The organism is Collimonas sp. OK607 (genome assembly GCF_900111995.1).
In the GTDB taxonomy this organism is placed as follows: Bacteria; Pseudomonadota; Gammaproteobacteria; order Burkholderiales; family Burkholderiaceae_D; genus Collimonas.
Genome location: NZ_FOKF01000005.1, coordinates 57,138 through 113,666, shown reverse-complemented (window position 1 = coordinate 113,666; position 56,529 = coordinate 57,138). Strand labels below are relative to the sequence as shown.

The following is a 56,529-nucleotide window of genomic DNA, read 5'->3' as shown; positions in this document are numbered from 1 at the left end:
TAATAGTGGTTTGAATTCATGTGAATTATAAGCACGTTGAGCGCAGGTATTCTTGGTTCGTAGATTCTGATAACCACTCGATACTGGAGGCGAAGACCATGAAAATTGTTGAAATCCGCGAAAAAACCATCCCTATCAGCTCTCCCATACGCAATGCCTACATCGATTTCAGCAAGATGACGTTAAGTCTTGTCGCTGTAGTTACCGATGTCATCCGCGACGGCAAACCGGTGATTGGCTACGGCTTCAATTCGAACGGCCGTTACGGTCAGGGCAAGTTAATGCGAGAACGTTTTATTCCACGCTTGCTCGAAGCAGCGCCGGAAAGTTTGATCAACGATAGCGGCAATAATCTTGATCCGCACAAGATCTGGAACTGTATGTTCACAAACGAAAAGCCCGGCGGTCACGGCGAACGTTCGGTAGCGATCGGTACCATAGATATGGCTGTTTGGGACGTGGTGGCAAAAATCGAAGGCAAGCCGTTGTTTCAACTACTCGCAGAGCGTTACGGTAATGGGACGCCCGATCGAAAGATTTTTGTGTATGCAGCCGGCGGTTATTACTATCCCGGCCAGAACCACGACGCGCTCAAGGATGAAATGCGCAGTTACATCGACCGCGGTTATACGGTCGTCAAAAAGAAAATCGGCGGCGCTTCGCTGGACGAAGATTTGCGTCGCATCGATTCAATTTTGAGCGTATTGCAGGATGGTCAAAAACTGGCGGTCGACGCCAATGGCCGCTTCGACCTGGATACGGCCGTTGCTTATGCCAAAGCACTCTCGCAATACGACCTTTTCTGGTACGAGGAGCCGGGCGATCCGCTCGATTTCGAGCTGCAGGCGACACTGCGCAATTATTACAAAAATCCGATGGCAACCGGCGAAGACCTGTTTTCGATGCAGGACGCACGCAACCTGATTCGTTACGGCGGCATGCGCTCTGATCGTGACTGGTTGCAATTCGACTGCGCCCTCAGCTACGGGTTGGTGGAATACCTGCGTACGCTGGACATGCTACATGAGCACGGTTGGTCGTCCAAGCGTTGCATTCCACATGGCGGACATCAAATGTCGCTCAATATCGCAGCGGGCCTGGGACTGGGAGGCAACGAATCCTATCCCGATCTGTTCCAGCCCTACGGCGGCTTCCCGGATGGGGTGAAAGTCGATAACGGCTATATAACGATGCCAGATTTGCCTGGCATCGGATTCGAGGGTAAAGCCGATCTCTACAGCGAAATGAAAAAGCTGGCGGAGTAAAGGCGGCGGGTAAAACGGGCTGGTACGGTCCGTTTCGCAAACATTTATAAAAATAAAAAGCCGTTCCCCCTCATAAGAATTATTCCTGAAATATTGGAGGAGACAAAGATGAACGTTTCATTGATCAAGAAAGTTGGGTCAAAGCTGTATTTCCAGGTTTTGGTCGGCATCATTGCAGGCATTATCCTTGGATATGTCAATCCTAAGCTGGGCATTGAACTCAAACCGTTGGGCGATCTCTTCATTAAGCTGATACGAATGCTCCTTGCGCCGATTATCTTCGCGTCGGTCGTGGTCGGAATAGCACGGATGGGTAATATTCGTGAAGCTGGCCGGGTTGGTCTCAAGGCCATTTTGTATTTCGAGGTATTGTCCACGTTGGCTCTCGTAATCGGAATGGTCGTGATCAATATCCTCAAACCGGGGGTTGGCATGAACATCGATGCCAGCCAAATCGACACAACTTCAATTACTAGCTACACAACGGCTGCACAGCACAGTACGCTCACTGAATTCTTCATGAATCTGGTGCCTAACAGCGTGGTGGGGGCATTTGCCCAAGGTGAAATGTTGCAGATCATCTTGTTCTCTATCCTCTTCGCGATTGCCTTGACTCACATGGGCGGGAAAGCGACACCGCTGGTCGACATTCTGGATCTTTTCCTGCACGGGATGTTTGGTGTTGTCAGAATCGTGATGTATGTCGCGCCGATCGGTGCTTTCGGCGCGATCGCATTCACCATCGGACGTTACGGCATCGGCACTCTTGCTTCGTTTGGCCAGTTGATGGTGGCGGTTTATGCCACTTGCTTACTATTCGTCGTGTTCGTGCTGGGTGCCGTGATGAGACTGTGCGGACTGTCTCTTTGGAGTTTCCTGAAATACATCAAGGATGAAATTCTGATTGTATTCGGCTGCGCGTCGACCGAGGCCGTATTGCCGAGAATGCTGATGAAGATGGAAACAATGGGATGCGAGAAATCGGTGGTCGGCCTGGTTCTCCCTACCGGCTATGCGTTCAACGCCGATGGTACGGCAATATACTTGACTATGGCCGCGATCTTCGTGGCCCAGGCAACCAATGTGAATCTGACGGTCTGGGATCAACTCGTGATTTTGGGGGTGATGCTGCTGACTTCGAAAGGGTCGGCTGGTGTTGCCGGCGCCGGCTTCGTTGCTCTCGCGGCAACCTTGGCGTCGATGCATAAAATTCCCGTTTCGGGCCTCGTCCTGCTACTGGGCATAGATCGCATTCTCAACGAAGCCCGGGCCGTCACCAATTTGATCGGCAACGGCGTTGCAACCATTGCGATTGCGCGCTGGGAAGGCAGACTGGATGTCCCGCTGGCTGCAAAAGTCTTCGCTGACGGGCCCGCCATGACCGTGTCTGGACCGGTCGACGCTGAAAATATTCCCGGGTGATTTAGGGCATAACCACAGCACCATCAGTTATGACAAGCGGGAACATGCTGTGTTTATCCGGTTCCCCCGTGCTTCTGCTGAGCTTTTCATAAGCACGGGTGATATGAGGCAAGCTCACATCAAGAGCAATAAAAACCGATTACAACGATCATCGAGGGTAGTGAAATGGACATAAAATGCGTTGAAGATTTTCTGAGCCTTGCAGTCACGCGTAATTTTTCCCGATCGGCCGATCATCGGAACGTTACCCAGCCGACTTTCAGCAGACGGATTCGTGCGCTCGAAGCATGGGTAGGTTCTGAACTTGTAGATCGAAGCACACACCCGCTGACTCTTACTGATGCCGGAAAGCTTTTTAACGAAACAGGATCGAAAGCGATTCGTATGTTGAATGATGCACGGGCTATGCTCAAGGCTCGCCACACGACATAAGTATAAATATTGGATGTTGGTTGCGTCAATGTTGCGGCTGCCCCAAATTTCCAAGTGCCATAAGAATCTGATTGGCCGCTCTGGAGATATTTTCTCAGCGACCGGTTTTGTCCGGAAGCAGCCGGATTCAATCGCCTTATCCGGCTTTCAACGAAGCATTCCCATCCAATGCTAACGGCAGCGCCCTGGCCCAACGGTTCGCCGAAAGCGAAAAAGTCAGCGAGCGAACCTGGTGATACCACCCCGCTGGCACATACAGGATCTCACCAGGTTGCATGATGCATTCGATCATCGCCGCCTGGCGGGCAAGCGGAAATTTCTCGAAATCCGGTGCCTCCGGGTCAAACGGTGAGCCGAACAAGATGGCGTTCGCCTCGCGCGGATAAAGGAATTCGTGGTGATGCGGCGGCGACAGGAAAATACGCTTGGTGCCCCAGATCTGCGCAAAAATATTATCGTCATAGTCGCAATGCAGCGGCGTCACCGTTCCTGACGGGCCAAGCCAAAAGCGCGGCGGGCCCATTTTTTTAAAATAGGCGGGCCAGTGGCACAACGTATTCAATTCACGTAATTCGAGATTGCCCAGATATGGCGGCAGGTCCTGCGTGTTATTTGCGACAAGCTCAAGATACGCGAGCAGAGACATATCCTGCATCGCCCGGTCCGGCGCGAAAGCGGTATTGATATAGTCACCAACCCTCGCGCGCACGTGCAGCTCGCCAAAGCGGTCGCGCAGCGTTTGTGGCGTAAGCTTGGACAGCGGCCACTTGCTGACGAGCCCGGTTATGACGAATGGCAGGCCTTTTTCTGCACGCGTGCGGAATGCAGCGGCGTCGAGCATGCCGACGCGTGGTACTGCGGAAATGACAGGCAGGTCGCGACTCGCATGCTTGATCGCTTCACGCATTTCCTGTATTGAAGTGACGCCGCGAACCAGCGCGTCCTTTCGCTCTCGCGCCTGTTTTTTGACAATGGCGTCTTCGGGCGATATGGCCGTCGACGACGGCCGTGGCGGCAGCAATCGTGACGACCGGCGCGTCTCCCGCCGTTCTTGATTACCGTCTACCGGTTTTTCATATTTCATTTTTCTATCGCTGTACAGATTAGTTCTTAACGGTGATTAACGCCGATGCGCATAGGTGCCGGAATATGCAGCTATATCGTCTTCACCTCGGCAATATACCGATCAACCACAGTCGGCAACACCGTCAACGGCACGCCGCCGCTTTTCACCAGCGCATCATTGAAGCCCGCCAGGTCAAACCGGCCGCCCAACGCCACTTTCGCCCGTTCCCGCTGACGCAGGATTTCGTTGTGCCCCATCTTGTAGCCGCAGGCCTGTCCCGGTGAGACGCAGTAGCGGTCGACTTCACTGGTCATGGCGGTGGCGCCGCGCCCGCTGTTCTCGACCATGAACCGGATTGCCTGCTGCCGCGTCCATTTCATCGCGTGCAGGCCGGTATCTACCACCAGGCGACAGGCGCGGAACTGCTGCGCCTGGAGATAACCGATCTGGCTGAACGGATCATCCGCGTACACGCCGAATTCATCGACCAGCTGCTCGGCATACAACGCCCAGCCTTCGATAAAAGCGTTGAAGCCCATCATTGAAGTGATCAGCGGCAGGTCGGCATGGTGTTCGGCCAGATACGCGCCTTGCCAGGTGTGGCCGGGGATGCCCTCATGCGCGGTCAACGTGGCGATTTCGGATTTCGGCCACAGTGTGGTCGATTTCAGGTTGATGTAATAAATCGCCGGCCGCGATCCATCCAGCGCAGCAAAATTCATATAGCCGAGCGGGGCGCCGGCTTCGATATCGGGCGGCACACGCTTGATCACCAAAGGCGCTTTCAAGCCCAGATGCGAAATTTTCGGCATCAGTGCGCGAACTGTGGCAACCCGCTCATTGCAATAGGCGATCAGTTGCTCGCGTCCTTGATCATTGTCGGCATAAAAGCGCTTGGGATCTTTCGACAGCGCCAGCAGGCGTTCGCCGACCGTGCCCTGAGTGATCCCTTGCGCCTTGAGGATGGTATCGATACGGGCTTGCAGCATTTTGTTCTGCTCCAATCCGATCGCGTGGATTTCTGCGGCGCTGCGGGTGGTCGTCGTGCCCAGCTTCAGCGCCCATTCGTAATACGCTGCGCCGTCGGGTAAGCGGTGTACACCGGCGACATCGGTGGCTTTGGCGGTAGCCTTGGCGAGGGTATCGATCTGGCGGTCTAGCGCCGGATACACCAGCGTGTTCACCAGCTTCGTCGCGCGTGCTTCCCAATCGCCGGCGATACCGAGTTTCCTGGCGCGCCCGGCAAGCGAGGTGACCAGTTTCTGCGTCGCAGCCGAGGTCTTGCGATAATTCCGCAGCTGGCTGAGCGCAGTGTGTGCAATGAAATCGGGCGGCATGATGCCTTTGGCGGCCTGCTCGGCGATGTGTGCACTTTCCTGGTCGAGCATACGAGCCATCGCTGTCACGCGCTCAAGATAGGCTTCGGCATCAGCTACGTTGACGATTTTATGCTGCGAGTCGAGAAACTCCGGTACGGCAGTTACAGCGCCGTCCTGCTGGGTAACCGGGAATGGCTGCGTGCCGCCATAGAAACCGCTGGCCGCGCCACCAAACGAAAAACGCAGGCCGTCCACCCCTTCGTTCGCCGCATAACGCACGCTGTCGTAGCGGATTTGCGCATCCGGGCTAAGCTTGGCGCGGTCCACCGTTGTCATCCGAGCCAGCATCGATTTCACCTGGCCGGCCCACGCAGCCTGACCGGCGGGCGAAGCGTCCGGCAGACGCGATTTGAGTGCGACGCGGGCGCCGGAGTCGAGTCCGAGCGAGGTGGCTGAAGTCGGCGACAGGCGCAGGATTTCTTCTGCAAAATCGGCCAGCAAGGTTGAAAAACGGGCGTCGGCGGGAAGTGTTTCCTTAGCTTTGTCCTGGGCTAGGGCGAGGCGGGGGAGAGTAACAACAGCAGCAGCGGACAGTGCGCTCAAGAGCAGATCGCGGCGGGAAAAGGTCAGCGGTGTATCGTTCATGGAATCCTTTTATTCCGGGGGCAATGCGGAGGCGCCCCTATGTTGTTGTCAATGAAATTTGCTGTCATGGCATGCCGCCTTGTACGCGCATGCGGATAGCCGTCGACGGCAATCCAGCCGTCCGCACAAACTCCTCAAATCCTTCAATCGGCAGCGGCCGGCAAAAGTAGTTACCTTGATAGGCATAGCATCCGGCGCTGAGCAAAAAGTCTCGTTGCGCCTTGGTCTCGACTCCCTCGGCGATGACTTCCAGGCCAAGGCTGTTGGCTAACGCCAGGATGGTCCTGGCAATGGCGGCATCGTTGACATCGAACAGGATATCGCGCACGAACGAACGGTCGATCTTCAACTGGTCCAGAGGCAAGCGCTTCAAATAGGCGAGCGAGGAATAGCCGGTGCCGAAATCGTCCAGCGAGAAAAACACGCCTTTGATTTTGAGTGCATACATCTTTTGGATGATGTCTTGCATATTGTCCACCAGCAGGCTTTCCGTCAGTTCCAGTTTCAAGCGGCTCGGATTGGCGCCGGTTTGACGGATGATCTCCAATACTTTGCTGACAAAATCAGGTTCGCGGAACTGCTGGGCGCTGATATTTACCGCCACCGTGAGATGCGCCATTTCCGGGCATGCTGCCCATAGCGCCAGTTGGCGGCAGGCGGTTTCCAGCACCCAGTTCCCCAATGGCAGGATCAATCCGGTTTCTTCAGCCATGGGAATGAAATCGGCAGGAAGCACGATGCCGCGCTGTGGATGCTGCCAGCGCACCAGCGCTTCGACGCCCGTGACGGTGTCACCGTCGACTACCTGGGCCTGGTAATACAGCAAGAACTGCTGGTCCTCGATCGCCTTGCGCAGTCCCGCCTCCAGCGTGGCGCGCGCCACCACCACGGTCTGCATGGCCGGATCGAAGAAGCGCAGCGCGTTGCGGCCGGTCTCCTTGGCCTTATACATGGCAAGGTCGGCCTGCTTCAAGAGTTCGTCAATCGACGTCTGATGTCCGCGGAACAAGGTGGCGCCGATACTGGCAGTGCAACGGTACTCGATATCGTCAAGCTGATACACGTTGCTGAGTACGTCGAGGATTTTTTCGCCCACGGACTCAGTCTGGTTGGCAGCCTCTTGCGGATTTTCACTCAAGCTTCCCAGCACCACCACGAACTCGTCGCCGCCCACCCGCGCCACCGTGTCGACTTCACGTACGCTGGCAGCCAGGCGTTGCGCCGCTTGCAGCAGCAGCCGGTCGCCTTGGTCGTGGCCCAAAGTATCGTTCAATGTCTTGAAATGATCGAGGTCGACGAACAGCAGGGCGCCGCAAGTTTCATTACGGGCGCTGAGCGTGATGGCCTGCGTCAGGCGATCCAGCAGCAGGGTGCGGTTGGGCAAATGGGTCAGGGCGTCGAAGAAAGCCAGTTCCTTGATTCTTTCTTCCGAGATCTTGCGCTCGGTAATGTCGTGATGGGTACCGATATAGTGGGTGACCACACCGTCATCACCCGTCACCGCCGAGATCGTCAGCCATTTCGGATACACTTCGCCATTCTTGCGGCGATCCCATATCTCTCCCTGCCAGCCACCGCTGTTGAGGATCGCTTCCCACATCTCGCGGAAAAACGCTGGGTCGTGGCGGCCTGACTGCAGCATGCGCGGCGTCTGGCCGACAACCTCCGCCGCGGTGTAGCCGGTGCTTTCAGTGAAAGCGCCGTTGACGCGCAGGATCCGGCACTCTGCATCGGTGATCATCATGCCTTCGCGCGAATCGAAGGCGACCGCCGCAATGCGCAGTTCGGCCTCGGCCTGCTTGCGCTCGGTGATGTCGCGCCCACTGGTGCGGAAACCGGTGAAAGCACCCTTGGCATCGCAGATTGGCGCCCAGGAAATCGACAGCCAGAACAGCGAACCATCCTTGCGCACGCTACGGAATTCCAGATCGTCGCCACGCAAGCCCTGTAGCGCTTTCTGGAATTCAGGCCCGACGCGAGGCATATCGTCCGGATAAATCAACGTGGCGGCCAGATCTGGCATTGCCATGCACTCCGCCACCGTATAGCCGGTGTATTCCTTGACGGACGGATTGATCCAGCGCGGCTTGCCATCCAGCCCCCACCAGACTTCCCAGTTGACCATGCAGTCTGCAATTGCACGGAATTTCTCCTCGCTCTCGCGCAATTCCGTGGTCATGGTGGCGGCCAGTTGCATGGCGCGGCTGCGGCCGGTCACCAATAACCAGGAGAGCAGCGCCAGCAGCAGACTGAGGCCGAGGCCGGCGAGCGCAATCGGCAACTGGGCGTTACTTCTGAAGCGTCCCCTGAAATCGTCCGTGGCGCTCATGGAAAGCGTCCAGTTGTGTCCGGCGATAACCAGATACTCGTTGGCCGAAATGACAGCCGGCAGGTTCTGCCCGGGTTCAACGGGCGAGAGGTAGGTAAGTGCGGTGACGGATGGTTCGACACCGTCGTAAATGGCAAAGGTCAGCCCGGGCGGCAGTTCGCCGTAAAGGCTGGCCATTACGTCGCTCATATGGAAGGATGCGTAGATCCAGCCGGCCAGGTGGGCGCGACGCTGGGCGACGCTGTCATGCGGTTGGCCCCGGGTATAGATTGGCAGGTACATGATGAAGCCGGGCCGCGCATCTGCCTCGATATCCACGACCAGCCGGACCTTCCCGGAAATCGCCGGGCTACCTGAGTCACGCGCCTTCTCCATGGCATTCCGCCGCACTGGATCGGACCAGGCATCGAAGCCAAGAGGGGCCCGATTGCGGCCGACGTATGGTTCGCGTTGAACGATGGGAACGTAGTTTTCACGTTGCCCATCCGGATGCACCGCGTAATCGGTGAAGCCGATCTGGTGCATGGCGACGACATGGCTATCTTTATTCGACGCCGGCACCCATTTGCCTACGCCGACAGACTGGATCCCGGAATAATTGGCGTCAAGATTGAGCGAGCCGACGTAGTCTCGAAAACTATCGCGATCCAACTCGCCGGTGACGGTATACAAACTCTGAACACCGCGTAGCATCTGCTCGTAAGTCTCCATACGCAACTCAACCCGGCTGACGGTCTCACGCAGGGAAATGTCGAACTGGGACAGCAGCTCTTTTTGCGAGGCTTGCTGTTCGTGATCCCAGACCGCCCAGGTAACGCCGAGCGCAGCCACCAGGACAAACAAGGGAAGCAGGGGTAGCAGGATCGGGCGTGACCTGCTCACGGTGGTGCCTGGAAATCGACCATGGGGCCAGCGAAGGCTGAACTGAAATATTTCTCGAAGATACGGCGGACGGTGCCGTCTGCACGCATCTCGTTCACCAATGCGCGCCACTTGTCTTGCTCAGCTGCCGTCAGCGCCTTGTTCGACATGATGAGACCGTGCGGTATCGCAGGATCGTTGAATTCGATGACGGTAGTAACGTCGCGAATCTTCTTTTCCTCCAGAGCCGGATAATCGAAGGGCTCAATGATCATGCCCTGAATGTGGCTAAGGAGCAGCGCCTGATACAGCGGAGCCAGGCCGTTGGCCTGGCTTACACGGCTGGCGGCAGTCAGCTTGTCAACCAGGTGGTTGGCCGATTCGCTGTAGCGGAAACTCCGGATGACGCCAAGCTGAAAGCGGTCGCTATGTTCGAAATCGGCCAGTTTGCGCATGCCGGCATCCTTGCGCACCAACAAATAGTATTTGTTGGTGAAGTACCAGGCAAAGCTCGCGAACCGGTTGCGCTCGGCATTGGCGATACCGGACAGGCTGAAATCGAGCGCACCGGACTCGATCAACTGCCAGATGCGATCGCGCGACATCAGGCTGACGCTGACTTTGCAGCCGCTGCGGCGAATCAGCTCGTCGGCAAAATCCTTGTCGATCCCGGTATCGGTGTCGACGGAATAGAGCAAGCCGTGATCGTGCAATGCGAGCGTAAAGGGACGCGAGCAGTCGGGGCCGGCGGCAACTGCGCTGCCGAGGCTGCACACCACAAGCATCAAGCAACCTAGGCATTGTCGGATCATCGTTTCATCTGCTGATAAAAATACAGGCCACTTCGTTGGCAACTGTTTCGAACTTATTAAATCATTTCTCCCCCGGTCGTAGGTCTACCAAGGAAGATTTTTTTACCAGATGTCCGTTTCAACCTTGCCTTATCGCTCAGAAAAACGACAAAACATGGCTTTGAGCGGGCAATCACGGCCCTTTGCTGCTTCGCAGCGAACCAATGACGGCTAGCGAAATTAATGTTACGCGACGGTTACTGAAACCGCAACTTACACTGATATAAAATCATGGATGGAGCGGCTGGCGGTTTGGGTAGGGTGGTAAGGCGGGGGTGATGGGAGGTTCAGAAATTCTTCCGACGAAAAAAAAGCCCCCTGAATTTCTTCAAGGGGCTTTCGTTACATCATTTCTTCTTTTTGTTCACTGCATCTTTGAATGCTTTACCAGCTGTGAACTTGACGGTCTTGGCTGCAGCAATCTTGATTGCTTCGCCGGTGCGTGGATTGCGACCGACGCGTGCAGCACGTTTACCGGAAGAGAACGAACCAAATCCAATCAACTGAACAGTATTACCTTTAGTCACGGCCTTGATCACGTTGTCTACGACGGATTCCAAAGCGCGCTGTGCAGCGGCTTTCGAGATTTCGCAATCGGTGGCAATGGCGTCGATCAATTCGGTTTTGTTCATTTCGTTAAATCCTCAAAAAAAGTGGTGAGTTGCAAATTCTAGCACCGTATTTGCTTGGAATCGGCGATGTAGACTACCGCAAACGGGCGTTTGAGACAAATTGCTTTTAAAATTTCGTTTGCAGGCGGTCGTATCTTTAGCACAAAAACCAGGTTTAGCGATAGAAAAAGAGGATTTTCATGTTGAAAATATTGGGCAAGGCGGCGTCAATCAATGTCCGTAAAGTGCTTTGGACATGCGATGAACTGGGCCTGCCGTTCGAACGGGAAGACTGGGGCAGCGGCTTTCGCGCTACCGATACGGCCGATTACCTGGCCTTGAATCCAAACGCGATGGTGCCGGTAATCCGTGACGGCGATTTCGTGCTGTGGGAATCCAACGCCATCATCCGCTACCTGGCCGCGGCCTACGGCGACGGCGGTTTGCTGCCGACGGCGCCGCGCGAACGGGCCAAGGTCGAGCAGTGGATGGACTGGCAGGCGACCGAACTGAACAATGCCTGGCGCTATGCATTCGTGGCGTTGGTGAGGAAGAATCCTGCTTACGCCGACCCGGCCGCGCTGGCGGCATCGGTGGCCAGCTGGTCGAAACATATCGGCATCCTGGAGCAGCGGCTGGCGGCAACCGGTGCTTATATTTTAGGCGACACCTTCTCGCTGGCCGACGTGCCGCTCGGTTTGTCGGTCAATCGCTGGCTGATGACGCCTTTGCAGCATCCAAAATATCCGGCGGTAGCGGCCTACTTTGAACGGCTGAGCCAACGGCCGGCTTTTCTGCGGCATGGCCGCAATGGCCTGGCTTGAGCACTTGGGCTTCTTAGGCTTACTACCGGCGCAAAAAAACTAGACGGCGTTGATATCCGCCACCTCAAGCACCTGCTTGGGGCCACCCTGCCGCGCCAGTTTGATCATGGCGCGTCCCATCTGTTCGGTAGTGGTGATGTGCTTCGGGAAAAACCGCCGGATCAGCGGCAGCAGCGGCGCAGAAAATTGATAGAGCAAGCGGTAAGACCGGGTCTTGGAGCGCGCGCCGTGCAGCGGCTGGATGACGCCGGGACGGAACATGAAGGCGGCCTTGATCGGCAGGCGCAGCAAGGCGTTTTCGGTGCGGCCTTTGACCCGGGCCCACATGCTGCTGCCGTGCTCGCTGGAATCGGTGCCGGCGCCTGAGACATAGATGAAGGTGATGCCGGGATTCTGCGCCGCCAGCACGTTGGCGACGGTCAGCGTGAGATCGTAGGTGAGTTCGCTGTAGCGTGCTTCCGACATGCCGGCCGACGATACGCCGAGGCAGAAGAAGCAAGCGTCGTAACCTTGCAATGATTCGGCCTGGTCCGCAATCCGCATCAGATCCGGGATGACCAGTTCGCACAATTTACCGGACACGTTGGCAACGGCGCTGCGGCCAACTGCCAGCACGGTTTCAACATCGGCATCAAGCTGGCACTCGCGCAACACGCCTTGCCCGACCATGCCGCTGGCGCCAAATAGGATTACTTTCATTGCTGGGTCCGATCTTGTTGTACTGCTTGTTTTACCTGGTGTGTTGCCGTCGGCCGCTGCTGCCAATCATCGCCGCCAGCATTCCGGTCAATTTATTACACTACACAGTGTAGTTTCTATTTATTCAGAAGTAAACTACCTGGTGTAAAATTCAGTTATCCGTCATCCTGAAGCACACCATGGCCACAGTCCAACGTCTTACCGACCGCAAACGCGAGGCTATCATCCAGGCCGCAATTGCCGAATTCCGCGCCAATGGTTTTGAAACCACCAGCATGGACAAGATTGCCGCGCGGGCAGAGGTTTCAAAGCGCACGGTGTACAACCATTTTCCGGGCAAGGAAGAATTGTTTGCCGAAATCCTGTTGCGCCTGTGGCAAGCCACAACCGCCCAAGGCCCCTTGGCCTTTCGTCATGATATGCCGCTGCGCGCGCAGTTGCGCGAGCTGATGCAAATCAAGATGGACATGCTCAGCGACAGCAATCTCCTGGATCTGGCGCGGGTAGCGATCGCTGCCGCCATCCATTCGCCAGAGCGGACCCATGACATGGTCGCCAAAATGGAGGAGCGCGAAGAAGCCATCAGCGCCTGGATCGGCGCGGCCCAGGCAGCCGGGAAGCTAAAGCCGGCGGATCCCGCCTTCGCGGCGCATCAGCTGCAAAGTTTGCTGAAAGCCTTTGCGTTCTGGCCGCAGGTTACGCTGGACCAGCCGCCTTTGTCGGCGGCGCGGCAACAGCAAGTACTGGATTCAGCGGTGGATATGTTCCTGGCTTATTACGAAGTGGCTTGATAAAAAAATGGCCTGACATCTCTGCCAGGCCACACTCCGGCAATCGCAATCAGAAATGCCGTTTGACGACTTCGCCGAATGCATCTTCGGCTGAACTGCCTTTGAGCATCAAGTCTGTGATTTCTGCCGTATGTTCACCGATACCATCGGGCAGCGTCTGGCGATTATTACGGAAATAGTCATATCTGGCAGCGTCGATCAAATCCTTGGCTTTCATCGCTACCGCACCGCCGCGGGTACCGCCGCTACGGCTGACGACGCGACCGCCTGCAGAACTGACGCGCGTAACGCCTACCGAGCGGAAACCGCCGGCGGCAACAGCTGCCTTGATTTGTTCCAGGGTAAATACCGGCGTGGCGTTGGGGCCCACAAATTCATCTTCCTTCGGGTGCAGCAGATGGCTATTGCTGTCGAATGCCATTTTCTTTTCGGCACTATTGGTAAGCTGATAATACGGGCACGGCCCCGGGCTGGTCAGTCCGAATTGCACGCGATCGCCGTACACTTCCATCTTGCCCAAGACCTCTTTCAAATAGGCCGTTGTCAGGGAGTCCATCTTACCGCTCCAGCGTTTGGTTCTTGTCGTCTTCAAAATGCGTTACTTCCAATAATGATGGCTGCACATCGCGATTATGGCGACAGCAGCCGTTTATGAATCAATTGCAGTACGCATTATCCCCCGACACGATTTGCTAAGGCTGGATCACAGCAAAATATAATGTTGCTCGCCCGTTATGCTTTCAGGCATCCGATACCCGTCAGCGTGGCCTTGACGGCGTCGTCCAGCGCTGTGTGCGGCTCGCTGCCAAGCAATTTGAGCAAGCGGCGGTTATCCAGCCGCACCGGCTGCCGCCACAGATAGCCGACCTCGCGCAGTTCGCGGAACAGCGGCACAAAGGGCGAAGCCAGCGGCAGCAGCCACCAAGGGAAACTTCTTGCCTTGAGGTCCGGCTGCCCCGTCACACGGCCGATTGCGGCGACCATTTGCGTACCGTCCGCATCCCAGTGGCCGTTCATGTGGAAGGTATCGAAGCCGGCCAGCGCCTCTTCGCGCTCGATCAGTTGCATCATGGTCTCGGCGACATCGGGCAGGTAAGCCCATTGATGGCCGATGCCGCGTTTGCCGGGATAGGTGACTGCGGCGACCGGCTGGCCCGGCTTGATCAGCCCTTGCGAGAACCAGGAATTGGCCAGGTGCGGTCCGAAGAAATCACCGGCGCGCACTACCAGCGTGCGCACGCCGCTTTGGCTGGCGAGCTGCAGCCGCCGCTCCATTTGCGCCCGGATCGCGCCCTTGCGGGTGGCCGGATTCTGCGGCGAGGTCTCGCGCAATGCCGGCAAAGCATCAGGACCATAGTTGTAGACGGTACCCGGAAAGACAATGCGGGCGCCGGAGACGCGCGCCGCGGCGATGCTGTTTTCTATCATCGGCATGACCAGTTGCGCCCAGTTGCGATAGCCCGGCGGATTGACCGCATGCACGATGATATCCACGCCTGCGGCGGCAGCGATCACATCCTGCTCATGCATCGCATCGCCCTGCCGCCAGACGATGCCGGTGGCAATGCTGGTGGCAACACCGCCGCTAAGGTCGCTGTTGCGATCCCTGGCCACCATCTGATCAGCGCGCCGGTGCAGGGCGCGCACCTGCCAGCCGCGCTGCATCAATGTTTTTGCCATGGCATTGCCGATGCCGCCTGTTGCTCCGAGTACCAACGCGATCTTCTGTTTCATGGGGGTTACCTCCTTAAAGTTCAGGAGTCCAGCGTAACAGCGCTACTCTTGGTTTAAAATTGTCTATCTCAACATAGCCGCTATACATATTTGTATGACCACACAAGAACCTGGATGGGATCTGTACCGCGCTTTCCTGGCCGTGATGGAAGAAGGCTCGTTGTCGGGTGGGGCCCGGCGCCTGGGGCTGACCCAACCCACCGTCGGCCGTCAGGTAGAGGCGCTGGAACAGGCATTAGGCGTCAAATTATTCACCCGCTCGCAGACCGGGCTGGCGGCCACCGATACCGCAGTGACCTTGCGTCCGTTTGCGGAAAACCTGCGCGCCACCGCCAATGCCTTGCGGCGCGCATCGACCGACGCCAGCGTCAGCAGCCATGGCACGGTGCGCATTACGGTATCGGATGTGGTCGGGGTTGAAGTCTTGCCGCCGATCCTGACCGCGCTGCGCGAGGCCCATCCCGCCATCAAGATTGAATTGGTGTTGTCGAACCGGACCCAGGATCTGTTGCAGCGCGATGCCGATATTGCGATCCGCATGGTGCAGCCCAGCCAGGCCGCCCTGATCGCACGCCGGGTTGGCGCCATTCCGCTCGGCTTGTTTGCCCATCGGCGTTATCTGGAGCAATGCGGCATGCCGTCCAGCATCGACGACCTGAAGAGCCATGCGCTGATCGGCTTCGATCAGGAAACCAGCTACATCCGCAACATGCAAAAGCGCGGCCTGCCGCTGACGCGCGATATGTTCTCGTTATTTACCGACAACCAGCTGGCGCAACTAGCGGCGATACGCGCCGGGTATGGCATCGGCATGTGCCAGGCGGCGCTGGTCGAACGCAATCCCGAGTTGCTGCCGGTGCTGCCGCAAGCAGTCACGGGTGAACTGGAAACCTGGATCGTGATGCATGAAGATTTGCGCTCCAGCGAGCGCTGCCGGATTGTTTTTGACGCGTTGGTCAGTGGCGTGTCGAACTATATTTCCAAAGACAACTGAACACGCCAGCATGGCAGATTAGCGGTAGGCATACCCCAAACCCAGCGACAGATCACCCGCGCGCTGCACCACCAGATCGATCAAACCCGGCAGATGTTCGGCCGTGATACGGCTGGCCGGGCCGGCAATGCCCAAGGCCGCGATGACCGCGCCGTCGGCATCCATGATCGGCGCCGCAATCGCCACCGCACCGCTGGATCTTTCGCCGTAGGACACGCTGTAACCTTGTGCCAGCACTTGCTGCAGTTCCTGTTCCAGTAATGTGCGGTCGATGATTGTATTGTCGGTAAGGCGGGTCAGGGCGCTATCGAACAGCGCCTGCTGAACCTGCTGCGGCGCGTGCGCCAGCAGCACCTTGCCGGAAGCACCCGCGTACAGCGGACGCCGGTTGCCGACGTCGGTATGGACCCGTACCGCCTGGGTCGATTCCCAACGCGCCACGCACACGGTTTCCAAACCATCCCGCACCCGCACCTGGACGTTTTCATTGCAGATGCCGCCGATATCGCGCAAATGGCTACGCGCCACACGCACCAGGCTCACCTGTTCCTGGGCGGCGACGCCGAGGTACAGGGCTTTGTAACCCAGATGATAAGTCGGCGTGTCGCCTTCGCGATGCAAAAGGCCGCGTTGTTCCAGCGTGTATAGCAGGCGGAAGGTACGCGCCTTGGTATTGCCGGACATGACCGACAGTTCGGTCACGCCATGCCCCGGGCTTTGGGCTACCAGCAAGAGTAGCGCCAATGCTTCATCTACTGCGGCAACGGTATAGTCGGCCATGCTATCCAGATTCTATTCAGGTTAATTTGCCGCTAATATACCTCGACATCTGCTCGGCGAGTTGCGTCAGGTTGTGCTGAAGCGTGGCAAACCCGGCACTGCGCTCCAGGCTTTGCTCATCCATGTACAAAGCGCGGTTGATTTCGATCTGGATACTGTAGCGCCCATGTTGCGGATCGCTGTAGGCTCGTACCAACTCGGCGCCGCGATAAGGATCGTTGATCTTGACGACGTAACCTTGCGCCTGCAACTGCTGTGCGACCCATTCGGTAAAGGCCGGATCGGCGGCGCTGCCGTTGCGGTCGCCCAGCACAAAATCCGGACGGCGCGCGCCGTTATCGATATTCATGGCGTTGCCGACCGATTTCATCGAATGGCAATCGATATGCCAAACCTGGCCAAAGCGGGCGTGTGCCGCGTTGATCAGTTGCTGCAGTTGGACATGGTATGGATCGTAATAGTGATGGATGCGATGCTGCACTTCGGCGATGCTCAGTTTGCGGTCGTACATCTGCACGCCGGGCAGGGCGTAACGCCGGATCAAACCCATGCCGGCTTTGCTTTTTTCCGATACCTGCAGCGCTTCGGGCCAGGACTGGTCGAGCAGTTCCGGATCGATGTCGCTACGGGCGCGGTTGAAATCGATATAACTGCGGTGCACGCGCGCCGCCAGCAAGCTTGCGCCGAATTGGGTGGCGCCGCTCCATAACTCGTCGACATAGGCATCCCAGCCCGACATCAGCGCCGCTTCCGGGGCGGTAGCCTGCATGTCAGGCGGGCAAAAGCGGCTGCTGTGCGGTGAATCGAATATCAACGGAATCAGCTTGTCGCCATCCGGTGCGGTGAGAAAATACGCGTCTTGCATCATGGTGATCCTTGAAACTTCTGTGTTCTGTGAAAAACGGCCCTGTGGGCCAGCGGTCAATCAAGTCTGTCAATAGCCGCTAAATACCGCAAACGCCATCACGGCCATCGCCAGCACCGTAAAAATGGCGAACAACGGGAGAATGAAACGAATCCAGGTGCCGTAACCGACTTTGCCGGTCGCCAGGTAGGCCAGCAACATGCCGGAAGTCGGCGTGATCATATTGGTCAGGCCGTTGCCGAATAAAAATGCCAGCACCACGCTTTGGCCGCTGACGCCGGACAGATGGCCGATCGGACCCAGGATCGGCATGCTGATGGCTGCCTTGCCAGAGGTCGACGGGATCAGCACATCCAGCAGCATCTGCACCAGGATCATGCCTTCTGCGGCAAAAATCTTGCTACGCCCTTCGACGATGGTAGCCAGGTGATAAATCACGGTATCCAGCACCAGGCTGTCATGCAGGACGATTTCAATTGCTTTCGCCAAGCCGATCAGCAGGCCGGCCAGCATCATGCCTTTCATGCCCTCGACAAAAGCATCGCATGCGGTGCGTACCGACATGCCGGCGGCGATGGCGATGATGATGCCTTCGAAAATATAGAAAGCGCCGAGCTGGATATCGCCCCATTTCCAGGCACTGGTGCCGATCACCAGCACGATGACGCTAACGCCGACCACCATCAGTACAAAGCGATGCGACAGCGAAAGACAGTTGTCCTGATTCAATTCGACCGGCAAGGTATAACCGTGGCGTTTTACGTATAGCAGCAAATAGGCGATGCCGATCGCCAGGAACAGCGCAAACACGAACAGCCGAAGTCCGGCGCCGCTCAGCAAAGGCACTTGCACTAGCGGCTGCGCGATCACCAGCGCCAGCGGATTGGTGACCGAGGCCAGGTAACCGACTTTTGCAGCGATCGCCACCAACGCGGTGGCGTACAGCGGACCCAGCCCGAGTCGCTGCGCCAGGATCAGCATCATCGGGATGATCACCAGGTATTCCGAGATCAGGCCGAGGAAAGTGCTGCCGGCCGCAATCGCCAGCATCAGGACCGGCGTCAGCAGATAGACGTTGCCGCCGGTGCGTACCAGCAGCCGGTCGATGCCTGCATCCAGGGCGCCGCTCTTGCGCAGCACGCCGAACATGCCGCCGATGAACATGATCATGAATACCAGCGGCGCGCTCTTGGCCAGGCCGGCAGGAATCGCCGCCATGGCGGAGAACAGGCTAGCGGGGTAGGCGCGCTCGGCGCTGCTGACTGCCGGGCTGGTGGCAAGCAAGGCAGTCAGGTCGCGTTCTTTGGCGATCAGTTGATAGGTGCCGGGGATCACCAGCTTTGCGTGGCGCTGGAATTGTCCCGAATCCAGTATGTAAGTCAGGCCGATGGCGACCAGCATGATCAACAGCATCATCGCGACCGGATGCAGCATGCGGCTTTTGCCGTGTGCATCTTGTTTTTCGCTGTCTGTGCTGGTTGCCATGCTGATCTCCGTCTATGTTTTACAGAATAATCTGCTTTTGATGCGCTGTTTTTATTTTGATGCGCGGGCCGGGACTGCTTGTAGCAGTCCGGCCCGTGCTGTGTTACACCAGCTTAGAACTTGTGGCGCAAGCCGACTGTGAACGCGGTTTGTATATTGTCAGCGCCAGGTGCGCCGCCGGTGATGCCCGGGCTGTACATGTCCGAGGCACGCAGATTGGCCACATAGCTGTACAGGTCGGTGCGTTTCGAGAACGCATAATCGAGGCCCAGGTTGAATTGCGTCAGGCGGCCCTTGGTGCTGCTGCCGACGAAATCATAACGCGATTGCAACACGCTGCTGACCAGGCGCAGGCTGTCGGAGATGCTGTAGTTGACGCCCAGGTCGAACACGTTGGTGCTGTTGTTGTTGGAACCGCCGGCGGTAAACGCCGCCGAACCGGCCGCGCCGACAAACTTTGCCGCCAGCGGTGCCTGGTTGCCGCCGTAGGTAGCCAGCGGTTGCAACACTTTGGACCAGGCGCCGAACACGCGCCACGGACCGGCTTTATAGCTGGTGCCCAGCATCCAGGTCTTGATGCAGGTATCGCCCGGATGGCCGTAGCTCGGTGTGCAGCCGGCGCCCAGGGTCGTACCCTGATCGCTGGAAGTATTCACCCCACCCGACAGCGTGCCGAGTTTCGATTGCCAGTAGCCGAAACCGATGCCGAACGGACCGTTGGCATAATTTGCGCCGAATCCCAGCGATTGCCCGGTCGATGTCGAACCGGCTGTTTCGCCGAAACCATAGGTTGCATTCAGGACCAGGCCCTTGAGCAGCGGCGTATCGTAGCGGATCTGGTTGTTGGCGCGATTGCCGCCGACGCGGTCCAGGTTGTTATCGTGGACGCCGTTGATGAACACGCCGAAATCGTAAACGCTGGAATAGTAGGTTGCCACTTCGTCGATGAAGTCTTTGCGGCGTCCCAGTTGCACGGTACCGTAATTGCCGGACAGGCCAACGGTCGAAGTCCGGCCGAATGTCAGGCCGCCCTGGCCCGAGGCGCCAGTATCGACAGAAAATCCACCTTCCAGGTTGAACAGGGCTTTCATGCCGCCGCCCAGATCTTCCACGCCCTTGAAGCCGAAACGCGATTGCTGCAGATCGCCGGAATCGACGCTGAAACGGCTGCCTGTGCCGCGCGTGTTGGCGGTAGTCGGAGCGGCGATTTTGTTGACGTAGGTAACGCCCGAATCCAGCAAGCCGTAGACCGTAACGTTGGTTTGCGCATGCGCGGCGTAGCTGAAAGTGCCTAAAACTGACAATGCAACTATGGACTTCTTCATGTAGTACTCCTCCCGGTTGAAAAAAATTCAATGGCGGCTCGGATCGTTCCGGTCGCTCTGATGTTTTATCTAACAAAACAACGTATTGATATATGAAACAATGGTAGGGGCGAAATTTTTCCATGTCAATCGCAATTTCGATTGCAACTGCTGAAATATCAGGCTGGCACTATGAGGATTTGTTGTGCATGGCGCGCAACAGGGATTGGAAGATGAATTATAAGAAGGGCTAGAGCAGGAACGAGGATGCGGGAATTGAAGAGTTGCCGCCGCTCATGGCAGGATGCACGAGCGGCCTCTTGCCAGGGTCAGGAAAGTACAACGTCGGCTTCTGCCGCCCGCTGCTTGCCGCCTTCCGGGGTCACGGCGGAACGCAACATTGCCGATGCGGCATCGAGCCGGCAAGGTTTGCCAAACAGACGCGCGGAAACCAGTCCGCTTTGCAAGGCGCCCAGGATTGTCATGGCGTAAATGGATGGCGTCGCTGGCAGTTTCACACCCTTTTCAGCAACTGCGCGCTCCAGGCGCTGAGTAATCCAGGCCTCGTGCATGGAGTAAAAGTTCTGTATAGTGTTGAGCACATTTTGCGGCAGGCTGTTGGCTTCGGAGGCTAGCATGCCGCACAGGCAAACCCGGCTGGTGCCGAGGTTCTTGCGCCACAAAGCCAGGTATTGCTCGACCTGCTCCTTGAGCGGCGCGTTGGCATCCATACCGCGAATGACGTCGCCAATGTTGGTCGCATAAGCTTGTACTGCGGCCAACGCCAGATCTTCCTTGGTCGGGAAATAATAGTGGATGCTGGAAGTCTTGACGCCGACCAGCTCGGCCAGGTCACGGTAACTGAAGCCGTTGTAGCCGCGCGTTCCCATCAGGACCAGCGTGTGCTCCAGTAGTTGTTCGCGTACGGGGGAAACGGTCTTCATGATTTTTTTACCTATAAAGAGATAGAGACGCAAAACACGGTGAACGTATTTCAGGCGGCTACACATACCATAACGACCGCCATGCTACGTCTTTAGCCACCAATCGGCAATGTCCTGCCGATGACGATGTGACAGGCAAAATCTTAAAGACGCTTTGTACACATATTATCTACTGAAAGGTAGACAATCAAGCGATTTCCTCGCCCTGTCGGCAATTTGGTAATGATTTTTTATTATAAGCAAATACTATTTGACTACCTACCAGTAGATAACTATAGTGACCTTACAGTAGTTGCAGACACGTTGTTTTTAGTAGCAGCTGACCCAGATAAAGTTTTTATTGAGTAATTATTGATTATTTATTGATTAATAACTGGATCAATCAACGTGCCCGGACTGTAGACGATAGGTATAGAGATTCAAAGCATCGATTAGAAAAGATGCTTTTTTATTTCCAATGTTATCTACCTAGTAGTAGATAACATTAAAACCCTGATCTACAGCCACGACGGTGCAGCAAAGATGCCTAACCGTCAGTACATGCGCTTGTGTGACCGCTGTATTTGGCACTTTGTCATTAACTTCAAAAGAAAGAAACCATCATGAAAACCCAACTGATCGCCGCATTGGCACTCGCAGCAACTATTTCAGCTCCTGTATTCGCTGCTGACAACGCCACCCCGCTCACCCGCGCTCAAGTTCAGTCAGAACTGGCAAGGGCTCGTGCTGCCGGTGAACTCGACTTCGCCGGTTCGAATTATCCGGCCTTCGTGCCTGCCCGTGTACAAAGCAATGTCGCCGGCAAGACTCGCGCTGAAGTGAAGGCAGAAGTAGTAAAAGCCCGCGCCGCCGGAGAACTTAATTTCAACGATGCAGACTATCCGGTATTTATCCCCTCCACCGCACCAGGCAAGACCCGTGCTCAAGTCAAGTCGGAACTCGTCGCCGCACGCGCTTCTGGCCAGCTCGATTTTTCCGGCTCGAACTATCCGCTTGATACATACACAGGTAACTGATCGTCCGCGATCCGCTTTTGACCTGTCGACGAAACCCACGCCTCATGATAAGTGCGCGGGTTTTTTATTGGGGGGGGCAGCGGCCGTTAGTAGCAGGCCGCCAGCTTACGGAAGAAATCGGATAGCTTAGGCAAATCCGAGAAGGCGACATTGAAACGAAACCACGGATGTTCGGGTTGCGACACGTAAAAGAACTCTCCCGGCGCCAGCCAGATGCCTTCTTTCAAGGCTTGATCGCCGATTTCCTTGGCGCTTAATGCCGAGCGCTGCATCCTGGCCCAATAAAACATGCCGCCACGCGGCGGCCCGAACGGCAGCAAGCCGGCATCTTCCAGCCGGGCGCTGACCCGCGCTTGCGCGGTCAGCAAAGTGCTGGCCAGGCGTTCGACATGACGACGGTGATGACCTTCAGTCAGCGCGTTGTAGACCAGGCGTTCGGTAATTTCAGAATTGGTCAGCGTCAACACCATCTTGGTACGCGCAAACTCCTTGGCGAGATCGCTTTGGCAGACGATGAAGCCTAGCCGCAGCGACGGCGCAATGGTTTTGGAGAAGCCGCTGACATAAATCACCCGCCGCAAGCCATCCAGTGCGGCCAGCATCGGATCGGTAGGCTGCGCCAGTTCACGGTACAGATCGTCTTCCACCACCCAGAAGCCATGCCGCTCGGCGGCTTGCAATACCCGCATCGCACAGGCAGGGGTATAGGAGGTTCCGGTTGGATTTTGCAGGACTGGATTGGTAAAAAAAATCTTCGGCCGATGGAGTAGCGCCAGTTCTTCCAGTTGCTCAAGATCGATCCCGTTCACGGTGCGCCGCACCCCGACCACATGGATGTTGGCGAGCCGCAGCATGGCGATCAAATTGCAATAACCGGGCTCTTCGATGAAAACGGTATCGCCAGGTTTGACCAGGGTGCGCATGATCAGGTCCAGCGCCTGGGTTACGCCATGGGTGGTAATCACCTGGTCCGGACCGATATCGAGCGACCAGTTGGCGAACGATTTGGCGATGGTTTGCCGCAGCGGGCCATAGCCGAATGGATGGCCGTAGCCAACCTGCTGGGCGCCGGGCGAACGGACAATGCGCCGCTCGGCGGCATGCAAACCCTCGCCGTCCAGCATGCTGCTTGGCAGCCAGCCGCAGCCGGCCTTGATGGGTACCCGCTCGTCGGCAAACACTTCCGAAAACAGCCAGGCTGAATCGATCACCGGATTGAGGCGGATAGCCGGCATGTCGCTGCTTTCCGGTAGCTCGCGCTTGGCAATGAAGAAACCGGAACCGCGCCGCGCAATCAGCAGGCCGCTGGCCACCAGGCGTTCATAAGCTTCGACGATGGTCGAATTGCTAACCCCTTGTTCTAACCCGAACTGACGGATCGACGGCAGACGTTCACCCGGCCGCAACTTGCCGTTGTCGATCATCCGGCTCAAGCCGGCGACTATCTGTTCGACCAGGCCCAGCGCTGATTGCGGCTGCAACAGCGAGGGAAAGCGTGAAACTACTGGTTCAGTCATGGCGTCTTCAAGTGTATTCAGTACAGTTTAACATTCACAACAATACACTTTCTGTGATTTGTATCAAGTGTATCTAACAATCTGGGGTGTAACTGCAATAATCGGCGCTATAGTTAACTCGCCCACCACCACCATCGAAGCCACCATGAGCACAAATAAATCGGATCAGGACCTGTCGGCATTCTGGATGCCATTCACCGCCAACCGGCAGTTCAAGGAGGCGCCACGCATGTTCGTCTCGGCCAAGGGTATGTATTACCAGACCGCCGACGGCCGCTCGATACTGGATGCCACCGCCGGCCTGTGGTGCGTCAACGCCGGCCATTGCCGCGATGAGATTACCGCCGCCGTGACGCGCCAGATCGGCACGATGGACTACGCGCCGTCGTTCCAGATGGGCCATCCGCTGGCGTTCGAAGCAGCCCGCAAGGTGGCCGAACTGATGCCGGCCGGACTGGACCGGATCTTCTTCACCAATTCCGGTTCCGAAGCGGTCGACAGCGCACTCAAGATTGCACTGGCTTACCATCGCTCACGCGGTGAGGGCCAACGCACCCGTTTCATCGGCCGTGAACGCGGTTATCACGGCGTCGGTTTCGGCGGCATCTCGGTCGGCGGCATCTTGAATAACCGCAAGGCCTTCTCCGGCAACCTGATGCCTGGCGTCGATCATTTGCAACACACGCTGAATATCGCCGAAGCCGGCTTCAGCCGCGGCCAGCCAGCCTGGGGCGCGCATCTGGCGGATGAACTGGAACGCCTGGTAACACTGCACGACGCGTCAACCATCGCCGCCGTCATCGTCGAACCGCTGGCTGGATCGACCGGCGTGCTGATTCCGCCGGTGGGTTATCTGGAACGCTTGCGCGAACTGTGCACCAAGCACGGCATCCTGCTGATTTTCGATGAAGTGATTACCGGTTTCGGTCGCCTCGGGGCTGCCACCGCCAGCGAATACTTCAAAGTCACGCCGGATCTGATCACGCTCGCCAAGGGCATCAACAACGCTGCGATACCGATGGGTGCAGTGGCCGTCAAACGCGAGATCCACGATACGGTGGTGCAATCCGCCGCCGCCGGAGCAATCGAGCTGATGCACGGTTATACCTATTCCGCCCATCCGGTGGCCGCCGCCGCCGCCATCGCAGCTCTCGATTTATACAAGAGCGAACAACTGTTCGAGCGGGCCCGCGAGTTGTCGCCGTTGTTCGAGAAAGCAGTACACGGCGTGGCCGGCGCGCCGCACGTTAAAGATATCCGCAACCTCGGCCTGGTAGCCGGCATTGAGCTGGAGCCACGGCCACAAGCGCCGGGTGCGCGTGCTTACGAAGTGTTCCGCAAGTGCTATGAAAAGGGTGTGATGGTGCGCTACACCGGCGACATCCTGGCGTTCTCGCCACCGCTGATCGTGCAACCGGAAGAAATCGAACGCATGTTCAGCACAGTGCGTGAAGCACTCAATGAAACAAAGTGACCGAAACAAAGTAACCGCAACCAAATAACCGAGACAACTATGAGTATTCCGCAAATCAATCATTTCATTTCCGGCGCATCGGCGACCGGCCGCTCCGAGCGCTATTCCGACGTTTTCAATCCAGCCACCGGCGCAGTTGTCGCCCATGTTGCACTGGCATCTGTGCAGGAAGTAGATAAAGCCGTCGCCGCTGCACGCGCAGCATTTCCAGAGTGGTCCGAGACTTCGCCGTTGCGTCGCGCCCGTGTCATGTTCAAGTTCAAGGAACTGCTGGAACAGAATCATGACAAGCTGGCAGCCTTGATTACGCGCGAGCATGGCAAGGTGTTTTCCGATGCCAAAGGCGAAGTGGTACGCGGCATCGAAGTGGTGGAATTTGCCTGCGGCATTCCGCACCTGCTGAAAACCAGCCACACCGACAATATCGGCGGCGGCATCGATAACTGGAACCTGCGCCAGCCGCTGGGCGTGGTGGCCGGCATCACGCCGTTCAACTTCCCGGTGATGGTCCCGATGTGGATGTTCCCGGTGGCGATAGCATGCGGCAATTGCTTCATCCTGAAACCGTCCGAGCGCGATCCATCGGCCAGCCTGCTGATCGCCGATCTGCTCAAGCAGGCAGGCTTGCCTGATGGCGTATTCAATGTGGTCCAGGGCGACAAGCTGGCAGTCGATGCCTTGCTCGCGCATCCGGATGTGCAGGCAATTTCCTTCGTCGGTTCGACCCCGATTGCAGAATACATTTACACCGAAGGCGCAAAGCGCGGCAAACGCGTGCAAGCGCTGGGCGGCGCCAAGAACCATCTGGTGGTGATGCCGGATGCCGATCTGGATCAGGCGGTCGATGCCTTGATCGGCGCTGCCTACGGTTCCGCCGGCGAGCGCTGCATGGCGATTTCGGTGGCGGTTGCGGTGGGCGACATCGCCGATCGCCTGGTGGAGCGGCTGGCAGAACGTGCTGCAGCTCTGAAGATTGGCAACGGCGACCAGGCCGACTCCGAGATGGGGCCGCTGGTCACCGGCGTGCACAAGGCCAAGGTCGAGGCTTACATCGCCAAAGGTGTCGAAGAGGGCGCCAAGCTGCTGGTCGACGGCCGTGGCTTGCGCGTTGCCGGCCATGAAAACGGTTTCTTCGTCGGCGGCACGTTGTTCGATCACGTCACGCCGGAGATGACGATCTACAAGGAAGAAATCTTCGGCCCGGTGCTGGCGGTGGTGCGTGTGCCGGACCTGGCCAGCGCAGTGGAACTGATCAACGCCCATGAATTCGGCAACGGCGTTTCCTGTTTTACCAGCGACGGCGGCGTCGCACGCGCTTTCGCACGGCAGATCCAGGTCGGCATGGTTGGCATCAATGTGCCGATTCCGGTGCCGATGGCGTGGCATTCATTCGGCGGCTGGAAGCGCTCGCTGTTCGGCGATCATCATGCTTATGGCGAGGAAGGCATCCGCTTCTATACGCGCTACAAGAGCATCATGCAGCGCTGGCCCGATAGCATCGCCAAGGGTGCTGAATTCACGATGCCTACTGCAAAGTAAATTAGCTTGCAGCTTCAACACCCTGGCAGGGGTTTGCCGCTCCTGCCAGGTCACTGCCAGATCAATATTCCGGATTAGGCTAGACTGACTGCCTCGAGCTATCACGCTCTATCACCATCCGGAGCAATCTACGATGAAACAACGGAAACTGGGATCAGCCGGGCTGACGGTATCGGCCATCGGCCTCGGCTGCATGGGCATGAGCACTGCATACGGCGCAGCCGACGAAGCGGAATCCATCGCTACGCTGGAGCGGGCGCTGGCATTGGGCATCAACTTTTTCGACACGGCCGAACAATACGGTCCCTACGAAAATGAAGCATTGCTGGGGCGCGTCTTCAAGGGCCGCCGGCATGAAGTGGTGCTGGCCACCAAATTCGGCTTCAAGATAGAGAATGGCGTCACCACTGGCATCACCAGCGAACCGGGCCACATACGCCGGGCGGTGGAAGGATCGCTGCGCCGCCTCGATACCGATTACATCGATTTGCTGTACCAGCACCGGGTCGATCCGGCCGTGCCGATTGAAGAGGTGGTGGGCGTCATAGCCGATCTGGTGCGTGAAGGCAAAGTCCGCTTCCTGGGCCTGTCCGAGGCCGGCGTCGCGAATATTCGCAAAGCCCACGCAGTACATCCGATCAGCGTCTTGCAAAGCGAATATTCACTATGGGAACGTAACCTGGAAGCCGATATTTTGCCAACCTTGCGCGAACTAGGTATCGGCCTGGTGCCATTCAGTCCGCTGGGCCGTGGCTTCCTGAGCGGTACTGCGCAGCGGGCGGAAAATTATCCCGCTTCTGATTTCCGTCATCTTGATCCGCGCATGCAGGGCGCCAACTTCGATGCCAATATGCGAGCCGCAAAAGTGGTCGGCGAGATCGCTGCAGCGAAAGGTGTCAGCAGCAGCCAGATCGCGCTCGCCTGGGTACTACAGCAAGGCGACGACATCGTACCGATTCCTGGCACCAAGCGCCGCACCTACCTTGAACAAAATGCCGGTGCAGTTGAAGTGACGCTGGATCAAAGCGAAACCACGCTGCTGGAAAATGCCCTGCAGCAGGTGGCCGGCGAACGCTATAGCAAGGAACGCATGGCTTGGGTTGACCGCTGAGCAGTTACTGGCAGGCCGCCGCATTGCAGACATTGCGATCGGCGGCGCCGGATTTCAGATTGGTTTGGGCGGCGTTGTTGTTATTGCCCTTGAACTGATTATTACTGAAACTCGATCGGCCAAAGGCGGCTAATCCCAACATCTGGTTGCCACGCATCACGTTGCTGCGCACCTTCAAATCGACGCCGAAGATGCCATAGCCACCGTTACCCTCAGCCACGCTGTTGCTGATGGAACCGCCAAAGAACACCGCACCGCCGTGGCCATTCCGGTTAACGACTATGTGGTCGAGGCTGACCGAATTGGTTTCCAGGTAGACGCCGTAATTCCCCATGCCCTGGATGATCCCGTTCTTGATTGCGATCCCGTTGCGACCAACCGCATGCACGCCATTGCCGACACCACTCGGCCAGCAAGGCGCTGGTAATTGCTGGCACCGCGTCGGTCCCTGGATCACATGACCGTTCAGATCCAGAGTAACGTTGTCAGCATTGATCTCAATCGCCGTGGTATTGGCGTCAAGAACTTTCATATTCCCCGACAAGCGGTAATTACCCGCTTGTTCAATGACAACCAGGAAACCTGGTTTATCGGCACGACCTGGATCGATCATGGTCACCTGACCGGCCGCCGCGCTGATACCGGGAGCCAGTTGCAAAGCGAGCAGCGCCAGCCCTGCGAGTTGCGGCAAAATTCGGTTACGCATGATTTGATTACGCATGATACTTACCTCTCTTTCTGCGCCGGCTTGATTTCATTATTCTTGACCCGCTATCTCCGATTCGCTGGAGAAAATCGATAACTTCAATGGCCGTACCGCGCCCATCCAGATGGCGTGATCGCGATGATCCTGCAGATCGTCGCCGCTCAATGGATGGATAAACACTACGAGCCCCGCACGATGCAAGGCCAGCCAGGGAATCAACTCGCCAAACACTGCCGGTTCAAACGCCAGCTGACAGCTCCAGTCCGGATGCGGCCCGACCGGCCGCTGATGAACCCGGCCCATGGTTAACGGAAACCGCCGCGCCGCCTCCTCGCACAAGGCTTGCGCCCGCACCAGGGTGGTTGCATCGAAATAGATGTGGGCGTGATAGCCGGTGATGCACGGCTCAAGCGATTCTGTCATGCGGGAAGCTCCGGGGAGTGATGTTGGTAGATGATGTTAGTAGTTGAGGTCGGTAGGTGAGGAATTACGCGCAGATAGGGTCCGCATTGTTTTTTTGTAGTTCTAATAATCAAGAATACTCTTTTTCTGCAACCAGGGAAATCGCCCGGGGAAGCACAAACCCGGGCTTGTCTTTCTGATCATCATCGCGACGATGCATACCGGCATGGCCCTTGGGCAGTCACAAATAATGCGGTCTTTGTACGGTGACGTACTTAACATTTGCGTTAAGGTAGGTAATCTCTTCCCATAAACCTGGATTCAAGCGTTGTGCAGCAAATTATCTGATGAAACCACCAATCGCCCATGCAGTAGCAGACGCTAGCGCCAACGATGCGCCTGAGGATTCGCCTGCGCAGTTATCTGCGCAGGTAATTGAAGAAGCGCTAGAAACAGACGCGGCAGGCGCCCCTGTAATGACCGGGCCGTTAGCGCCATTTTCCCCTACCGGTTCGACCAATGTCCGCAATATTTGCCTGCGGGTACTTACCGTATTGGCACTGGTATTCGCCCTGCAATGGGCACGCAGCTTCCTGGTTCCTTTGCTGTTCGGCATTTTCATTGCCTACACCTTGAATCCTTTGGTAGCCTGCCTGGAGCGTATCCGTATCCCGCGTTTAGTCGGCACTTGCGTCGTGATGGCGACCTTGCTGCTTGGACTGGGCCAGGTTACCTATCTGTTACGCGGTGAATTCCAGTCGATTGTGGAGCGCCTGCCTGCCGCCGCCCATCAGTTATCGCGCGCCATGGTCAGCATACAAGCCAAGACCCAGGGCGGAGAGACCAGCACCATCCAGAAAATGCAGGCGGCAGCGAACGAAATTCAAAGCGCTGCCGGCCAGGCCGCTGGCGTAAAACCGGACAGCAAACGCCAGGCCAGTCCGGCGCCGCCACCGTTTCAATTGGGCGAGTGGCTGTGGACCGGTTCGATGGGTGCGATGCTATTCATCGGACAAGTGGTGATGGTGATCTTCCTGGTCTTTTTTCTTTTGCTATCCGGCGATACGTTCAAGCGCAAACTGGTGAAACTAACCGGGCCGTCCTTGTCTAACAAAAAGATCGCCGTCAATATCCTGCTCGACATCAATACCTCGATCCAGAATTACATGTTCATGCTGCTGGTGACGAATGCCTTGCTGGCGACCATGATGTGGGTGGTATTTCGCTCGGTAGGTCTGGAAAATGCCGGCGCCTGGGCGGTAGCGGGCGGTTTCCTGCATATCATTCCGTACTTCGGCCCGTTGCTGATCGCCGTCGCCACCGGCTTGACCGCGTTCATGCAGTTTCAATCGTTTTCGATGATGTTGCTGGTGTCGGCGTCGACGCTGGTTATCGCCACGCTGGTCGGTACCTTCGTGACCACCTGGATGACTGGCAGAATTGCAAAAATGAATGCAGCGGCGGTGTTTATCGGCCTGCTTTTCTGGGGATGGCTGTGGGGAATATGGGGCCTGCTGCTTGGCATTCCGATTATTGTCATCGTCAAAGTCATTGCGAAACGTGTCGATGGCATGCAGGCTGTCGCGGAACTGCTGGGCGACTAGATGGAAATCAATTCTCCATTGCTACTAACGTAGGGTGGGCACCTGTGCCCACGCGTTGCCGCGATAGCCGGAGTGCTGCCTTACGCGACACAAGTGGAGACATTTGCGCAGAGTGAATCACGCGTGGGCACGATGTGCCCACCCTACCAGGTTGCCGTTTGTGCGCCGCATAAAAAATACGGCATCCTCGGATGCCGTATCGGTATTGCGCCTGACGTATTGCCAGTATTGATTTAGAGCGAAATCTTTGCGATCTTCGCGCCTTGCAAGGACACACCTGCAATCAATCCGCCGTTAGTAGTGACGAAGCCAACGATAGGCTGCTGCGCTGTATTGGTGTCTATGCTGCCGTTGGCGCCGATATTAGCCAGCGCCACGGTGGCGTCGGCGCCAACCGTCCAGCCATTACTGTTGCGGAATTTATCAAGCGCGTCCTGCGTCATGAATAGCAAGATGATTGCTTTCGATTGCGCTCCGGCCTGGAAACCAATCGAACCTGCGGTGGTGCTGTAATAGCCCTCGGTGCGGCCACCGACGCGCAGTGCGCCCTTGCCGTATTCAGCGCCGACCACAAAACTGGCTTGCAGCACTGCCGGGAATACCAGCACGCCCTTGGCCCGGGCTACCAGCTCGCGCGAAGCGGGTGCGGTCTGATAGAGTTTCGACAACGTGGCATCTACGCCCGCATTGACATCATTGCGACTGGTTTGTGAGCTGGCATCGCGACCCGGGGCAGTTGTGGTGCAGCCGGCAAATGTGAGGCAGGCCATGGCAACCGCAATGGCCGCTAGTCCCTTGGCAGGGATTGAGGAATTTTTTCGCATTTTTTTCTCCATCAAAACAATAGTGATTAAACAATTTTGCAAGAAAGACATTGCAAAACACATGTATGAACCAGCATTTTCGACTGAGCTTCCATAACCTCCCAGCTCCTGACGCAATCACGATTAAACTGTAGACGGCATGTAATATTACATCTGTGCGGTGGCACACATTCAAATGACTATTGCTTGTCTGCCCCACCGTGTCCCTGACCTTTGATTCCCGATCTTGATCTGGACCGCAGCAAGCTTTGACTATAGCGAGGAACCCGTAATGAGCGGCGCCACTGACAACCCTACCAGCAATCCCAACCCACCGTCCACGCTGTATCTGGACGACCTGAAAGTCGGCGACCGTTTCAGCAGCGCCGAACATGCGATGGACGAACAGCAAATCCTGGCATTTGCCCGGCAATTCGATCCCCAGCCTTTTCATTTAAGCGACGAGGCTGCCAAGAACACCATGTTTGGCGGACTGGCGGCAAGCGGCTGGCATACCGCAGCCATCACCATGCGCTTGCTGGTTACCAGCGGAGTGCCGCTGAAAGACGGCATCATCGGCGCCGGCGGCGAAATCAGCTGGCCGCAGCCGACCCGCGCCAGCGATATCTTGCATGTGGAAAGCGAGATCATGGAAATTACACCGTCCCGCTCGCGCCCGGACCGCGGCATGGTCAAAATGCGCAGCGAGACGCGCAACCAGCGCGGCGAGGTGCTGCAACTGTTCGTATCCAAACTGGTGGTATGGCGCAAACCGGCGTGATGACATGATACATATCCGTGAAATCGACCACCTCGTACTGCGCGTAACCGACCTTGACCGGATGCTGCGTTTTTACTGCGATGCACTCGGATGCAGCATCGATCGCCGAGTGGACAGCATTGGCCTGGTGCAACTTCGAGCCGGCAGCGCCATGCTCGACCTGGTGCCGGTAGACGGCAAACTCGGCCGGGAAGGCGGCGCTGCGCCGGGCAAGGAAGGCCGCAACCTGGATCATTTCTGCTTCCGCGTCGAACCCTTCGACGAAGCGGCGATTCGCGCCCACCTCGCCGCCAATGGCGTGGCCGCCGGCGAGCTTGCTTCAAGAAACGGCGCGGAAGGGGAAGGTCCGTCGATCTATGTCACCGATCCGGAGGGTAATGTGGTCGAACTCAAGGGGCCGCCATATGCTTGAACGACAGGATTGATGCGCCTCACCTTTGCTTTCCACCTTGTTTGCCAACTAAAACAACAGAAAAGCACACGCTTTCCGAAAAAGCCGGATGCTGGTTATAATCAACGGCAAAGGTGAAGAAAATGAATTCCCATATTCTGACTCTGGATATCGCAGGCAATCCGTTCGACTGGATTTCGCCACAAGATGCTGTGCTCTATTATGCGAGCGGGAAGGTGGCTTGGGAACTCGGGGATGGCGACATCGTCTTCCGCGGTGGTTATTCCCGCACCGGGGTGCAATCGCGCATCGCCGTCAAACCTATCATCGCCATCGCCGGCAGCGCCATCATGGCGCGCATGCTGCACCTGGAACTGCCGCTAGGCCACCACAACGATCTGCTGTTCAAACGCGACCGCTACACCTGCGCCTACTGCGGAGGCCACTTTCCACACAACGAATTATCGCGCGACCACATCCATGCCCGTTCCCACGGCGGCAGGGATACCTGGATGAATTGCGTCACCGCCTGCAAGGACTGCAACCAGGAAAAAGGCAACAAGCCGCTGGAAAGCTTTCGCCCGCTTCTGTACGTGCCCTATGTGCCATGCCGTGCCGAGCACTATCTGCTGAGCGGCAGAAATGTCCTGGCCGACCAGCATGACTACCTGGCCGCCCGGCTGCCCAAGCACAGCAGGCTGCGCGAGTTGAACTGAGGTTTGTCAGCTCACATTCTTGCCGGACAAAGACAAGGCCAGAACCCGCGCCACATGCAATGCCACCGTATCCGCGCCATCGTGAATCTGATGCCTGCAGCTGGTGCCATCGGCGACTACGATGCCGTCTTTGCCAGCTTTGCGTACCGCTGGCAATAACGCCAGTTCAGCCATGGCGATCGACGCGTCATAGTGCTCAGCCTCATACCCAAAACTACCAGCCATGCCGCAGCATGAAGACTCTGCCGTGGATAGCTCGACTTGCGGAATCCATTGCAAGACGGTTTGTACCGGGCGCAAGGCATCGAAGGCTTTTTGATGGCAATGCCCGTGCAGCAGCACCTTGCCGGTTGGCAGAGGTTGCAAATCCAGCTGAAGACGGCCTGCCTGTTTTTCCTTGACCAGGAATTCTTCAAAAAGAAAGGACGACTGCGCCAGCTTCTGCGCTTCCTCGCCGTAACCGTAATTGAGGAATTCATCTCGCAAGGTCAGCAGGCAGGAGGGCTCCAGCCCGACGACAGGAATGCCACGTTCGACGTAGGGCATCAATGCATCCAGCGTCCTGCGCGCTTCGGCCTTTGCCTGGTCGACCAGGCCGGCCGATAGATAAGTACGGCCGCAGCAAAGCGGCTTTTGTCCGGCAACGGCGTTGAAGTGGACCGTATAGCCGGCAGCTTCCAGCACCGTTTGTGCGGCGCTGGCGTTTTCAGGTTCCATGTAATTATTGAAGGTATCGACGAACAGTAGTACTTCGCGGTCGCTCTTCCTCGCAGATTTTGCATTGCTCAGGAATGCTTTTTTAAACTGCGGGAAAGACCTTTGCGGGGCGATGCCTATCTGCTTTTTGACCCAGGATGCCACTACCGGGACACGTTCAGCCCAGGCGATGAATCCACCGACGGCGCTGGCGTAAGGTGCGTATTTCGGCATGAATCCGATCAGCTTGTCGCGCAGGCTAAGGCCGTGCTTGTTTGCCCATGCGGCACGGGCTTCGATTTTTATTTTCGCCATGTCGACGCCGGTCGGGCAGTCGCGTTTGCAGCCTTTGCAGGATACGCACAGATCAAGTACTTCCTTAACCTCGACGCTGGCCAGGCCTTCAGTGCCGAGCTGACCGGAGAGCGCCAGGCGCAGGGTATTGGCACGGCCGCGCGTCACGTGTTTTTCATCATTGGTGATGCGATAGCTGGGACACATGGTGCCGGCGTCGAACTTGCGGCAATGGCCATTGTTGTTGCACATTTCAACCAGTTTGGCCAGGCCGCCGGTCCTGTCGTCACCGGTGCCGGCTGCGGTTTCCTCGCCGGTGAGAGGATTGCGCCGGACATTCCAGGCAGACCAATCCAGCACGGGCTGATGCGGCAACTCTCTATATCCTGGCGCAAAACGGAAATTGGCAGCATCGTCCATCTTGGGCGGACGCACGATCTTGTCCGGATTAAAACGGTTCTGCGGATCGAAAAGATCTTTGATTTCGGTGAAGGCCGCATTGATTTTCGGGCCGTATTGCCAGGCGACCCACTCGCCGCGGCACAAACCGTCGCCGTGCTCGCCGGAATAAGCACCTTTGTATTTGCGGACCAACGCCGAAGCAGCTTCTGCAATCTCGCGCATGTCTTTGGCGCCGCCGCGACGCATATCGAGTATCGGCCTGACGTGCAAAGTGCCGACGCTGGCGTGTGCGTACCAGGTGCCTTCGGTGCCGTATTTGTGGAAAACCTCGGTCAGCTGGCTGGTATATTCCGCCAGGTGTTCCAGCGGTACGGCGCAATCTTCGATGAAGGACACCGGCTTGCCGTCGCCCTTCATGCTCATCATGATATTCAAGCCGGCTTTGCGTACATCCCACAATGCTTTCTGGTCAGCGGCGCCGGCCATTTGCACAACCGAACCGGGCAGCTTCAGATCGGCCATCAGTTCATCGAGGCTGGCTAATTTTTTTAGCAATGCGGCGTGATCCTCGCCGGCGAATTCGACCAGCAGAATCGCTTGCGGCTGTCCCGTAAGGGCTTTTTCGATGACCGGCTTGAATGCCGGATTACTCATGGACAGATCGATCATGGTGCGGTCGACCAGTTCGACTGCGGTCGGGCCGAGCTTCACGATGTGTTGCGTCAAGTCCATCGCCTGGTAAAAGGTCGGGAAGTTGACCACGCCCAATACCTTGTGCGCCGCCAGCGGCGCCAATGACAGGGTGATCTGCCGGCTATAGGCCAGCGTCCCTTCAGAGCCGATCAGGATATGCGCCAGATTGGCGATGCCGTCGTCGGTATAAGCGCGCGGGTTCTGGCAATCGAAGATATCGATGTTGTAGCCACCGACACGCCGCAGCACCTTGGGCACGCGCTCTGCAATTTCCGCCCGTTCGCGCTGCGCTATTCGCTGCAAGCCGCTGACGATATCGCCGATCCGGCCGGTCCTCTCCATCCTGTCCAGACGTTCGAAACGCCCTTGCATGCCATCCGCCAGGACGGCATCGATGGCCGTCACGTTGTGCACCATATTGCCGTACTCAATCGATCTGGAGCCGCACGAATTGTTGCCTGCCATGCCGCCGATGGTGCACTGGGCCGCGGTCGACACATCCACAGGAAACCATAGTCCGTGCGGTTTCAGCCAGGCGTTGAGATGATCGAGAACTATCCCGGGTTCGACCGTGATGGTGCACGCCACAGGATCGAAGGCGATAACTTTGTTCAGCCATTTGCTGTTATCGATAACCAGCGCCTCGCCGACGGTTTGCCCGCACTGGCTGGTGCCGGCGCCGCGCGCGAGAACCGGCATGTGGTGGCTGCGGGCGATATCCAGCGCCAACAGCAAATCCTCCTGATCGCGCGGCACCACCACACCGATCGGCATGATTTGATAGATGGAGGCATCGGTTGCGTATCTGCCACGATCTGCTTTGTCGAACAGAACCTCGCCTCTCAACTCTTGTCGTAGCTGTACCGCCAGCGACATGGAAAAAGTTGCGTTGCGCGGGACCAGATGGATAGGCTTGACCAGCATAGAGAAAGTCCTGTCAAAAAACTTGAAGAAAAATCACCGGCGTAGCTATGCGCCGGCTTTCACTGTGTCAGGCACAGCATCCGCTACGCCTTGCTCGAACTTGCTATCCGGTTGCATGCGGAAAGCCAGCAGCACGCCGAATCCCATCAGGATCATGCTTCCCACGAATGGCAATTCCCAGTTGTTGTAACGGTCGATCAGATAGCCGGACAATACCGGCGAGATGATTGCTGCCAGCGCCGAGCCGGTATTCATCATGCCGCTGGCGGTGCCCGAATATTGCGGGGCGATATCCATCGGAATCGCCCACATCGGACCGATCGTCATTTCAGCGAAGAAGAAACCGGCGCTCAGGCAGAGTATCGACACGTAGACATTGTGGGTAAATAGCAGCGGCAGCAAGGACACCAGCGTCAGCAGCATGCAGACCGATACCATCTGGCTGCGCGCCCGCTTCAGGTTGCCCGTACGCTTCAGAATCTTGTCGCTGACGATGCCGCCCAAGGTATCCCCGAGCACGCCCGCGAAAAATACGCCTGAGGCAAACAAGGCCGACTTCTTGATATCCAGATCGTAGCTATGCAAGAAGTATTGTGGAATCCAGCTCAGGAACAGCCACAAAGTCCAGCCGTAGCAAAAGTAGACAATGGTCACCGGCAGCATGCGCTTGAAAAGCGGCCCCCATGGGATCTTCGGGGTGCTTTTCTTGACAGCAGGCAGAGTTGCCAGTTCTTCCGCGGTGATGCGCGGATGCTTCTCAGGATGCTCGGTGAACACGAATGCCCATACCAGCACCCAGATCAAGCTGATCACGCCACAGATGTAGAAAGATTCACGCCAGCCATGCGTCGCCATGACGAACACCACCAGCGCGGGCGCGACCGCATTTCCGATCCTGGCGAACGCATGGGTGATGCCTTGGGCAAAACCGCGGTTTTCCTTGGCTACCCAACGCGACATGGCGGAGGTGGCGGCAGGGAAAGTAGCGCCTTCGCCCAGCCCCAGCAGCAGCCGCGCCATCAACAACGAAAACAAACCGCCGGCAAAACCGGTCAATATGGTGGCGATGCCCCAAAGTATGCCGCAGTAGATCAGGGTGCGTTTGGCGCCGAACTTGTCGCTGACCCAGCCGCCGATAATTTGAAATACCAGGTAGGGATAGGCGAATGCAGAGAACACCAGGCCGATCTGGGTTTTTGAAAGATCGAATTCTTTTGCAAAACCGGCCGCAGCGGTGCTGACATTGACACGATCCAGGTACGTGATGAAATACATCAGGCATAACATGATGAGCACGACGGTTGTCGCACGCAAACGCAGGTGTTTCATTGTGGTCTCCAATATTTTATGGTGGTCGGCAGGCGCCGCAGGACATCTTTATTCTTCGTCTTTATCCTTTGCCCGGCCCGTCCTCTATGGGACGGTGCAGGAACCGATTCAACCCGTTTCGGCATTGAATCCATCTTCTCTATTCAGTTACACATGGCGCAGCGTCGGCTCACGCTGCTTTCAACACTGGCTTGCTGTTTTGCGCCGTCAGGTTTTCCATCGCTGCCAGCACGCCGCTGCCGGCCAAGGGAACACCGGCCAGCTTCAGGCCCATTTCGCAGCCAGCCAATGTCGCCATCAGGGTCAGATCGTTGGCCTCGCCCAAATGACCGATACGGAACATGCCGCCCTTCATTTTTCCGAGGCCGGTCCCGAGCGACATGTTGAAGTTTTCATAAATGGTCTTGCGGATTGCATCGGCGTCGAAACCGGCGGGCGTCATCACACCGGTGAGCACCGGCGAATACAGTGCCGGATCGGCGCATTGGATTTCCAGGCCCCACGCGCGCACGGCATCGCGGCAGGCGCTTGCCAGACGTTGATGGCGTTTGAACACTTGATCCAGCCCCTCGCCGAGAATCATGTCGAGCGCTTCCGATAAGCCGTACAGCAGATTGGTATTCGGTGTGTACGGCCAGTAACCGGTTTTATTCATCTCGATGATGTCGGTCCAGTCCCAGAACGCTCTCGGCAATTTTGCGCTTTTGCTGGCTGCGATGGCTTTCTGCGATACCGCGTTAAAGCTGATGCCAGGCGGCAGCATCAATCCCTTTTGCGAACCGGAGACGGTGACGTCGACACCCCATTCGTCATGGCGATAGTCGGCTGAAGCCAATCCTGAAATCGTATCGACGATCAGCAGCGCCGGATGGCCGGCGGCGTCGATTGCCCTGCGCACGGCAGCGATATCCGAGGTGACGCCGGTCGAGGTTTCGTTGTGAACCACGCACACCGCTTTAATCTGGTGTTCGCTATCCTTGCGCAAGCGCTGTTCGATCCGGTCTGCCTGGACGCCTTGGCGCCAACCCTCAATCCCGGGCAAGCCGAGAAATTCAGGTTTCAAACCCAGGGCCTCTGCCATTTTTTTCCACAAGGTGGCGAAATGCCCGGTTTCATACATCAGCACTGTGTCGCCCGGGCTCATGGTGTTGCTCAACGCCGCTTCCCATGCGCCGGTGCCGGAAGCCGGATAAATCACCACCGGTTGCTCGGTCTTGAAAATCTTCTTGATGCCTGCCAGTACCTGCAAACCCAGCGCGCCGAATTCCGGTCCGCGATGATCGATGGTGGGGTAACTCATGGCCCGCAAGATCCGGTCAGGGACCGGGCTCGGGCCCGGGATTTGCAGAAAATGACGGCCGGCCGGATGGAAATCTAGTGTCAACATTTACTCCTCCTTTTAACTAATTGAATTTTGTATTCAAAATACTTTAGCAGTCAACATTTCAACCGTAAAGGTATTTCTAGGAATACCTGACTTCGTACAAAGGTTTTAAATTGTCTAAAATTCACTTTAATTGCCAATAATCAGTTAAATATGCTGGCTTTTGGCCGATTTAATCCTTTTTACATTCACCTTGGCAGCCACAACGACGTTGATTCTGACGCCATAAATTTGATGTTAAAATAGGATCAAACGCGTAAAGAAGGATTTTGAATGCAAAATGCGATAACCGGACAAGAAGAAAAAGCCGCTCCCCTGGTCCCTAAACTGGAACGCCAACGCCTGCATGACACGGTGGTGGATCATTTGCGCAACCTGATCGTCGAAGCGGTGCTGGTGCCAGGGACCAAACTCAACGAGCGCGAGTTATGCGAAACGCTGGGCATTTCGCGTACTCCTTTGCGGGAAGCCTTGAAGGTGCTGGCGGCCGAAGGCCTGATAGAAATTTCGCCGAACCGGGGTGCATCGGTATCCAAGATGTCGGAAACCGAAATCTGGGAAACCTTTGAGTTGATGAGCGGCCTGGAAGCGATGTCGGGCGAGCTGGCTTGCGATCGCATCACACCGGTCGAACTGGCTGAAATCAAGGCCTTGCACTATGCGATGCTGGCCTGCAAGGCGCAAAACGATTTGCCGGGATATTACAGCCGCAACCAGGCTATCCACGACAAGATCAATGACGCCGCCCGTAATTCAGTCCTGCGCCAGACTTACCTGGGCTTGAACCGACGCCTGCAGGCGTTGCGTTTCAAATCGAATTTCCAGCCGCAAAAATGGGATAGCGCCGCACATGATCACGACGAGATGGTGAAAGCACTCGAAGTGCGCGACGGTAAACGGCTGGCGGCAGTGTTGCGCCAGCATTTGCTGGACAAGCGTGATGCGGTGCTTAGTGCTGCGGCGGTTCCGGGCGGAGGCAAACCCGAACCGCTGGCTTGATTCGACGGCAAGCTATGCCTTGCCGGCGTAATTCTCTGGAAAGAAATGCCGTTCGATAAGCTCGATCAAGATGTGCAATACCTTGATGTGCAACTCCTGCACACGATCGGCAAATGTACCGCCCGGAGTGCAGATGTAGACGCTGCTCAAAGATGCCAGCAACTCGCTCTGCTTGCCGGATAAAACGATTACATGCATGCCGAGATCGCGCGCAGTTTGCGCCGCGCGGATGATGTTCTTGCTGGTGCCGCTGGTGCTCAGCGCGACCAGGCAATCACCGGCACGCCCGTGCCCTTCGATATAGCGTGAAAACACCTGTTCATACCCATGATCGTTGCCGACGCAGGTGAGATGCCCGGCATCGCTGATCGCCGTCGCCCCCAGTGCCGCCCGATCCAGCCGGTAGCGGCCGGTCAGCTCTTCGGCGAAGTGCATGGCGTCACACATGGAGCCGCCATTGCCGCACGAGTACACCCGGCCTTTGCGTTCAAATACATCGATCAGCAAATCGGCCGCTTGCTCGATGGATTGCAAAGCGGCGTCGTTGGTGAGCAGGGCATTCAGCGCTTGCTGCGCTTCGACCAGGCTGGCGTTGATGTGTTGCTTCAGGTCTTGCTTCACGGGTTGCTTCAATTCTGCACTCCAGTCCTGTAATTATCGATTCGTACTGCGCGTGACACCTGCATCGATCACGCCATAAGGGGTAATGGTGGTCCCGCTTTCGCCAGTGGGCGATGTTACGTGGCCGCAAGCCGCCAGCAGGAAACTTGCAATCAGAGGGAAGAATAGCCGCATAGTTATCTCATAAGTTGAATGGTAGCTCTAAGAGCCTGTTTGAAATCTATTTATCAACATCGATATATCCTCTCTCCTCGATGCGAATCGACCACATAGTGATATGGGGTCGGAGTCAACTTTCGCAGGCTTTATCGCGAAACTTGACTCTGACCTCACATCACGGCTACGGAGAAAAGCAGTTCACTTTTCGCAGGTTTGTTTCTTTCCGTTTTACCGCTCCTGCTCCGTGGTCCACTAAGCGGGGTCAGAGTGAAGTTTCGGCGGTAAGACATACCGAAAGTTCACTCTGACCCCGGTTAGTTCGTACCGCTCTTCGCATTTACCGTAAAAACTTCGGCATTGCCGATTAGATTTCGAGTTGCTTTTAACAGACATGCTGCGGAGCGGAACGTTCCGGTTAATGTATCAGGCTGGGCTCATCCGGGCTTTGTTGCTGCTCCTGTTTTAGCCAAAGTCCGAATTCCTTCAATACATCGACCACTTTTCGCAAACGCTGGCCATCGGCGGTTAGGCAGTACTCCACTTTCACCGGCACTTCGGCATAAACAGTGCGCTGTACCAATCCAGCTGCTTCGAGCGCGCGCAGATCGAGCGTCAGCATGCGCTGAGAGATATTCGGCACATCACGGCGCAGATCGTTGAAGCGCTTGGGGCCGTCCAGCAGGTAGGACACCAGCAACATACGCCAGCGCCCGCCCAGCAGCAGCATGGCTTCCTCTACCGAGCAACCAGAGACATTGGTTTTCATGGAGCTACCTAAGTATAATTTATGTACCTATATAACAAATTTCTCCCTTCTTTACAATAGTAACCGCAATCACCATACTCTCCCCGGTCGCCGCATTCCGCCGCGATCCCATAGGAGAGCTGTATGAAATTGTATTTTGCCCCCGAGACTTGTTCGCTGTCGCCGCATATCGTGTTGCGCGAACTGGGCTTGCCGTTTGAACTGGTCAAAGTCGATAACAAGACCAAGCTGACCGCGGATGGCCGTGACTTCCTGGCCATCAATCCAAAAGGTTATGTCGCGGCGCTGCAGCTAGCAAACGGTGAGGTGCTGACTGAAGGTACGGCGATCGTGCAATATCTTGCCGATCTCAAACCCGAGGCAAAGCTGGCGCCGCCGAACGGCAGCTGGGAACGTGTACGTTTACAGGAGTGGCTGAATTTCATCACCGGCGAAATCCATGCAAGCATGAGTCCGCTCTTCAACGCCGCCATTCCGGATGGCGTCAAAACCATCTTCAAGGATAAGCTGGTGCGGCGCCTGGGACAGATCGAATCAACCCTGGCGCAGCAGGATTATCTGCTCGGTGCGCAATTCAGCGTGGCGGACGCCTATCTGTTTACCGTACTGCGGTGGACAGCGTTTTTTTCAATCGACCTTGAACAATGGCAGGCGATCGCCAGGTATATGGAAAACATCGGCGCGCGGGCTACAGTGAAATCAGCACTGGCAGCGGAAGCCGTGGCCTAACGCGTTTCAGGCGCCGGGTTCATATATTCAGGAAATCGTCACGAAATCGAACGCACCACGCCGCCATCCACGCGCAGCGCCGCACCGGTGGTAGCCGAGGCTTGCACAGAAGCAAGGTAGACCACCATATTAGCGACTTCCTCAACCGTGGCAAGACGCTGGATCAGCGAACTCGGGCGGTGTTCTGTAATGAAATCGCGCTCCAGCTCTTCGACAGCGACACCTTTATCGCGTGCCAGCGATGCGAAAAAGTCGCCGACTCCTTCGGAGCGGGTTGGCCCCGGCAACACTGCATTGACTGTGACGCCGCTGCCGGCCATGGTTTCCGCCAGGCCGCGCGAGACCGCCAGCAGGGCGGTCTTGGTCACCCCGTAATGCACCATTTCCTTGGGAATCTGCAACCCCGATTCGCTCGATAGAAACAACACCCGGCCCCAGCCACGCTTAGCCATGTCGGGCGAATAGTGACGCGATAAGCGGACTGCGCTCATCACATTGACGTCGAAGAAACGCTGCCATTCTTCATCGGTAATATCGAAGAATGGCTTGGCTTCGAAGATGCCGAGATTATTTACCAGGATGTCGGTATCCGGCACTTGCTTGAACAACAAGGCCGCGCCTTCTGGCGTGCCGAGGTCGGCGGCAATTCCTTGCAAACGGGCTGCGGGGAATTTGTCGCGGATCTGCGCCAGCGCCTGGTCGACGCGCTCCTGGGTGCGGCCATTCACCACTACCGTCGCCCCCGTTTGCGCCAGGCCCAGCGCAATCGCCAGGCCGATGCCGGCGGTCGAACCACTCACGATTGCATGTTTGTCACTTAGATCGATTTTCATGGAATTCTCTCTGACGATTAACAAGACCAAAAAGCCGGAAGCACCCACGCGCAACGGTGCCGCTGCATTGGAATCATAGAGGAAATCGGGAATCGATATTTTTTCGGTTCGATCCTCTGAATCGAAGCGACCTTAATTGGCCTTCTCTGCCAGAGGGCGCACGTACTTCAACAGGCTGACCAGCGTTTTGCCCGGCTCTTCCCATGGGATCATATGCGCAGAGTGCTCAAACCAGACGCCCTGCTTGTAGGGTGCATGCAGCTTGCTCAGCCAGGCGGCGGTGGGCGCGGTCGGGGTAGTGTAGTCGTGGCGTCCCATGAACATCACGACGGGTATCGGGAAGGTATGGATATTAGAAAAATCGACACCGACGAATTCGGGCAGGATTTTGCCCAAGGTGAACAGGCTGCCTTCATCGATCGCGCGGACATTGGCTTCGTCATACTCAGGCGATAGCAGCGGTGCGTCGAAATAATAGTTGGATGCATTACGAAATGCACTCAGGCCGCCGTAGCATTGTGGCCACTTCCTGGCGATGATGATGCGCTCGCGGGTGATCGGCTGGTCGCCCGGGTATGGCGCTATCGATTCCAGCTCCTTCAGTGCGGCTGCGTTACCGTGCGCTTTCGCTTGCTCAAGCGCGTATTCAAAGCTGATGCGTTCGTTCTCCCTGGTGCTGATGACTTGCCCGATGCCGACATAGGCGTAGAACAGATCCGGCCGCTTCAGCGCGGCGCTCATGGCAACGACGGTGCCCCAGCTATGCGCCATCAGGATGATTTTCTTTTTGTGATATCGCGTCCTGATGTATTCGGCTACCTCTATCGCATCGTCGACGTACCGTGCGATATGTATGCTGTCGCCGATGTCCTTTGGATCGACTTCGCCATAGGTCTTGCCGGCGCCTCGCTGGTCCCAGTTAACCATCGTGAAATACTCTTCCAGCGGTCGCTGGAACTGCCAGATGGTAGGCGTCAAGGGCGAGGCCGGCCCGCCGTGGACGAACAGGACGATGGGATTGGCCTGGTCCTGGCCCCGGACGTTAAGCCATTGGTCGATGCCGCCGATGCTGGTTTTATAGGATTCTTGTATGCCGGACGGGGAGACGATGCGTTCCAGATCGCGGACGACTTCTTTTGCTTTATTGGTGTTCGCCGTGTCGGCGGACTGTTGCGCATTGATCTGGGTGGACGTCAACGCGAGGAAAAGGCAGCCTAGCCATACAATTTTCATGCGGTTCCTCCTGATAAAAGGTGGATGCAAGAGTAGCGGCGGAATGGCTGCAAATCAACAATCATCCCGACGAACGGTATCGACGGTGCTGTTTGTGAGATCGTGAAACGTGCGGACTAGGGCCGGGGCGATGAACCGTGGACGCAATCGACAATCATGTCCATCAGTTCGTCAAATTCGTCCGGGCGTTCTTCACTCAACAACGGAAACAGATGTTGATGGTCAGCCCCGGCCACTACCCGCAGTCGGCGCGAACGCGCTTTGCGTGCCGATAGTAACAGCCGATCCGGTATTTCCAGCGGAATCACGGCGTCGTGTTCGGCGGCTATGATCAGCAGGTTGCCCGTGAATTCCGACAGGATCGCGCAGGCATCGCTGTCGGCCCAGCTGCGGTCGCGCCGGATGATCCCTGAGAACTGCGGCCCGAACGGCACATCGTATGCAGCGGGCTCATACACGCCAGGCACAATCAGGATCAAGGCGGCAACCTCGTGCGTTTGCGTCAGCTTGATGGCGTTGTAAGCCCCCATGCTGCTGCCGAATATCACCAGCGGTTTCGATAGCGGGTGTACCAAATTCTGTGCCGCGATCACCGCTTCGGCCTGGCGGGTGCGGCTGCCAACCGAAGAATACTGCAGCAGGCCGCCGGTTTCGCCATGGCCGATGCAATCGAAAGAGGTGCTCGCCACGCCACGCGCCTGAAGTGCCGGCCGCAATCCCGAACGGCTGGCGGTGGCGCGCGAGCTGGCGCCGGCGCCATGCAGTATCAGGGCATGGCAAGCCGACGTGCTCGGATGAAAATCGCCTTTCAGCGTGAAACTTTCGTAGGCAACGTCAAAGGTTTCTATTGTTCCTGTTGCCGACATGATCAGCGCATATTGCCGGTGTGGCCCAGCGAGTAGCGGCCAGGTTGCGGCCAGACGGTCAGGCCGTGCGGTTCGGCGCCGACCGCAATCTTTTTGACAGCGCCGCTGGTGGTATCGATCGCATACACGACATCGTCAAAGCGGCCGGACAACCACAACATCTTGCCGTCCGCGCTGACGTTGCCCATGTCGGGACTGCCGCCGCCCGGGATCGGCCAGTTGGCCACTACCTGGCGCGTCGCAAAGTCGATCACCGAAACGCTGCCTTTGCCATTGCGCGCGCCATGGATCTTGTTCGAGCCGCGATTGGCAACGTACAACCTGGTGCCGTCGCGGCTTGGGTACAGTCCGTGGGTGCCGGTGCCGGTCTTGATGAAGCCGACCTTGGTGAAATTGTCGCCATCGATCACGAACACGCCGTCAGCCATCATGTCGGCAACAAAAAACACCTTGCCGTCTGGTGAAATGCGGATGTCCTGCGGCATGCCTTTCTTGTCGAGTTGCAGATAGCCGACGACCTTGCGGTTGACCAGGTCGATCTTCGCCAGGCGGCCGCCGAACTCGCAGGTGAAGAGGGCGTACTTGCCGTCGATGGAAAAATCGGCGTGATTGATGCCTTTGCATTCCGGCACCGACAGGCTCGACTTCAGAGCCATCGTATGAGAATCGCGGAAATCCAGCTGGGCGTGGGCTTCCACCACCACGATGGCTTCCTTGCCGTCGGGCGTGAAGTACATATTGTAGGGATCTTCCACCGGCACCTCTTTGCCCGGCTTCGCGGTCTTCGGATCGATAGGAGTCAGGCTGCCGTCGGGCCGGCCTTCGGCATTGTTGGCCACCCACAGGGTCTGCAAATCCCATGCCGGGACCACGTGCTGCGGGCTATAACCGACCTTGAATTTCTCGACCACCTTGAACGTTGCCGGATCAATCACGTAGACGTCGTTCGAACGCAGGTTCGGGACGTAGATCCGTGGCAATGCACCGGCTACCGCCGGGCTGAAATGGCCAGCGCCGGCTTCGCTATACAGATTGGCCGGATTGACCACCGGTGGCATGCCCGGCACCGTAGTAACTGCTGCAGCAGGCGCGGGCGCGGCGGAGGCGCTGCCGGCAATACATAAAGCAGCCAATGCAACGCTGATGGAGGAAGCAAGGCGCGACAAGCGGCGAGGGTGAAAATCCATGAGAGGTTCCTTGATTAACTTTGTGGCAACTGAGTATGTGGCAACTGTAAACGAATACCGGGAAAAATCTAGCGGGCGGCAGTGGCCGTCTTAAGGGCACTGATGGTCTGTGTCACGATCGCATCGATGCCCAGCTGGCCAATCTCTGCTGTCGAACGGCGCGGATCGCCACCATAGACGCCGTCGGCCAACCCGAGTTTCGGGCCATTGCGCAGGCTGTCCTGGCGCACCATCTGCGGCGCCACGGCGAGCTGCAATGACGTATCCGCAAGCCCGGCGTGGGTGCCGATTTCGTCATCGCGATAACCGTGTTTGCGCAATATTTGCGCGTAGCCGTCCGAGCTGGCGGCGTAATATTCCGGCGGCAGGATAGCCCGCGCCGGCGAGCCGGACCAGGCCTTGTTAAGCTGGGTCACCACTTTTTTGATGTCGTTCTGATAACCACCATGATCGCCTAGAAAGACGATGTTCTTGAAGCCATGGACCGTGAAACTGTTGGCGGCGGATTCCAGCGTCTTTTCAAAGACATCGTCCGGAACCGTGATGGTACCGGGGAAACGCATATGGGATGTAGTCGGTGCGTAATTGCCTTCCGGTACGTAGGCGATTACCGGCGCCACCAACGCATTGCCTAATCCTTCGGCAATCCGCTGCGACAAGATTTTGACGCGGGCGTTATGCTTGCCCAGCGCGACATCGGGGCCACTTTGTTCAGTGGCGCCGATGGGAATGATGATGGTGGTCTTGCCGGCCGCGATCTGGGCGCGCAGTTCGGTCCAGGTCAGGTCTTCAAGGACGACTGTTTTCGGCGTTTGCGCGAGGGTAATCTGTGTGGCGGTGAGGAATAAGGCGGCAACGAAAGTGCGTCGTAGTGACAAAAGCATGAAATTCCTCATGGAGAAGCTGGTCAGGTGTGTGCAGATGATGCCGGCATATGACGCCGGATCGGCACACAGGTTCCTGACTAATTCTACTCCCTGTAGGGTGGGCACATTGTGCCCACGTGAACTCCCTACACGTACATGCTCATCTCGATGCCGCTTGCACCCGCGCTCCGGTTATCACGGTCCGCGTGGGCACCATGTGCCCACGCTACTGGTAGTTATTCCAGCGCATGCTGCGTTCATCGGTGGCTTCCTTTATCAGATGACGTGCCCGTACCGGATCGCGCTCACCATGCTGGTCACCAACTTCCAGGCTCATGGCAAGCGCCTGTATCGCTACCGGAAAATCACCCGCGGCCGAGCGTTCCAGCCAATCCCGGGCCAACTGCTGGTTTTGTTCTACACCGTCACCTGCGGTATAAGCGTTTGACAGCAAGAACATCGCCTGCGCATTGCCCTGAACGCTCGCCTCCAGCAGCCATTTAGCCGAACGGTTGAGATCGCGCGGCACGCCTTCGCCATATTTCGCCATGCGGGCCAGCATGAAACTGGCTTTTGCATTGCCTGACGTGGCCGCTCGCTCATACCAGTTCCAGGCTTGGCCGTAATCAACCTGGAACCCCAGACCGCCTTGATAAAAAGCTTGTCCCAGTTGAAACTGCGCTTCGACGTCATTTGCAGTTGCCGCGTTCTGCATCCATGCGCCAGCTTGCGTTGATTCCTCAGGAATCGAAGCCAGCGCCAACCCGAGTTCGCGCTGCGCTACCGGCCGGCCCGCGACGGCCCAGACCCTCAGCTGGTCAATCGCACTTGCCTGGCGACCATGCAGGGCCAGCAAACCCACCGATTCTATGCGGGCGTTGTCTGGCCCTATATCTTGCGTCTGGGTGCATGCAGTCAAGATAGCCGCAGCCAGCAAGAGTGCAATCACGTGCGATTTTTTATGTCCCATCGCTGACTCACTTGCTCAAATCAATTGCGTATTTGGCAAACCCGCTGGCATCCAGCGCGCCTTCCGCTTTCACCCGGCTCAAGCCCAGCGTTTGTGCAACCGGCAACTTGCCCGGCGCCGAACGGAGGATAACCGGACCTTGGGTGGTCACCTTGACGAAGCTCCAGCTTTGCCCGCTGCCATTTGCCGCGCTGGTGATCTTGCCCTGCTTTTTCAGATAAGCACTGACCACCGCCTGGTTGGCGTCTGGCGATTTGATGATGGTCTTGCTGCCATCGATACCTGGCACGTTACCGCCGCCGCCAGCACGGTAATCATTGGTGGCGACGATGAAATCGTCAGTGTCAGCCACGGTCTTGCCGGCATAAGTCAGGTTGCTGATACGGCTGCCGGCAGGCTTGGTGACGTCGATCTGATATTGCATCGCGTTGTTTTCAGCATAGAACACGTCGTAGTTGAAGATCGTCGAATAGGACGGCACCAGGTCTTGCTCGGCAGTGCTGGCCGGATCAATCATGGCGAACTGCTTTGCCGCGGTTTCCAGCCATTTTTTCAGGTCGGAACCCTTGATCTTGACTGCTTGCAGGTTGTTGTTGCCATATAAGTACAGATCGCCCGGATTCCGTACTTGCAAGCCGAACGGCGCCGTCGGGGAAGCACCTGGAGCGACATCGGTAAAGTCGGTCGGACCGTTGCGGCCGGCTTTGAACGGCGCGCTGCAGGAAATCACAGGGATCGCCTTGTAGCTGGCCAGTACCGGATCGGTGGAATTGGCGATGAAAGTCTTCACATAGTCGATCTGCGCCTGGTTGACGATCTGGATCGCGCTGACATCTCCCACCAGCGAAAAGTAGGCCGACATCTCGAAATCGGTCGTGGTACCCAGCGGCTGCGTGGCGTAAGACAGCGTGGCCTGGTGTTCAGTGGCGACCAGCGGCGCAATCGAAGGATCGGCATCGATGTTGGTCTTGCCGTCGACATATTTGAAGCCGCGCGCCTCAACATTGGTCTGGTCTTTCTGGACCACCCATTTGCCGCCCTGGTATTTCAGCACCATCTTGATGATGCCCAGGCGCCGGCCCCAGCTTTGCGCCATCACCGCCGGAATACCGTTGACCAAACCTTTACTGGTATCCACCAGGTTGCTCGGCAAGGCCGCCAGCGAAGCATCGATAGCTGGCGCGCCGGCTTCACGCGCTTGCGGGAATATCAGGTGGGAGTGCCCCAGCATCAGTGCGTCGATACCGGTACTGGCAAGATACAAACTGCCGTTTTCCATCTTAGGGCTGTAAGGCGAAGCATCCAACCCGCCGTGCGACAGGGCTACCACCAGGTCGGCGCCCTTGCTGCGCATCTCCGGCACATACTTGAGCGCGGATTCCTGCACGCCGTTGACCATCACCTTGCCGGCCAGGTTCTTCTGGTCCCAATCCATGATCTGCGGCGGCACAAAGCTGATGATGCCGACATTCAATGCGACACTCATGGTGCTGCCGTCAGGCTTGGTGGCGCTGAACTGTTTGGCGATCAGCGCATACGGATTAAAAATCGGTTTGCCGGATGCGACTCCGACCACATTGGATAACACCAGCGGGAAATTCGGCGCGCCGCAGTTGCTGCCTTTTTGCACGCCCGGAACGCCGAAATCGGTGTTGGTGATCTGGCTCAGGAAATCGAGACCGTAGTTGAATTCGTGGTTACCCATGCCGGCGCCGTCGTATTGCAAGGCGTTCATCACCTTATGCACCGCCAGCGTGCCGCTGCAGGTAACCGGCGCGGCAACCGCCTGGTAATCGCCGAGCAGCGTACCCTGAATGACGTCGCCATCGTCCAGCAAAAGATTGTTGGGATTTTCCTGGCGCGCGCCCTTGATCAGGGTTGCGGTGCGCTCGAGGCCGAGGCTGGTGTCGGCCTTCAAACCGTAGTAATCGTAACTGAGGACGTTCTGGTGGATGTCGGTGGTTTCCAGCAATGCCAGCTTCAGCACGGTTCCCTCCGGAACGCCAGCCTCAAGGTTGCTGCCGCCATTGCTGCTGCAGGCGGAAACTGCAAGTGCGACCAGAATGGTCAACGTGGTCAAACGCATCTCTTTATGCATGATAACTTTCGGAAATATTTACGGGGCTGGTCTTGATAAGAAGCTGGCGCCACTGATACGCGCTTTTTGGGGGCGTTCCGGGCGAAGATTATATTTTGGAAATATTTCCCGATCATTACATTGCGTTACATTCGCTTCGTACTTGTACATTTGCGGGGTTTCGTCCTACAACCAGGATCTCGGCATGACGAATCGGAACAGTTTGCTTAAACTTATAGTCCGATAAAGCGTCCATTCATTTCTGGTCGGGTTTTGATTGCCTGGAAAGCATTATTTATACCAAGGCAAAATGCACTCAAAGGAGGAATTAATCCGTTATCGATAGCTATTTCAAATCGAAACACAAAATTAAATCAATTATACAAATCGACCAACCTGGTTTATCGTTGCTACCTAGACTTCTCAACCCAGCACTTAGTAAGGAAAACACTATGTCTCTGATCAATACCCAAATTAAGCCGTTCTCGGCAACTGCCCTCCACAATGGCAAATTCGTTCCAGTCACTCAGGACACCCTGAAGGGCAAATGGTCTGTATTCGTTTTCTACCCAGCCGACTTCACTTTCGTCTGCCCGACTGAATTGGAAGACCTGGCCGACAACTACGCTGAATTCCAAAAACTGGGCGTGGAAATCTACGGTATCTCGACCGATACCCATTTCGCTCACAAGGCATGGCACGACACATCGGACGCGATCAAGAAAGTGAACTACCCACTGATCGGCGACCCGACTACAACTCTGTCGCGCAACTTTGAAGTCCTGATCGAAGAAGAAGGCCTGGCACTGCGCGGCACATTCGTGATCAATCCAGAAGGCCTGATCAAGCTGTACGAAATCCACGACAACGGCATCGGCCGTGACGCTTCGGAATTGCTCCGTAAAGTTAAAGCAGCGCAATACGTAGCATCGCACCCAGGTGAAGTTTGCCCAGCCAAGTGGAAAGAAGGCGAAGCAACTCTGACACCATCGCTGGACCTGGTTGGCAAGATCTAAGATCTTTTAAGATTTTTTAAGATCTGATAGCTGCAAATGTTTTACGGTTCGAGTCTGAAACTGGGCTCGAACCGGCAGTACCCCAATTCAAATCGTCACAAACATCGTGACAAACGTAAGGAACCGCCATGCTTGATGCAAATCTCAAAAACCAATTGAAAAGCTATTTGGAAAAAATCGTGCAACCGATTGAGATCGTTGCGTCGCTGGACAACGGTGACAAATCACGTGAACTGCAAGCGCTGTTGCAAGAAATCGCGACGCTGTCGGACCGCATTACGCTGATCGAGCGTAGCGACGACAACGAACGCAAACCCTCGTTCTCTATCAATCGCCCAGGCGTCGATACCGGCATCCGTTTTGCCGCAATTCCGATGGGCCACGAATTTACTTCGCTGGTGCTGGCCTTGCTGCAAGTCGGCGGCCACCCGGTGAAACTGGACGAAGCCATCATCGAACAGATCCGCAATCTGGATGGCGATTATGTGTTCGAAACCTATATCTCCCTGTCTTGCCAGAACTGCCCTGAAGTAGTGCAGGCATTGAACGTGATGGCGCTGATCAATCCGCGCATCCGTCAAGTCACCATCGACGGCGCGTTGTTCCAGGACGAAGTGGAAAAACGCGAAATCATGGCTGTGCCGACCACCTACCTGAACGGTGAAGTGTTCGGCCAGGGCCGCACCAGCGTTGAAGAAATCCTCGCCAAGCTGGATACCGGCGCCGGCGCCCGCAAAGCGGTCGAACTGAGCGCTAAAGAGCCCTACGATGTGTTGATCGTCGGCGGCGGCCCTGCCGGCGCGGCAGCTGCGATTTATGCAGCACGCAAGGGCATCCGCACCGGTGTAGTGTCGGAACGCTTCGGCGGCCAGGTGCTGGATACGCTGTCGATTGAAAACTTCGTTTCGGTAAAAGAAACCGAAGGGCCAAAGTTCGCCACCGCGCTGGAACAGCACGTCAAGACCTATGAAGTCGACATCATGAACGTGCAACTGGCGTCGGCCCTGATCCCAGGCAAGCTGATTGAAATCAAGCTGGCCAACGGCGGCTCGCTGAAAAGCAAAACCGTGGTACTGGCAACCGGCGCCCGCTGGCGCGAAATCAACGTGCCGGGCGAACGCGAATACCGTAACCACGGCGTCGCCTACTGCCCGCACTGCGACGGCCCGCTGTTCAAAGGCAAGCGCGTGGCGGTGATCGGCGGCGGTAATTCCGGCGTGGAAGCGGCGATCGACCTGGCTGGTTTGGTGAGCCATGTCACCTTGATCGAATTCGGCGATGAGTTGCGTGCGGATGCAGTATTGCAACGCAAGCTGCGCAGCCTGGCCAACGTTACCGTGATCACCTCGGCGCAAACTACCGAAATCACCGGCGACAGCAAGAAGGTAAATGGCCTGGTGTACAAGGACCGCAAGACCGATGCCGTGCATGCCGTTGAACTCGAAGGCGTGTTCGTGCAAATCGGCCTGGTGCCGAATACCGAATGGCTGAAGGGCACGCTGGCCTTGTCGCGTCATGGTGAAATTGAAGTCGATGCCAAGGGTCAGACCTCGATCCCTGGTGTATTCGCCGCCGGCGACGTCACCACCGTGCCGTTCAAGCAGATCGTGATTGCGGTAGGCGAGGGCGCCAAGGCATCCCTGAGCGCATTCGATTATCTGATCCGTAGCTCGGACTCGGATGAAGAAGAGGTTGTCAGCGAAGCCGAGACTGTTGCTGCTTAAGTAAACCACCTCAGTAATCAACTTGCCAAGAGGTTTTGCGCCAGCCCGATCCGCGGCTGGCGCAACGGCGACCTGCCTCCGAACTGTCTCTATCCCCATCTTTATTTGTTTGAAACACAACGCGACAGTGATGCCGCGCGCTTCCGCCTGCACGACGTCTTTGTAAACTGACCGAAAGCTTCGCGGTGCTAATATTGTCAGTCTCGCTGCCTGTTCCGGCTTGTCCTATCACTGCGCTCTCAAGAGGATTCCATGAATACCCCGACACTGAAACAAATTCCCGCCACGCTGATCCCCGGCGACGGCATCGGCCCTGAAGTAGTCGAGGCCACGGTCCAGGTGTTGGCCGCTTTGGGATCTCCATTCTCCTGGGATATACAACAAGCAGGTGTGGCCGGCGTCACTGCCAGCGGCGACCCGCTGCCGGAAGCAACCCTGGCCAGCATCCGCAAGACCAGGCTCGCCCTCAAAGGCCCGCTGACTACACCGATTGGCGAAGGCTTCCGCTCCTCCAACGTCCGCCTACGGGAAGAATTCCAGTTATATGCCAACGTCCGGCCGGCAAGGACGATTGTTCCAGGCCGCTTTGAAGACATCGACGTCGTCCTGATCCGGGAAAACATCGGCGGCTTCTATGTAGCGCACGAATACTATATTCCGGTCGGCGACGATCCGCGCGCAGTTGCCGTCTCCACCGGCATCAACACACGCGAAGCCTGCAAGAAGATTGCGCGTTTTGCCTTTGAATACGCGGTAAAGAACGGCCGCAAGAAAATCACCGTAGTGCACAAGGCGAACATCCTCAAGGCGCTGACCGGCATCTTCCTCGAAGCCGCCCGGGAAGTAGCGCGCGATTACGAAGGTAAAGTGCAGATGAACGACATGATCGTCGACGCCTGCGCGATGCAACTGGTGCTGAATCCGTGGCAGTTCGACATGCTCTTATGCACCAACCTGTTCGGCGATATTCTTTCGGATCAACTGGCAGGATTAGTCGGCGGCCTCGGCATGGCGCCCGGCGCGAACATCGGCGATGACGTCGCGATCTTCGAAGCAGTGCACGGATCGGCGCCGGACATTGCCGGCAAGGGTATCGCCAATCCGATTTCCCTGCTGCTGGCAGCGGGGCAGATGCTTGATCATGTCGGCCATGATGATCTGGCGTTGCGACTGCGTACCGCGATCACCGATACGCTTAACAAAGACCACGTTGCTACCGGCGATCTCAAGGGTAAGGCATCCACCCAAGAGTTCACCGACGCGATTGTGCGCAGGTTGCAGAGCAACTAACAGCTTCGCCCATTGAAATCATTAGCTAAGCGGCTATAGATCGGTCTGGCCGGACTGGGCGCGTTCTGGGCGCTGGGCATGCTGAGCGTCAATGAACTGGCCAAGACCGGCGTCCTGATGACCGCTTGCATGTTAGGCCTGGTCGAATTGTTCTTGCTCGGCAGGCCAAGGATGCGGCAGATCAATGGGATGGATTATGCGATCGAGATGCCCGCACGGTAAAACTAACCAGCGTGCCAAATTCCCACGGCATATTTGTACAGGTAGGGTGGGCACATTGTGCCCACGTCGCAATAACCGGAGTCTTGGCCCACCCGGTATTGAGATAGGTATGTACTTGGAGTGAGTTCACGCGTGGGCACGATGTGCCCACCCTACTTCTTTCTGATTATGAGATTTTGCCGATCAGGCTACGGAATATAAAGTCGCGGTGCCCCAAGCCATCAGCACGACGCCGGCGCCGCGCCCGATCCAATGCCCGGCGGGCGCCAGTTTTTCGATCAGGACAAACAGGGCAATGCCGCCGATCCACGTAAAATTCATCACGCCGCCAACGAAGAGCAGCAGCATCAGCAGCCAGCAGCAGCCGACACAATAAGCACCGTGCCGGAAACCCATCGCAAACGCACCACGCACCCCGGCCCGCCAATGCGTCGTCAGGAACTCAATCGGCGAACGGCAGTGGCGCAGGCAAAACTGCTTTAACGGCATCCATTGATACAACCCGGCGGTGATCAACACCGCTCCCGCCAGGACAGTGCTGGTGGTTTCCATCATCGGCGACAACAGCGCCGTTTGCTCCAACACATACTGCAGCGTGGCAGCGACCAGGCTAAACGTAGCCCAGACCGCGACATAGCCAAACATGAAGCCGCCTGACGCTGTCACCAGCTCGCCGGTTGCGGCTTTGCTCCGGGCAATGGTGGAATAGAGCAGGATCATCGGCGCGGCGCTTGGCAACATCATGGCCGCCATCATTACCGCCCACATGGTGAACACAAGGACGGCATGGCCGGGCGTCCACGGCCCCATGCTCATCGGCATCAGCATGTCGCCCATCGCTTCCATCATCCCGGCGCCCGTCAGCAGGTACGCCCAGGACAGGATGACGACGATCAGCAGCCCGGATACGACAAGCAAACGATCATGCCGTAGCACGCGCTGCATGAATATACTATCGGCCATTCAAGCCGCCACGCCTTCCGGTGTCTGCACTACATTAGCCAGCGTGCTGTGGCTACCCGTGGTCTCGAACTTGATGGCGCCGTTGCTGCGGATATTGGCCGATGCCACTTCGCCCTCGTGATGTTCGAAACCCTCCGGCATCACCACCTGAATGTGATGCGGTGCACCGGTCACCGGGTTCTTGATCGGTTCCACCTCGGTTTCAAGCACGCCGGGGATAACCAGGCGCGCGAGCCTGGCAGCCTTGTCAAACTCAAACGTGACGGGAGCGAAGATAGGATCGTGCATCTTCGTCACAATCAGGCTGAAGATATGGAACAACGTTCCTTCCGCCGAATTCTGCCCCGACATGATGTTGAACAATGCTTCGCGCTGCTCTGGGCTGGCGCGCTCATCAATGATCGGCTGCAACTGCCCGTTTCCCTCATGCAATGCGCCCGGGAACGAGACCACCACGAAGAAACTCAAGCCATCCAGGTTGGTGGTGCCGAAATGACCTTTGGTAATGCGCATGCCTGCGAGACCCTGGCAGCTACCCTGCGTCGGCCTGGCGTTGAAATCGCAAGGGCATCCGAATGCGCAGTTGCAGTTCTTGATCCATTCGCCTTCGAGGCGCCAGTCAGCTTGTGCCATGCTATTCTCCTGTCAGTGTTTGTGAACGCATCGTTGTTCGACGCGATCGACATGCGAGCCTGAAGCAGGTCAGCAGATCCTTTGAATACTTACAATCGAGATGTGTTGTGCTTCAGCATTGAGACGTTCCACGAACGTAAGATGATGCATTGGATTCATCGTCAAAAATGTGTTTTCACTGAGTGAAGATTAGTGCACGTCTTGACCTTTTACAAATGGTTTCGACCTGTTCCTGCGGCCCTCGCCAGGCTTCACGGAAACACGTTTTCTGACTCGCTTCAAGCAGTATCCGGTTCCCCGTTTATCTTTGAAAATCCATGCCATGAAGCACCATCACACAGCCATCCTTCAAGCCGTCAATCTCACTTTTCA

General features: G+C 56.9%; 53 protein-coding genes (1 of these 53 cut by a window edge). 21 read left to right on the top strand and 32 right to left on the bottom strand.

Features of this window, described 5'->3' with window-relative positions; translation table 11 throughout:
• The first annotated feature begins 98 nt into the window (after window positions 1-98).
• The 3 genes from BM029_RS05670 (at window position 99) to BM029_RS05660 (ending at window position 3,119) form a co-directional block, all read left to right on the top strand.
• Window positions 99-1,265 (top strand): mandelate racemase/muconate lactonizing enzyme family protein, encoded by a 1,167-nt coding sequence (locus tag BM029_RS05670; RefSeq protein ID WP_092433444.1) that lies wholly within the window; start codon window positions 99-101, stop codon window positions 1,263-1,265.
• A 108-nt stretch (window positions 1,266-1,373) separates the two neighbouring features.
• On the top strand, window positions 1,374-2,687 hold the full coding sequence (gene dctA / locus BM029_RS05665) for a C4-dicarboxylate transporter DctA (protein WP_092433443.1): 1,314 nt from the start codon (window positions 1,374-1,376) through the stop codon (window positions 2,685-2,687).
• Between the two features lie 165 nt (window positions 2,688-2,852).
• Entirely contained in the window at window positions 2,853-3,119 is a 267-nt protein-coding gene (locus BM029_RS05660) for a LysR family transcriptional regulator (RefSeq protein ID WP_092433441.1), read from the top strand.
• Window positions 3,120-3,255: 136 nt separating this feature from the next.
• Here BM029_RS05660 and BM029_RS05655 read toward each other — a convergent pair whose 3' ends face one another.
• From BM029_RS05655 to BM029_RS05635, 5 genes are all read right to left on the bottom strand, one after another.
• The gene (locus BM029_RS05655) at window positions 3,256-4,203 is read right to left on the bottom strand and encodes a cupin-like domain-containing protein (RefSeq protein ID WP_092433439.1); all 948 of its coding nucleotides are present in this window, start codon (window positions 4,201-4,203) and stop codon (window positions 3,256-3,258) included.
• 71 nt (window positions 4,204-4,274) lie between these two features.
• Window positions 4,275-6,149 carry a DUF885 domain-containing protein gene (locus tag BM029_RS05650; RefSeq protein ID WP_092433437.1) on the bottom strand — a complete coding sequence of 625 codons (1,875 nt, stop codon included), beginning with the start codon at window positions 6,147-6,149 and terminating at the stop codon, window positions 4,275-4,277.
• Between the two features lie 64 nt (window positions 6,150-6,213).
• Window positions 6,214-9,360 (bottom strand): bifunctional diguanylate cyclase/phosphodiesterase, encoded by a 3,147-nt coding sequence (locus BM029_RS05645; RefSeq protein WP_092433435.1) that lies wholly within the window; start codon window positions 9,358-9,360, stop codon window positions 6,214-6,216.
• Window positions 9,357-10,151, bottom strand: a complete 795-nt coding sequence (locus tag BM029_RS05640) for a substrate-binding periplasmic protein (RefSeq protein ID WP_092433433.1) — start codon at window positions 10,149-10,151, stop codon at window positions 9,357-9,359. Before BM029_RS05640 ends, BM029_RS05645 begins: the two co-directional genes overlap by 4 nt.
• A gap of 386 nt (window positions 10,152-10,537) precedes the next feature.
• Window positions 10,538-10,822 carry an HU family DNA-binding protein gene (locus BM029_RS05635; protein WP_092359892.1) on the bottom strand — a complete coding sequence of 95 codons (285 nt, stop codon included), beginning with the start codon at window positions 10,820-10,822 and terminating at the stop codon, window positions 10,538-10,540.
• Window positions 10,823-11,001: 179 nt separating this feature from the next.
• On the opposite strand from BM029_RS05635, the gene BM029_RS05630 reads away from it, so the two are divergent.
• On the top strand, window positions 11,002-11,625 hold the full coding sequence (locus BM029_RS05630; protein WP_092433431.1) for a glutathione S-transferase family protein: 624 nt from the start codon (window positions 11,002-11,004) through the stop codon (window positions 11,623-11,625).
• A gap of 39 nt (window positions 11,626-11,664) precedes the next feature.
• Here BM029_RS05630 and BM029_RS05625 read toward each other — a convergent pair whose 3' ends face one another.
• A complete protein-coding gene (locus BM029_RS05625) occupies window positions 11,665-12,324 on the bottom strand; it encodes an NAD(P)H-binding protein (RefSeq protein WP_092433429.1) in 660 nt (219 codons plus the stop codon).
• Window positions 12,325-12,503: 179 nt separating this feature from the next.
• Between BM029_RS05625 and BM029_RS05620 the strand changes: the two genes are divergently transcribed.
• On the top strand, window positions 12,504-13,115 hold the full coding sequence (locus tag BM029_RS05620; protein ID WP_092433428.1) for a TetR/AcrR family transcriptional regulator: 612 nt from the start codon (window positions 12,504-12,506) through the stop codon (window positions 13,113-13,115).
• 49 nt (window positions 13,116-13,164) lie between these two features.
• Here BM029_RS05620 and BM029_RS05615 read toward each other — a convergent pair whose 3' ends face one another.
• Together BM029_RS05615 and BM029_RS05610 are read right to left on the bottom strand one after the other, a co-directional pair.
• Window positions 13,165-13,671 carry a hypothetical protein gene (locus BM029_RS05615; RefSeq protein WP_244544924.1) on the bottom strand — a complete coding sequence of 169 codons (507 nt, stop codon included), beginning with the start codon at window positions 13,669-13,671 and terminating at the stop codon, window positions 13,165-13,167.
• Window positions 13,672-13,847: 176 nt separating this feature from the next.
• The gene (locus BM029_RS05610) at window positions 13,848-14,849 is read right to left on the bottom strand and encodes an SDR family NAD(P)-dependent oxidoreductase (RefSeq protein WP_092433425.1); all 1,002 of its coding nucleotides are present in this window, start codon (window positions 14,847-14,849) and stop codon (window positions 13,848-13,850) included.
• Between the two features lie 94 nt (window positions 14,850-14,943).
• Here BM029_RS05610 and BM029_RS05605 point away from each other — a divergent pair, with 94 nt between their 5' ends.
• Window positions 14,944-15,843, top strand: coding sequence for a LysR family transcriptional regulator (locus BM029_RS05605; protein ID WP_092433423.1), 900 nt, complete (start codon window positions 14,944-14,946; stop codon window positions 15,841-15,843).
• Between the two features lie 18 nt (window positions 15,844-15,861).
• On the opposite strand, the gene BM029_RS05600 is transcribed toward BM029_RS05605, so the two are convergent.
• The 5 genes from BM029_RS05600 to BM029_RS05580 form a co-directional block, all read right to left on the bottom strand.
• Entirely contained in the window at window positions 15,862-16,623 is a 762-nt protein-coding gene (locus tag BM029_RS05600; protein ID WP_092433422.1) for an IclR family transcriptional regulator, read from the bottom strand.
• A gap of 16 nt (window positions 16,624-16,639) precedes the next feature.
• On the bottom strand, window positions 16,640-17,491 hold the full coding sequence (locus tag BM029_RS05595; protein ID WP_244544923.1) for an N-formylglutamate amidohydrolase: 852 nt from the start codon (window positions 17,489-17,491) through the stop codon (window positions 16,640-16,642).
• 66 nt (window positions 17,492-17,557) lie between these two features.
• A complete protein-coding gene (locus BM029_RS05590; protein WP_092433420.1) occupies window positions 17,558-18,973 on the bottom strand; it encodes a YfcC family protein in 1,416 nt (471 codons plus the stop codon).
• 113 nt (window positions 18,974-19,086) lie between these two features.
• Window positions 19,087-20,298, bottom strand: a complete 1,212-nt coding sequence (locus BM029_RS05585; RefSeq protein WP_092433418.1) for a porin — start codon at window positions 20,296-20,298, stop codon at window positions 19,087-19,089.
• Between the two features lie 308 nt (window positions 20,299-20,606).
• Window positions 20,607-21,221, bottom strand: coding sequence for a TetR/AcrR family transcriptional regulator (locus tag BM029_RS05580; RefSeq protein ID WP_092433417.1), 615 nt, complete (start codon window positions 21,219-21,221; stop codon window positions 20,607-20,609).
• A 602-nt stretch (window positions 21,222-21,823) separates the two neighbouring features.
• On the opposite strand from BM029_RS05580, the gene BM029_RS05575 reads away from it, so the two are divergent.
• Window positions 21,824-22,237: a DUF4148 domain-containing protein gene (locus BM029_RS05575; RefSeq protein ID WP_092433415.1), complete on the top strand. Its 414-nt coding sequence runs from the start codon at window positions 21,824-21,826 to the stop codon at window positions 22,235-22,237.
• Window positions 22,238-22,323: 86 nt separating this feature from the next.
• Here BM029_RS05575 and BM029_RS05570 read toward each other — a convergent pair whose 3' ends face one another.
• Window positions 22,324-23,754 carry an aminotransferase-like domain-containing protein gene (locus tag BM029_RS05570; RefSeq protein WP_092433412.1) on the bottom strand — a complete coding sequence of 477 codons (1,431 nt, stop codon included), beginning with the start codon at window positions 23,752-23,754 and terminating at the stop codon, window positions 22,324-22,326.
• A gap of 145 nt (window positions 23,755-23,899) precedes the next feature.
• On the opposite strand from BM029_RS05570, the gene BM029_RS05565 reads away from it, so the two are divergent.
• The 3 genes from BM029_RS05565 to BM029_RS05555 all read left to right on the top strand — a co-directional run bounded on the left by BM029_RS05565 (window position 23,900) and on the right by BM029_RS05555 (window position 27,878).
• A complete protein-coding gene (locus BM029_RS05565; RefSeq protein ID WP_092433410.1) occupies window positions 23,900-25,228 on the top strand; it encodes an omega-aminotransferase AptA in 1,329 nt (442 codons plus the stop codon).
• 39 nt (window positions 25,229-25,267) lie between these two features.
• Complete coding sequence (locus BM029_RS05560) at window positions 25,268-26,767, top strand: CoA-acylating methylmalonate-semialdehyde dehydrogenase (RefSeq protein ID WP_092433408.1); 1,500 nt, start codon at window positions 25,268-25,270, stop codon at window positions 26,765-26,767.
• Window positions 26,768-26,900: 133 nt separating this feature from the next.
• Window positions 26,901-27,878, top strand: a complete 978-nt coding sequence (locus tag BM029_RS05555) for an aldo/keto reductase (protein ID WP_092433406.1) — start codon at window positions 26,901-26,903, stop codon at window positions 27,876-27,878.
• Between the two features lie 4 nt (window positions 27,879-27,882).
• On the opposite strand, the gene BM029_RS05550 is transcribed toward BM029_RS05555, so the two are convergent.
• Together BM029_RS05550 and BM029_RS05545 are read right to left on the bottom strand one after the other, a co-directional pair.
• Window positions 27,883-28,599: a hypothetical protein gene (locus BM029_RS05550; protein ID WP_092433404.1), complete on the bottom strand. Its 717-nt coding sequence runs from the start codon at window positions 28,597-28,599 to the stop codon at window positions 27,883-27,885.
• A 36-nt stretch (window positions 28,600-28,635) separates the two neighbouring features.
• Window positions 28,636-29,007, bottom strand: coding sequence for a DOPA 4,5-dioxygenase family protein (locus tag BM029_RS05545; protein ID WP_092433401.1), 372 nt, complete (start codon window positions 29,005-29,007; stop codon window positions 28,636-28,638).
• Between the two features lie 326 nt (window positions 29,008-29,333).
• On the opposite strand from BM029_RS05545, the gene BM029_RS05540 reads away from it, so the two are divergent.
• Window positions 29,334-30,590, top strand: coding sequence for an AI-2E family transporter (locus tag BM029_RS05540; RefSeq protein WP_092433399.1), 1,257 nt, complete (start codon window positions 29,334-29,336; stop codon window positions 30,588-30,590).
• Between the two features lie 233 nt (window positions 30,591-30,823).
• Here the strand turns inward: BM029_RS05540 and BM029_RS05535 are convergent, their stop codons facing one another.
• Complete coding sequence (locus BM029_RS05535) at window positions 30,824-31,414, bottom strand: BPSL1445 family SYLF domain-containing lipoprotein (RefSeq protein WP_092433398.1); 591 nt, start codon at window positions 31,412-31,414, stop codon at window positions 30,824-30,826.
• A 271-nt stretch (window positions 31,415-31,685) separates the two neighbouring features.
• Between BM029_RS05535 and BM029_RS05530 the strand changes: the two genes are divergently transcribed.
• The 3 genes from BM029_RS05530 (at window position 31,686) to BM029_RS05520 (ending at window position 33,281) form a co-directional block, all read left to right on the top strand.
• Complete coding sequence (locus BM029_RS05530) at window positions 31,686-32,174, top strand: MaoC family dehydratase (protein ID WP_092433397.1); 489 nt, start codon at window positions 31,686-31,688, stop codon at window positions 32,172-32,174.
• 4 nt (window positions 32,175-32,178) lie between these two features.
• A complete protein-coding gene (locus BM029_RS05525) occupies window positions 32,179-32,586 on the top strand; it encodes a VOC family protein (protein WP_092433395.1) in 408 nt (135 codons plus the stop codon).
• Window positions 32,587-32,708: 122 nt separating this feature from the next.
• Window positions 32,709-33,281, top strand: a complete 573-nt coding sequence (locus BM029_RS05520) for an HNH endonuclease (RefSeq protein WP_170850995.1) — start codon at window positions 32,709-32,711, stop codon at window positions 33,279-33,281.
• Between the two features lie 6 nt (window positions 33,282-33,287).
• Here the strand turns inward: BM029_RS05520 and BM029_RS05515 are convergent, their stop codons facing one another.
• The 3 genes from BM029_RS05515 to BM029_RS05505 form a co-directional block, all read right to left on the bottom strand.
• Complete coding sequence (locus BM029_RS05515; protein WP_092433391.1) at window positions 33,288-36,290, bottom strand: FAD-binding and (Fe-S)-binding domain-containing protein; 3,003 nt, start codon at window positions 36,288-36,290, stop codon at window positions 33,288-33,290.
• 45 nt (window positions 36,291-36,335) lie between these two features.
• A complete protein-coding gene (locus BM029_RS05510; RefSeq protein ID WP_092433389.1) occupies window positions 36,336-37,619 on the bottom strand; it encodes an MFS transporter in 1,284 nt (427 codons plus the stop codon).
• Window positions 37,620-37,788: 169 nt separating this feature from the next.
• Window positions 37,789-39,006, bottom strand: a complete 1,218-nt coding sequence (locus BM029_RS05505; RefSeq protein ID WP_092433388.1) for a pyridoxal-phosphate-dependent aminotransferase family protein — start codon at window positions 39,004-39,006, stop codon at window positions 37,789-37,791.
• A 270-nt stretch (window positions 39,007-39,276) separates the two neighbouring features.
• Here BM029_RS05505 and BM029_RS05500 point away from each other — a divergent pair, with 270 nt between their 5' ends.
• Window positions 39,277-40,002: a GntR family transcriptional regulator gene (locus BM029_RS05500; RefSeq protein WP_092433386.1), complete on the top strand. Its 726-nt coding sequence runs from the start codon at window positions 39,277-39,279 to the stop codon at window positions 40,000-40,002.
• Window positions 40,003-40,014: 12 nt separating this feature from the next.
• On the opposite strand, the gene BM029_RS05495 is transcribed toward BM029_RS05500, so the two are convergent.
• From BM029_RS05495 to BM029_RS05490, 3 genes are all read right to left on the bottom strand, one after another.
• Complete coding sequence (locus tag BM029_RS05495) at window positions 40,015-40,635, bottom strand: SIS domain-containing protein (protein WP_244544922.1); 621 nt, start codon at window positions 40,633-40,635, stop codon at window positions 40,015-40,017.
• Window positions 40,636-40,656: 21 nt separating this feature from the next.
• Window positions 40,657-40,797 carry a hypothetical protein gene (locus BM029_RS25860; RefSeq protein WP_170850994.1) on the bottom strand — a complete coding sequence of 47 codons (141 nt, stop codon included), beginning with the start codon at window positions 40,795-40,797 and terminating at the stop codon, window positions 40,657-40,659.
• Between the two features lie 400 nt (window positions 40,798-41,197).
• Window positions 41,198-41,548 (bottom strand): winged helix-turn-helix transcriptional regulator, encoded by a 351-nt coding sequence (locus BM029_RS05490; RefSeq protein ID WP_092433384.1) that lies wholly within the window; start codon window positions 41,546-41,548, stop codon window positions 41,198-41,200.
• 123 nt (window positions 41,549-41,671) lie between these two features.
• On the opposite strand from BM029_RS05490, the gene gstA reads away from it, so the two are divergent.
• Window positions 41,672-42,277: a glutathione transferase GstA gene (gene gstA, locus BM029_RS05485; RefSeq protein WP_092433382.1), complete on the top strand. Its 606-nt coding sequence runs from the start codon at window positions 41,672-41,674 to the stop codon at window positions 42,275-42,277.
• Between the two features lie 38 nt (window positions 42,278-42,315).
• Here the strand turns inward: gstA and BM029_RS05480 are convergent, their stop codons facing one another.
• The 7 genes from BM029_RS05480 to BM029_RS05450 all read right to left on the bottom strand — a co-directional run bounded on the left by BM029_RS05480 (window position 42,316) and on the right by BM029_RS05450 (window position 50,330).
• Window positions 42,316-43,110 (bottom strand): SDR family NAD(P)-dependent oxidoreductase, encoded by a 795-nt coding sequence (locus tag BM029_RS05480; protein WP_092433380.1) that lies wholly within the window; start codon window positions 43,108-43,110, stop codon window positions 42,316-42,318.
• A gap of 132 nt (window positions 43,111-43,242) precedes the next feature.
• Window positions 43,243-44,343, bottom strand: coding sequence for an alpha/beta hydrolase (locus BM029_RS05475; protein WP_092433378.1), 1,101 nt, complete (start codon window positions 44,341-44,343; stop codon window positions 43,243-43,245).
• 116 nt (window positions 44,344-44,459) lie between these two features.
• Entirely contained in the window at window positions 44,460-45,209 is a 750-nt protein-coding gene (locus BM029_RS05470; protein WP_092433376.1) for an alpha/beta hydrolase, read from the bottom strand.
• 2 nt (window positions 45,210-45,211) lie between these two features.
• Window positions 45,212-46,396, bottom strand: coding sequence for a YncE family protein (locus BM029_RS05465; protein WP_092433374.1), 1,185 nt, complete (start codon window positions 46,394-46,396; stop codon window positions 45,212-45,214).
• Between the two features lie 68 nt (window positions 46,397-46,464).
• Window positions 46,465-47,280: a creatininase family protein gene (locus tag BM029_RS05460; protein WP_092433372.1), complete on the bottom strand. Its 816-nt coding sequence runs from the start codon at window positions 47,278-47,280 to the stop codon at window positions 46,465-46,467.
• Between the two features lie 208 nt (window positions 47,281-47,488).
• On the bottom strand, window positions 47,489-48,232 hold the full coding sequence (locus BM029_RS05455) for a tetratricopeptide repeat protein (protein WP_092433370.1): 744 nt from the start codon (window positions 48,230-48,232) through the stop codon (window positions 47,489-47,491).
• 7 nt (window positions 48,233-48,239) lie between these two features.
• The gene (locus BM029_RS05450) at window positions 48,240-50,330 is read right to left on the bottom strand and encodes a bifunctional 2',3'-cyclic-nucleotide 2'-phosphodiesterase/3'-nucleotidase (RefSeq protein WP_244544921.1); all 2,091 of its coding nucleotides are present in this window, start codon (window positions 50,328-50,330) and stop codon (window positions 48,240-48,242) included.
• A gap of 431 nt (window positions 50,331-50,761) precedes the next feature.
• Here BM029_RS05450 and ahpC point away from each other — a divergent pair, with 431 nt between their 5' ends.
• The 4 genes from ahpC to BM029_RS25855 all read left to right on the top strand — a co-directional run bounded on the left by ahpC (window position 50,762) and on the right by BM029_RS25855 (window position 54,561).
• Entirely contained in the window at window positions 50,762-51,325 is a 564-nt protein-coding gene (gene ahpC / locus BM029_RS05445; protein ID WP_092433366.1) for an alkyl hydroperoxide reductase subunit C, read from the top strand.
• Window positions 51,326-51,453: 128 nt separating this feature from the next.
• Window positions 51,454-53,049, top strand: coding sequence for an alkyl hydroperoxide reductase subunit F (gene ahpF, locus BM029_RS05440; RefSeq protein WP_092433364.1), 1,596 nt, complete (start codon window positions 51,454-51,456; stop codon window positions 53,047-53,049).
• Window positions 53,050-53,301: 252 nt separating this feature from the next.
• Entirely contained in the window at window positions 53,302-54,339 is a 1,038-nt protein-coding gene (locus tag BM029_RS05435; RefSeq protein WP_092433362.1) for an isocitrate/isopropylmalate dehydrogenase family protein, read from the top strand.
• A gap of 78 nt (window positions 54,340-54,417) precedes the next feature.
• On the top strand, window positions 54,418-54,561 hold the full coding sequence (locus tag BM029_RS25855; RefSeq protein WP_170850993.1) for a hypothetical protein: 144 nt from the start codon (window positions 54,418-54,420) through the stop codon (window positions 54,559-54,561).
• A 183-nt stretch (window positions 54,562-54,744) separates the two neighbouring features.
• Here BM029_RS25855 and BM029_RS05430 read toward each other — a convergent pair whose 3' ends face one another.
• Both BM029_RS05430 and BM029_RS05425 read right to left on the bottom strand, forming a co-directional pair.
• Complete coding sequence (locus BM029_RS05430; protein ID WP_092433360.1) at window positions 54,745-55,524, bottom strand: DUF2182 domain-containing protein; 780 nt, start codon at window positions 55,522-55,524, stop codon at window positions 54,745-54,747.
• The gene (locus BM029_RS05425; protein ID WP_092433358.1) at window positions 55,525-56,157 is read right to left on the bottom strand and encodes a DUF1326 domain-containing protein; all 633 of its coding nucleotides are present in this window, start codon (window positions 56,155-56,157) and stop codon (window positions 55,525-55,527) included. It abuts the gene before it with no gap.
• Between the two features lie 322 nt (window positions 56,158-56,479).
• On the opposite strand from BM029_RS05425, the gene BM029_RS05420 reads away from it, so the two are divergent.
• Window positions 56,480-56,529, top strand: the 5' portion of a protein-coding gene (locus tag BM029_RS05420) for an ABC transporter ATP-binding protein (RefSeq protein WP_092433355.1). Its footprint extends 583 nt past the window's final position; 50 of the gene's 633 nt are visible here — the first part of the coding sequence; its start codon is at window positions 56,480-56,482; its stop codon lies off the right edge, out of view.

Bases quoted from the DNA above. Each gene is read 5' to 3' on its own strand.
- BM029_RS05655 (WP_092433439.1), bottom strand. From the start codon at position 4,203: ATGAAATATGAAAAACCGGTAGACGGTAATCAAGAACGGCGGGAGACG.
- BM029_RS05620 (WP_092433428.1), top strand. From the start codon at position 12,504: ATGGCCACAGTCCAACGTCTTACCGACCGCAAACGCGAGGCTATCATC.
- BM029_RS05490 (WP_092433384.1), bottom strand. From the start codon at position 41,548: ATGAAAACCAATGTCTCTGGTTGCTCGGTAGAGGAAGCCATGCTGCTG.
- ahpC (WP_092433366.1), top strand. From the start codon at position 50,762: ATGTCTCTGATCAATACCCAAATTAAGCCGTTCTCGGCAACTGCCCTC.
- BM029_RS05450 (WP_244544921.1), bottom strand. From the start codon at position 50,330: ATGCATAAAGAGATGCGTTTGACCACGTTGACCATTCTGGTCGCACTT.
- BM029_RS05470 (WP_092433376.1), bottom strand. From the start codon at position 45,209: ATGTCGGCAACAGGAACAATAGAAACCTTTGACGTTGCCTACGAAAGT.
- ahpF (WP_092433364.1), top strand. From the start codon at position 51,454: ATGCTTGATGCAAATCTCAAAAACCAATTGAAAAGCTATTTGGAAAAA.
- BM029_RS05515 (WP_092433391.1), bottom strand. From the start codon at position 36,290: ATGCTGGTCAAGCCTATCCATCTGGTCCCGCGCAACGCAACTTTTTCC.
- BM029_RS05615 (WP_244544924.1), bottom strand. From the start codon at position 13,671: ATGGACTCCCTGACAACGGCCTATTTGAAAGAGGTCTTGGGCAAGATG.
- BM029_RS05595 (WP_244544923.1), bottom strand. From the start codon at position 17,491: ATGATGCAAGACGCGTATTTTCTCACCGCACCGGATGGCGACAAGCTG.
- BM029_RS05605 (WP_092433423.1), top strand. From the start codon at position 14,944: ATGACCACACAAGAACCTGGATGGGATCTGTACCGCGCTTTCCTGGCC.
- BM029_RS05565 (WP_092433410.1), top strand. From the start codon at position 23,900: ATGAGCACAAATAAATCGGATCAGGACCTGTCGGCATTCTGGATGCCA.
- BM029_RS05650 (WP_092433437.1), bottom strand. From the start codon at position 6,149: ATGAACGATACACCGCTGACCTTTTCCCGCCGCGATCTGCTCTTGAGC.
- gstA (WP_092433382.1), top strand. From the start codon at position 41,672: ATGAAATTGTATTTTGCCCCCGAGACTTGTTCGCTGTCGCCGCATATC.
- BM029_RS05630 (WP_092433431.1), top strand. From the start codon at position 11,002: ATGTTGAAAATATTGGGCAAGGCGGCGTCAATCAATGTCCGTAAAGTG.
- BM029_RS05640 (WP_092433433.1), bottom strand. From the start codon at position 10,151: ATGATCCGACAATGCCTAGGTTGCTTGATGCTTGTGGTGTGCAGCCTC.
- BM029_RS25860 (WP_170850994.1), bottom strand. From the start codon at position 40,797: ATGCGGCTATTCTTCCCTCTGATTGCAAGTTTCCTGCTGGCGGCTTGC.
- dctA (WP_092433443.1), top strand. From the start codon at position 1,374: ATGAACGTTTCATTGATCAAGAAAGTTGGGTCAAAGCTGTATTTCCAG.
- BM029_RS05585 (WP_092433418.1), bottom strand. From the start codon at position 20,298: ATGAAGAAGTCCATAGTTGCATTGTCAGTTTTAGGCACTTTCAGCTAC.
- BM029_RS05590 (WP_092433420.1), bottom strand. From the start codon at position 18,973: ATGGCAACCAGCACAGACAGCGAAAAACAAGATGCACACGGCAAAAGC.
- BM029_RS05465 (WP_092433374.1), bottom strand. From the start codon at position 46,396: ATGGATTTTCACCCTCGCCGCTTGTCGCGCCTTGCTTCCTCCATCAGC.
- BM029_RS05570 (WP_092433412.1), bottom strand. From the start codon at position 23,754: ATGACTGAACCAGTAGTTTCACGCTTTCCCTCGCTGTTGCAGCCGCAA.
- BM029_RS05525 (WP_092433395.1), top strand. From the start codon at position 32,179: ATGATACATATCCGTGAAATCGACCACCTCGTACTGCGCGTAACCGAC.
- BM029_RS05635 (WP_092359892.1), bottom strand. From the start codon at position 10,822: ATGAACAAAACCGAATTGATCGACGCCATTGCCACCGATTGCGAAATC.
- BM029_RS05555 (WP_092433406.1), top strand. From the start codon at position 26,901: ATGAAACAACGGAAACTGGGATCAGCCGGGCTGACGGTATCGGCCATC.
- BM029_RS05670 (WP_092433444.1), top strand. From the start codon at position 99: ATGAAAATTGTTGAAATCCGCGAAAAAACCATCCCTATCAGCTCTCCC.
- BM029_RS05580 (WP_092433417.1), bottom strand. From the start codon at position 21,221: ATGAAGACCGTTTCCCCCGTACGCGAACAACTACTGGAGCACACGCTG.
- BM029_RS05530 (WP_092433397.1), top strand. From the start codon at position 31,686: ATGAGCGGCGCCACTGACAACCCTACCAGCAATCCCAACCCACCGTCC.
- BM029_RS05575 (WP_092433415.1), top strand. From the start codon at position 21,824: ATGAAAACCCAACTGATCGCCGCATTGGCACTCGCAGCAACTATTTCA.
- BM029_RS05540 (WP_092433399.1), top strand. From the start codon at position 29,334: ATGAAACCACCAATCGCCCATGCAGTAGCAGACGCTAGCGCCAACGAT.
- BM029_RS05625 (WP_092433429.1), bottom strand. From the start codon at position 12,324: ATGAAAGTAATCCTATTTGGCGCCAGCGGCATGGTCGGGCAAGGCGTG.
- BM029_RS05430 (WP_092433360.1), bottom strand. From the start codon at position 55,524: ATGGCCGATAGTATATTCATGCAGCGCGTGCTACGGCATGATCGTTTG.
- BM029_RS05505 (WP_092433388.1), bottom strand. From the start codon at position 39,006: ATGTTGACACTAGATTTCCATCCGGCCGGCCGTCATTTTCTGCAAATC.
- BM029_RS05480 (WP_092433380.1), bottom strand. From the start codon at position 43,110: ATGAAAATCGATCTAAGTGACAAACATGCAATCGTGAGTGGTTCGACC.
- BM029_RS05520 (WP_170850995.1), top strand. From the start codon at position 32,709: ATGAATTCCCATATTCTGACTCTGGATATCGCAGGCAATCCGTTCGAC.
- BM029_RS05560 (WP_092433408.1), top strand. From the start codon at position 25,268: ATGAGTATTCCGCAAATCAATCATTTCATTTCCGGCGCATCGGCGACC.
- BM029_RS05610 (WP_092433425.1), bottom strand. From the start codon at position 14,849: ATGAAACAGAAGATCGCGTTGGTACTCGGAGCAACAGGCGGCATCGGC.
- BM029_RS05510 (WP_092433389.1), bottom strand. From the start codon at position 37,619: ATGAAACACCTGCGTTTGCGTGCGACAACCGTCGTGCTCATCATGTTA.
- BM029_RS05535 (WP_092433398.1), bottom strand. From the start codon at position 31,414: ATGCGAAAAAATTCCTCAATCCCTGCCAAGGGACTAGCGGCCATTGCG.
- BM029_RS05425 (WP_092433358.1), bottom strand. From the start codon at position 56,157: ATGGCACAAGCTGACTGGCGCCTCGAAGGCGAATGGATCAAGAACTGC.
- BM029_RS05600 (WP_092433422.1), bottom strand. From the start codon at position 16,623: ATGGCCGACTATACCGTTGCCGCAGTAGATGAAGCATTGGCGCTACTC.
- BM029_RS05435 (WP_092433362.1), top strand. From the start codon at position 53,302: ATGAATACCCCGACACTGAAACAAATTCCCGCCACGCTGATCCCCGGC.
- BM029_RS05660 (WP_092433441.1), top strand. From the start codon at position 2,853: ATGGACATAAAATGCGTTGAAGATTTTCTGAGCCTTGCAGTCACGCGT.
- BM029_RS05475 (WP_092433378.1), bottom strand. From the start codon at position 44,343: ATGAAAATTGTATGGCTAGGCTGCCTTTTCCTCGCGTTGACGTCCACC.
- BM029_RS05460 (WP_092433372.1), bottom strand. From the start codon at position 47,280: ATGCTTTTGTCACTACGACGCACTTTCGTTGCCGCCTTATTCCTCACC.
- BM029_RS05545 (WP_092433401.1), bottom strand. From the start codon at position 29,007: ATGACAGAATCGCTTGAGCCGTGCATCACCGGCTATCACGCCCACATC.
- BM029_RS05550 (WP_092433404.1), bottom strand. From the start codon at position 28,599: ATGCGTAATCAAATCATGCGTAACCGAATTTTGCCGCAACTCGCAGGG.
- BM029_RS05500 (WP_092433386.1), top strand. From the start codon at position 39,277: ATGCAAAATGCGATAACCGGACAAGAAGAAAAAGCCGCTCCCCTGGTC.
- BM029_RS05455 (WP_092433370.1), bottom strand. From the start codon at position 48,232: ATGGGACATAAAAAATCGCACGTGATTGCACTCTTGCTGGCTGCGGCT.
- BM029_RS25855 (WP_170850993.1), top strand. From the start codon at position 54,418: ATGCTGAGCGTCAATGAACTGGCCAAGACCGGCGTCCTGATGACCGCT.